Source organism: Desulfobotulus sp. (assembly GCF_034006065.1).
GTDB lineage: Bacteria > Desulfobacterota > Desulfobacteria > Desulfobacterales > ASO4-4 > Desulfobotulus.
This window is the reverse complement of the sequence record NZ_JAVETM010000019.1, coordinates 1-57,671: the sequence shown is the minus strand read 5'-3', so window position 1 is coordinate 57,671 and position 57,671 is coordinate 1. Positions and strand designations below refer to the sequence as shown.

Annotated in this window: 50 protein-coding genes and 1 pseudogene (1 of these 51 running past the window's edge); 34 read left to right on the top strand and 17 right to left on the bottom strand. The window is 54.5% G+C overall.

Annotated elements, in window-relative coordinates; translation table 11 throughout:
* The 6 genes from corA to RBR60_RS08885 form a co-directional block, all read left to right on the top strand.
* On the top strand, window positions 1-558 hold the 3' portion of the coding sequence (gene corA, locus RBR60_RS08910) for a magnesium/cobalt transporter CorA (RefSeq protein WP_320355871.1). Its footprint begins 501 nt before the window's first position; the window shows 558 of its 1,059 coding nt (coding positions 502-1,059); its start codon lies beyond the left edge, outside the window; it ends in the stop codon at window positions 556-558.
* Window positions 559-694: 136 nt separating this feature from the next.
* Window positions 695-1,912: a bifunctional phosphopantothenoylcysteine decarboxylase/phosphopantothenate--cysteine ligase CoaBC gene (coaBC, locus tag RBR60_RS08905; protein WP_320355868.1), complete on the top strand. Its 1,218-nt coding sequence runs from the start codon at window positions 695-697 to the stop codon at window positions 1,910-1,912.
* Entirely contained in the window at window positions 1,905-2,633 is a 729-nt protein-coding gene (locus RBR60_RS08900) for a uracil-DNA glycosylase (protein WP_320355866.1), read from the top strand. The genes coaBC and RBR60_RS08900 overlap by 8 nt, the downstream gene beginning before the upstream one ends.
* Before the next feature lie 44 nt (window positions 2,634-2,677).
* The gene (locus tag RBR60_RS08895; protein WP_320355864.1) at window positions 2,678-3,037 is read left to right on the top strand and encodes a DsrE family protein; all 360 of its coding nucleotides are present in this window, start codon (window positions 2,678-2,680) and stop codon (window positions 3,035-3,037) included.
* 123 nt (window positions 3,038-3,160) lie between these two features.
* Window positions 3,161-4,036, top strand: coding sequence for a DMT family transporter (locus tag RBR60_RS08890; protein WP_320355862.1), 876 nt, complete (start codon window positions 3,161-3,163; stop codon window positions 4,034-4,036).
* Between the two features lie 86 nt (window positions 4,037-4,122).
* The gene (locus tag RBR60_RS08885) at window positions 4,123-4,317 is read left to right on the top strand and encodes a hypothetical protein (RefSeq protein WP_320355860.1); all 195 of its coding nucleotides are present in this window, start codon (window positions 4,123-4,125) and stop codon (window positions 4,315-4,317) included.
* A gap of 154 nt (window positions 4,318-4,471) precedes the next feature.
* On the opposite strand, the gene RBR60_RS08880 is transcribed toward RBR60_RS08885, so the two are convergent.
* The 3 genes from RBR60_RS08880 to RBR60_RS08870 all read right to left on the bottom strand — a co-directional run bounded on the left by RBR60_RS08880 (window position 4,472) and on the right by RBR60_RS08870 (window position 8,170).
* A complete protein-coding gene (locus RBR60_RS08880) occupies window positions 4,472-6,376 on the bottom strand; it encodes a Gldg family protein (protein WP_320355858.1) in 1,905 nt (634 codons plus the stop codon).
* A gap of 42 nt (window positions 6,377-6,418) precedes the next feature.
* Window positions 6,419-7,165 (bottom strand): ABC transporter permease subunit, encoded by a 747-nt coding sequence (locus RBR60_RS08875; RefSeq protein ID WP_320355856.1) that lies wholly within the window; start codon window positions 7,163-7,165, stop codon window positions 6,419-6,421.
* Window positions 7,166-7,234: 69 nt separating this feature from the next.
* Entirely contained in the window at window positions 7,235-8,170 is a 936-nt protein-coding gene (locus RBR60_RS08870; RefSeq protein ID WP_320355855.1) for an ABC transporter ATP-binding protein, read from the bottom strand.
* A 493-nt stretch (window positions 8,171-8,663) separates the two neighbouring features.
* Between RBR60_RS08870 and RBR60_RS08865 the strand changes: the two genes are divergently transcribed.
* From RBR60_RS08865 to RBR60_RS08845, 5 genes are read left to right on the top strand one after another with little or no spacing between them, the layout of a single operon-like run.
* Window positions 8,664-10,058 (top strand): cytochrome c biogenesis protein ResB, encoded by a 1,395-nt coding sequence (locus RBR60_RS08865; RefSeq protein WP_320355852.1) that lies wholly within the window; start codon window positions 8,664-8,666, stop codon window positions 10,056-10,058.
* A 24-nt stretch (window positions 10,059-10,082) separates the two neighbouring features.
* Window positions 10,083-10,913: a c-type cytochrome biogenesis protein CcsB gene (gene ccsB / locus RBR60_RS08860; protein ID WP_320355850.1), complete on the top strand. Its 831-nt coding sequence runs from the start codon at window positions 10,083-10,085 to the stop codon at window positions 10,911-10,913.
* A 13-nt stretch (window positions 10,914-10,926) separates the two neighbouring features.
* Window positions 10,927-12,183 carry a UDP-N-acetylglucosamine 1-carboxyvinyltransferase gene (gene murA, locus RBR60_RS08855; protein ID WP_320355848.1) on the top strand — a complete coding sequence of 419 codons (1,257 nt, stop codon included), beginning with the start codon at window positions 10,927-10,929 and terminating at the stop codon, window positions 12,181-12,183.
* Window positions 12,155-14,674, top strand: a complete 2,520-nt coding sequence (locus tag RBR60_RS08850) for a DNA internalization-related competence protein ComEC/Rec2 (RefSeq protein ID WP_320355846.1) — start codon at window positions 12,155-12,157, stop codon at window positions 14,672-14,674. The genes murA and RBR60_RS08850 overlap by 29 nt, the downstream gene beginning before the upstream one ends.
* 57 nt (window positions 14,675-14,731) lie before the next feature.
* Window positions 14,732-15,535 carry a TIGR02757 family protein gene (locus RBR60_RS08845; protein WP_320355844.1) on the top strand — a complete coding sequence of 268 codons (804 nt, stop codon included), beginning with the start codon at window positions 14,732-14,734 and terminating at the stop codon, window positions 15,533-15,535.
* Here RBR60_RS08845 and RBR60_RS08840 read toward each other — a convergent pair.
* Window positions 15,525-15,899, bottom strand: a complete 375-nt coding sequence (locus RBR60_RS08840; protein WP_320355842.1) for a hypothetical protein — start codon at window positions 15,897-15,899, stop codon at window positions 15,525-15,527. The genes RBR60_RS08845 and RBR60_RS08840 overlap by 11 nt on opposite strands.
* 251 nt (window positions 15,900-16,150) lie before the next feature.
* On the opposite strand from RBR60_RS08840, the gene RBR60_RS08835 reads away from it, so the two are divergent.
* From RBR60_RS08835 to RBR60_RS08800, 8 genes are all read left to right on the top strand, one after another.
* A complete protein-coding gene (locus tag RBR60_RS08835) occupies window positions 16,151-16,900 on the top strand; it encodes a C39 family peptidase (protein ID WP_320355839.1) in 750 nt (249 codons plus the stop codon).
* Complete coding sequence (locus RBR60_RS08830; RefSeq protein ID WP_320355838.1) at window positions 16,897-18,360, top strand: RimK family protein; 1,464 nt, start codon at window positions 16,897-16,899, stop codon at window positions 18,358-18,360. The genes RBR60_RS08835 and RBR60_RS08830 overlap by 4 nt, the downstream gene beginning before the upstream one ends.
* Window positions 18,357-19,607 (top strand): glutamate-cysteine ligase family protein, encoded by a 1,251-nt coding sequence (locus tag RBR60_RS08825; RefSeq protein WP_320355836.1) that lies wholly within the window; start codon window positions 18,357-18,359, stop codon window positions 19,605-19,607. The genes RBR60_RS08830 and RBR60_RS08825 overlap by 4 nt, the downstream gene beginning before the upstream one ends.
* 73 nt (window positions 19,608-19,680) lie before the next feature.
* Window positions 19,681-20,565, top strand: a complete 885-nt coding sequence (locus tag RBR60_RS08820; protein ID WP_320355886.1) for an MBL fold metallo-hydrolase — start codon at window positions 19,681-19,683, stop codon at window positions 20,563-20,565.
* A 4-nt stretch (window positions 20,566-20,569) separates the two neighbouring features.
* Complete coding sequence (locus RBR60_RS08815) at window positions 20,570-21,448, top strand: HAMP domain-containing sensor histidine kinase (protein WP_320355833.1); 879 nt, start codon at window positions 20,570-20,572, stop codon at window positions 21,446-21,448.
* Window positions 21,445-21,828, top strand: a complete 384-nt coding sequence (locus tag RBR60_RS08810; RefSeq protein WP_320355831.1) for a response regulator transcription factor — start codon at window positions 21,445-21,447, stop codon at window positions 21,826-21,828. The genes RBR60_RS08815 and RBR60_RS08810 overlap by 4 nt, the downstream gene beginning before the upstream one ends.
* A complete protein-coding gene (locus RBR60_RS08805; RefSeq protein ID WP_320355829.1) occupies window positions 21,825-21,977 on the top strand; it encodes a hypothetical protein in 153 nt (50 codons plus the stop codon). Before RBR60_RS08810 ends, RBR60_RS08805 begins: the two co-directional genes overlap by 4 nt.
* Before the next feature lie 46 nt (window positions 21,978-22,023).
* Complete coding sequence (locus tag RBR60_RS08800) at window positions 22,024-23,730, top strand: GspE/PulE family protein (protein WP_320355827.1); 1,707 nt, start codon at window positions 22,024-22,026, stop codon at window positions 23,728-23,730.
* A gap of 74 nt (window positions 23,731-23,804) precedes the next feature.
* Here the strand turns inward: RBR60_RS08800 and RBR60_RS08795 are convergent, their stop codons facing one another.
* Window positions 23,805-25,049 (bottom strand): M48 family metallopeptidase, encoded by a 1,245-nt coding sequence (locus RBR60_RS08795; protein ID WP_320355825.1) that lies wholly within the window; start codon window positions 25,047-25,049, stop codon window positions 23,805-23,807.
* Between the two features lie 199 nt (window positions 25,050-25,248).
* Between RBR60_RS08795 and RBR60_RS08790 the strand changes: the two genes are divergently transcribed.
* From RBR60_RS08790 to RBR60_RS08735, 12 genes and pseudogenes are all read left to right on the top strand, one after another.
* Window positions 25,249-25,581, top strand: a complete 333-nt coding sequence (locus RBR60_RS08790; protein ID WP_320355823.1) for a hypothetical protein — start codon at window positions 25,249-25,251, stop codon at window positions 25,579-25,581.
* A gap of 153 nt (window positions 25,582-25,734) precedes the next feature.
* Entirely contained in the window at window positions 25,735-27,384 is a 1,650-nt protein-coding gene (locus RBR60_RS08785; RefSeq protein ID WP_320355821.1) for a ribonuclease J, read from the top strand.
* 12 nt (window positions 27,385-27,396) lie between these two features.
* Window positions 27,397-29,670 (top strand): DNA translocase FtsK, encoded by a 2,274-nt coding sequence (locus tag RBR60_RS08780; RefSeq protein ID WP_320355820.1) that lies wholly within the window; start codon window positions 27,397-27,399, stop codon window positions 29,668-29,670.
* A 78-nt stretch (window positions 29,671-29,748) separates the two neighbouring features.
* On the top strand, window positions 29,749-30,402 hold the full coding sequence (locus RBR60_RS08775; RefSeq protein WP_320355817.1) for a class I SAM-dependent methyltransferase: 654 nt from the start codon (window positions 29,749-29,751) through the stop codon (window positions 30,400-30,402).
* Window positions 30,403-30,637: 235 nt separating this feature from the next.
* Complete coding sequence (locus RBR60_RS08770; RefSeq protein ID WP_320355815.1) at window positions 30,638-31,309, top strand: phosphatidylserine decarboxylase family protein; 672 nt, start codon at window positions 30,638-30,640, stop codon at window positions 31,307-31,309.
* Window positions 31,306-32,070: a CDP-diacylglycerol--serine O-phosphatidyltransferase gene (gene pssA, locus RBR60_RS08765; protein WP_320355813.1), complete on the top strand. Its 765-nt coding sequence runs from the start codon at window positions 31,306-31,308 to the stop codon at window positions 32,068-32,070. Before RBR60_RS08770 ends, pssA begins: the two co-directional genes overlap by 4 nt.
* A gap of 155 nt (window positions 32,071-32,225) precedes the next feature.
* Window positions 32,226-33,248, top strand: a complete 1,023-nt coding sequence (locus tag RBR60_RS08760) for an aspartate-semialdehyde dehydrogenase (RefSeq protein WP_320355811.1) — start codon at window positions 32,226-32,228, stop codon at window positions 33,246-33,248.
* 346 nt (window positions 33,249-33,594) lie between these two features.
* Entirely contained in the window at window positions 33,595-34,062 is a 468-nt protein-coding gene (gene greA / locus RBR60_RS08755; protein ID WP_320355809.1) for a transcription elongation factor GreA, read from the top strand.
* Window positions 34,063-34,084: 22 nt separating this feature from the next.
* Window positions 34,085-34,258 (top strand): annotated as a pseudogene (gene rpoZ, locus RBR60_RS08750) (DNA-directed RNA polymerase subunit omega); the annotation flags it as partial.
* Window positions 34,259-34,302: 44 nt separating this feature from the next.
* Window positions 34,303-35,094: an ATP-binding protein gene (locus RBR60_RS08745; RefSeq protein WP_320355805.1), complete on the top strand. Its 792-nt coding sequence runs from the start codon at window positions 34,303-34,305 to the stop codon at window positions 35,092-35,094.
* The gene (folE2, locus tag RBR60_RS08740; RefSeq protein WP_320355802.1) at window positions 35,091-35,867 is read left to right on the top strand and encodes a GTP cyclohydrolase FolE2; all 777 of its coding nucleotides are present in this window, start codon (window positions 35,091-35,093) and stop codon (window positions 35,865-35,867) included. Before RBR60_RS08745 ends, folE2 begins: the two co-directional genes overlap by 4 nt.
* A 33-nt stretch (window positions 35,868-35,900) precedes the next feature.
* Entirely contained in the window at window positions 35,901-37,295 is a 1,395-nt protein-coding gene (locus tag RBR60_RS08735; RefSeq protein WP_320355885.1) for an MATE family efflux transporter, read from the top strand.
* Here the strand turns inward: RBR60_RS08735 and RBR60_RS08730 are convergent.
* From RBR60_RS08730 to RBR60_RS08690, 9 genes are all read right to left on the bottom strand, one after another.
* The gene (locus RBR60_RS08730; RefSeq protein ID WP_320355800.1) at window positions 37,268-37,894 is read right to left on the bottom strand and encodes a hypothetical protein; all 627 of its coding nucleotides are present in this window, start codon (window positions 37,892-37,894) and stop codon (window positions 37,268-37,270) included. The two genes, RBR60_RS08735 and RBR60_RS08730, sit on opposite strands and share 28 nt — an antisense overlap.
* A gap of 146 nt (window positions 37,895-38,040) precedes the next feature.
* Entirely contained in the window at window positions 38,041-38,808 is a 768-nt protein-coding gene (locus tag RBR60_RS08725) for a M90 family metallopeptidase (RefSeq protein ID WP_320355798.1), read from the bottom strand.
* A gap of 105 nt (window positions 38,809-38,913) precedes the next feature.
* Window positions 38,914-39,798 (bottom strand): lysophospholipid acyltransferase family protein, encoded by an 885-nt coding sequence (locus RBR60_RS08720; RefSeq protein WP_413815457.1) that lies wholly within the window; start codon window positions 39,796-39,798, stop codon window positions 38,914-38,916.
* A 237-nt stretch (window positions 39,799-40,035) separates the two neighbouring features.
* Window positions 40,036-41,583 carry an acetolactate synthase large subunit gene (locus tag RBR60_RS08715; RefSeq protein WP_320355794.1) on the bottom strand — a complete coding sequence of 516 codons (1,548 nt, stop codon included), beginning with the start codon at window positions 41,581-41,583 and terminating at the stop codon, window positions 40,036-40,038.
* Window positions 41,584-41,656: 73 nt separating this feature from the next.
* Complete coding sequence (locus RBR60_RS08710; RefSeq protein ID WP_320355792.1) at window positions 41,657-43,324, bottom strand: diguanylate cyclase; 1,668 nt, start codon at window positions 43,322-43,324, stop codon at window positions 41,657-41,659.
* Window positions 43,314-43,703: a response regulator gene (locus tag RBR60_RS08705; protein ID WP_320355789.1), complete on the bottom strand. Its 390-nt coding sequence runs from the start codon at window positions 43,701-43,703 to the stop codon at window positions 43,314-43,316. Before RBR60_RS08705 ends, RBR60_RS08710 begins: the two co-directional genes overlap by 11 nt.
* The gene (locus RBR60_RS08700; protein ID WP_320355787.1) at window positions 43,700-46,087 is read right to left on the bottom strand and encodes an ATP-binding protein; all 2,388 of its coding nucleotides are present in this window, start codon (window positions 46,085-46,087) and stop codon (window positions 43,700-43,702) included. The genes RBR60_RS08705 and RBR60_RS08700 overlap by 4 nt, the downstream gene beginning before the upstream one ends.
* Complete coding sequence (locus RBR60_RS08695) at window positions 46,077-49,091, bottom strand: ATP-binding protein (RefSeq protein WP_320355785.1); 3,015 nt, start codon at window positions 49,089-49,091, stop codon at window positions 46,077-46,079. The genes RBR60_RS08700 and RBR60_RS08695 overlap by 11 nt, the downstream gene beginning before the upstream one ends.
* 133 nt (window positions 49,092-49,224) lie before the next feature.
* Window positions 49,225-51,300: a methyl-accepting chemotaxis protein gene (locus RBR60_RS08690; protein WP_320355783.1), complete on the bottom strand. Its 2,076-nt coding sequence runs from the start codon at window positions 51,298-51,300 to the stop codon at window positions 49,225-49,227.
* A gap of 370 nt (window positions 51,301-51,670) precedes the next feature.
* Here RBR60_RS08690 and RBR60_RS08685 point away from each other — a divergent pair, with 370 nt between their 5' ends.
* Window positions 51,671-52,051, top strand: coding sequence for a VOC family protein (locus tag RBR60_RS08685; protein WP_320355781.1), 381 nt, complete (start codon window positions 51,671-51,673; stop codon window positions 52,049-52,051).
* A 421-nt stretch (window positions 52,052-52,472) separates the two neighbouring features.
* Here RBR60_RS08685 and RBR60_RS08680 read toward each other — a convergent pair whose 3' ends face one another.
* On the bottom strand, window positions 52,473-53,477 hold the full coding sequence (locus tag RBR60_RS08680; RefSeq protein ID WP_320355779.1) for a chromate resistance protein ChrB domain-containing protein: 1,005 nt from the start codon (window positions 53,475-53,477) through the stop codon (window positions 52,473-52,475).
* Between the two features lie 138 nt (window positions 53,478-53,615).
* Window positions 53,616-53,894 (bottom strand): hypothetical protein, encoded by a 279-nt coding sequence (locus tag RBR60_RS08675; RefSeq protein ID WP_139447204.1) that lies wholly within the window; start codon window positions 53,892-53,894, stop codon window positions 53,616-53,618.
* Window positions 53,895-54,107: 213 nt separating this feature from the next.
* Between RBR60_RS08675 and RBR60_RS08670 the strand changes: the two genes are divergently transcribed.
* Window positions 54,108-55,295 (top strand): MFS transporter, encoded by a 1,188-nt coding sequence (locus tag RBR60_RS08670; RefSeq protein ID WP_320355774.1) that lies wholly within the window; start codon window positions 54,108-54,110, stop codon window positions 55,293-55,295.
* Window positions 55,296-55,611: 316 nt separating this feature from the next.
* Here RBR60_RS08670 and RBR60_RS08665 read toward each other — a convergent pair whose 3' ends face one another.
* Entirely contained in the window at window positions 55,612-56,055 is a 444-nt protein-coding gene (locus RBR60_RS08665; RefSeq protein WP_320355772.1) for a hypothetical protein, read from the bottom strand.
* A gap of 513 nt (window positions 56,056-56,568) precedes the next feature.
* Here RBR60_RS08665 and RBR60_RS08660 point away from each other — a divergent pair.
* Window positions 56,569-57,414: a DUF169 domain-containing protein gene (locus RBR60_RS08660; RefSeq protein WP_320355770.1), complete on the top strand. Its 846-nt coding sequence runs from the start codon at window positions 56,569-56,571 to the stop codon at window positions 57,412-57,414.
* The last annotated feature ends 257 nt before the right edge of the window (window positions 57,415-57,671 follow it).

The window sequence follows — 57,671 nt, the reverse complement described above, 5'->3', positions numbered from 1 at the left end:
GATTATCTGGCCTATGCCCTGATGGATGCCGTGGTGGACCATTATTTTTCCCTTCTGGAGCATCTGGGCGATGCGGTGGAAAGGCTTGAGGAGGAGCTGATTTCACAGCCTGTGCCGGAAACACTGGCGAGAATTCATCATTTCAGGCGAGAGGTGCTGCTGCTGCGCAAAGCGGTGTGGCCGCTGCGGGAGCTTCTCAGCACCCTGATCCGGGACGAAAGTCCGCTCATTTCCCAGGATACCCGGATTTACTTAAGGGATGTGCACGACCATGCCATCCATGTGCTGGACACCGTGGAAACCCTGCGGGATCTTCTGACAGGGATGCTGGATCTGTATCTGTCCAGCACCAGCAACCGCATGAATGAAATCATGAAAATGCTCACCCTGTTTGCCACCATCTTCATGCCCCTTACCTTTATTGCGGGGGTGTACGGGATGAATTTTGAGAACATGCCGGAGCTTACCTGGCCCTGGGGCTATTATGCGGCCCTTTTGTTCATGCTGGGAGTGGGGGGCGGGCTTTATCTTTATTTCAGAAAGAAAAAATGGCTGTGAACAGGCAAAGGTCATCTTCGGTTTTTCCCCTGGCCCATGGGCACTCTGGGGTATTTGCCCGTCCTTTTCTGCCATTGACAGATGAAGCCCCATCCCATAGAAACGCGATGAACCGCTTTTTTACCATGGAGACCTTATGGGCGCGCTTGAGAACAAGAAAATCCTGCTGGGCGTAACAGGAGGCATTGCCGCATACAAGGCTGTGGAACTGTTGAGGCTTCTGCAGAAGGCAGGGGCGGAGGTCCGGGTGGTGATGACGAAAAACGCCACAGCCTTTGTGGGCCCCCTGACCTTCCGAGCCATCTCCGGCCATGCCGTGTACCTGGATGTGCTGGAAGAAGACCCCGAGGGGGGGATTCGTCACATTGCATGGGCGGATTGGGCCGATGCCGTGGTCATTGCGCCTGCAACGGCCAATTGTGTGGCCAAACTGGCCCATGGCTTTGCCGATGACGCCCTCTCCACCCTGATGCTGGCCGTTCGGGCCCCTGTTCTGATCTGTCCGGCGATGAATACCCACATGTACGAATCCCGTCCTGTGCAGCGCAATCTGGATCTTCTGGAAGCTTCAGGCATGACCGTGCTGGAGCCGGACAGTGGGGATCTGGCCTGTGGCGTGACTGGGCCGGGCCGTCTTCCGGATCCCGCCTTCATCGCAGATCGTCTGGTGAAGCTGCTGGTGCCTAAGGATTTGAAAGGCGTTCGCATCCTCATGACTGCAGGGCCTACCCAGGAAGCCATTGATCCGGTCCGTTATATATCCAATCATTCTTCGGGCAAGATGGGATACGCCATTGCCAGGGCTGCGGAATACCGTGGTGCAGACGTGGCCCTTGTGACAGGACCTGTGAGCCTGCCCTTTCCCGTGGGAGTGGAAAGAATTTCCGTGAAATCCGCAAGGGAAATGCTTGCTGTCATGGAAAATCGCATGGAAAGGGCGGACATCATTATCAAGGTGGCGGCTGTGGCGGATTTCTGCGTCCAGAATGCTGCGGATCACAAGATCAAGAAAACCGAGGGCGCGCCTGTCATTGTGCTGGAGAAGAACCCCGACATCCTCGCGACCCTGGGTGCTAAGAAGAGTCACCAGTTTCTGGTGGGTTTTGCGGCGGAAACGAGGGATCTTGCCGCCTATGCCAAAGACAAGATCGCAAGGAAGAATCTGGACATGATTGTGGGCAACCTTGTGTCAGGCCCGGATTCGGCCTTTGGATCCGATCTCAACACCGTGACCTTTTTTTACCCTGACGGCAGTGAAGAGGCCCTGGAGGCCCTGCCCAAGGAAAGGGTGGCGGATCTGCTGCTGGATGCCATCTGTGCGCGCAGGCGATGCCGGGGGGGCTTGGATGCATGATCCGCATCCCATGAACCCGGAAACCCGAAGAGCCTTGAAAATTCTTTTGTCTGCAGGCCTGGACAATCTCCGGATCTGCCTGGAGGATCTGAAATCCCTGGGCCTTGACGGCGTGGCCGCCTCACCCGATGCCCTTGAAACCCTTGGCCGCTGGGGCAGAGGCGGACGTCCCAGGCACTTTGCTGAGCTGGCCAGCAAGGTGGCCTCCTGTGCTCATTGCGGGCTGCCTCCTGCCGTGCGGGGTAAGCTTTTGCATCCGCCGCCAGGAAAGGTCCGCATTCTTTTTGTGGATGAGATGCCGGATCGGGTCGCCCTGCGTGAGGGCAGCGCCATGGGCGGAGAGGCCGGGGCTTTGCTCTGGAAGATCATTGGGGCCATGAAACTCAGTCCGGATGCAGTCTATGTGACCCATACCCGGATGTGCCGTCCCCATCCGGGGCAGGATGTCCGGCCCTTTGCCTCCCTTCCCTGCAAGTCTTACCTGGAAGACTGTATCCGCCTGCTGAAACCAGAGGTGATCTGCGCTCTGGGCGAAAAGGCCGGGCAGCTTCTTTCCGGTGAGAAGGCTTGCCTTGCCGAGCTTCGGGGGCGTACCATGTCCTTTGCCTCCCTGCCGCTGATGATTACCCACCATCCGGCGGAGATGCTGGCTCATCCGGGTCTGAAGCGGGAGACCTGGGAAGATGTTCAGAAGATCATGCATGTCCTGGGGCTGGCCTGAGTGCCTGTCTTCTCGGGTTTTTCATTGACATAAGGAGGTGTTGCATGTTGCAGAAGGTTCTCATTGTGATTTCCTGTGGCCTGGATAACCCCAACCGGGCGACAAGGGGCCTGCACCTGGCCACTGTGGCCCAGAAAGAGGGCAAGGATGTGACGGTTTTTCTGCTGGACGACGCCGTATTCCTTGCCAAAGAAGGCCTTGCGGATAATCTTCGGGCTGCCACTGGTGACATTGCCCCAGATCTGATTGCTCATCTTCAGGCCTTTGAAGTGCCCATCCTGGCTTGCACGCCCTGTGCCAAAGCCCGCCGGATCACAGAAGACGAACTCATTGAAGGAGCCCGGTTCGGAACCGCTGTGGAGCTCATCCACCTTTCCTGCGAAAGTGCTGTGATCAGCCTTTAAAAAGCTGGGCGCTTCGGGCATGGAATCTGGTATTTTTTAAGATTGGGATGAGAGGGGCTGTGGGAGAAGAATTTTTCCCATGACCTCTGGGGGGTGCCTGTTGTCTTTTTTTGAATGTGCGTGATGAAAAAAACGATTTTACTGCCTCATCTGCTCATGGGATTTTATGCCCTGCTCGTTGCGGGTTCTTTCCATGTGGGACACCGGATTACGATGTATATGCCGCCCCTTGTGCTTACCTTTGTGCGGTTTATGCTGGCGACCCTTTTGTTCGGATGCTATGTGGGGCTCCGCTATGGCCTGCACCCGCCGTCTTGGCGGGATATGCTGCGTTACCTTGTGATCAGCGCTACCCTTGTGGGATATTTCTGGGCCCTGTTTGCTTCCCTGCGCCATACCTCTGCCCTGAATACGTCCATGATCTATACCCTGACGCCTTTGTACAGCACCCTGTTCGGGCTTTTTTTTCTGGGGGAAAAACCTTCCGCAGGTCGGGTGGGCTGGCTGGTTCTGGCCATGCTGGGCGCACTCTGGGTGATTGCGGGCGGCTCTTCCGACAGGCTTCTGGCCCTTTCCCTGAACCCTTGGGATTTTGTGTTCATGGCAGGCTGCGCTCTGATGGGGCTTTTTTCTCCCCTGTCCAAAAAACTCAGCCGCGGAGAACCTACGGCGGTCATGACCTTCCGAACCCTTGCGGCAGGATCCTTTCTCCTTTTTCTCCTTTCCTGGAAAGAGCTGGGATCCACGGATTTCACCCATTGGCCGCCTCCCCTTGTCTGGGGGCTTTTGTACCTTGTGGTATGCACGACCATCCTTACTTTTTTTATCGTGCAGTATGCCAGCTTGCGTATGGAGGTGGGCAAGGTTATGGGCTATGTGTACCTGACCCCTGTCTTTGCACTGGCCATCGGCCTGATGCTGGGGCACTCCTTTTCCATGAATGTGCTGCCGGGTGTGCTGGTGGCCACCCTCTGCACTTTTTTTCTTCAGCGCAGCTGAGCCTTTTTCCGCAGGAGGGGCCAAAAGGCAGGGTGAAAAGCCAAGGCCCTGTGTTTTCCAAAGAAGGCGAAAAAGGAGAGAACGCAATGGAAGAGAAAAAAGAATTTGAAAAGGAAGCCTTTTTAAAGATTGTGCAGAAACTGCCCTGTGTGCGCCGTGTGGTGGTGGCCGAAGAGGAGAAAAATCCTGAAGGCAGCGGATGGATGGAGTCCGAAGAAGAATACCAGAAGCGCCAGGCCGCATGGCTTGAGGAAAGGGCGCGCAAAAAGAAGGAAAAATGAGCAGAAAATGGGATGGGCGAGGCGCGTCCGTCCTAAGGTGCCATGGGCGGATGGACGCATGCCCGATCCCATGAGAAAAAGGCCCTTTTCCCCGGAGTGACAGGGAAAAAGGGCCTTTGATTTTCAGAGCAGCCTTTGAAGCCGAAAGGGATTTTTAAAGGGGATGGCGGGTTTTCTTACGTCTCTTGTAAGCAACGAAGAGTCCCAGGAGAATGACAAGAAGGGGCATGGCCAGAAGGTTGAGGATTTTCATCCTTACTCCCAGGGCGTCGATATCAGCCCGCAGGTTTCTGCGGACCTGTTTGAGTTCCTTGTTGATCCGGATTTTTTCCTCGTTGAATCTGCGAAGTTCGGTTTCCTGGGCTTCGGTGAGTACCAGGGTTTCCGCCCCTTGCTTCTGACGCTCTAAGGCCTGAATTCTGGCGCTGGCTTCCTCCGCCTTGCGCAGCAGGGCCTGCTCCTGGGCCAGCCAGCGGGTTTCGGCCTGACGCTCCAGATCCCGGACCCGGGAGAAGGGGCGGTCCATGACATCCCGGGTCCGGATATGAATCAGTTCCGGGCTGCCGCTGAGCATCTCCACGCTGTTGAGGACAAAATTGAGGTTGTCGTTGAAAATTCTTGCCATTTCAAAGCCTAAGAAATTCTGTCGGCTCATGTAATAGGCGTCAAAGAGAAGATCCGCATCCGTAATGAGAACAAGGCTCGCGGGCTTGAGAATCCGGGCTTCCTGGGAAGCGGGGGATGGGGCTGGAGGATTTTTTTTCTGATTTTCCGGATCCCCCAGGTCCTCTTCCATGGGCAGAGGGCTTTCCGGAGGGCCATCGGGAAAGGCCACAGGAAACGGCCCTGTGAGGTGCACAGCCATGACATAGCTTTGGCCTGTGGCCTGAAAATTGCGCCTCAGGCTTTCTATCCCCATGCGGACAAGGGCAGGATCCATGGGGGCGGCATTGGGAGAAGAGGAAAGGAGAACCCTGGCCTCAAGGGGCGAGGATTCGGTGATGTGCACGGATCCGGCCATGGGCAGAAGGAGGGAGCTGAGTCCTGCGGTGATGAGGTGGTCCGAACGGATGGCGTCGGCATCCAGACTGAGCCAAGAAGGATTGTTTTCCACCTGGTTGTTCTGCCCCATGAGTCGGGTTGCGGCATGAAAATCCACCACAACCGTATCTGAGACTTCAATGCCCCAGGCGGAAAACAGGGGGTTGAGAGGATTTTCCGGAGCGCCATAGAGGGCCATGGGGTCGCTGATGGCCGCAGGGTCACTGAAGATGAGGAGATTGCCGCCGGATGTGACAAAGGTGTCAATGGCAAAAAGGAGATCCGGGGAAAGCTGCCCTGGCTGGATGAGCATAAGGAGATCCAGGTTTGGGGGCAGGTCCCTGGTCTGGGCGTCTATGGGATGGAGGGTGGCGAATTTTTCCAGTTCTTTCACAAAAAACCAGGGGCCTCCGCCGCCCATGCCGGGCATGGGGCTGCGGCCCAGAACGTCAAGTCCGGATACAATGCCGATGTGACGCTCCCTGGAGCGGGCCAGTTGGGCGAGGGTGCGGGTGATGTCATATTCAAGACTGGTTTCCTTGGCAGGATCGAGAAAGGGCAGAACCTCTTCTTTGTCCTGGGAAAGGGCCACAAGACCCAGGAAAAGATTTTCGCCTGTGGCCGTAGGCAGGGCCTGGACGCCGTAGGCTTTTGCCCAGTCCTCTTCTTCGGAATCCATCTCAGGATGGAGAATTTCAAGGCGGATGCGGCCCTTACTCAGGGTCTCATATTCCCGGAGAAGATCGCCCACCCTGCGTCCATAGGCTCGTATGTGGGGCGGCATCTGGATGGGATCATCGCTGAAATAGTATTTCAGGGTGATGGTTTCTTCAAAGGAAGCGAGGATGTTTTTTGTTCCTGGCGAAAGGGAGTGGATCTTATCTTCCGTGGCGTCCCATCGCAGGCGCAGACCGGAGAATGAAAGGTTGATGAGAACCAGGACAAAAAGAAGAAGGCCAAGGCCGGTGAGGCTGAAGCCCAGGGTTTTTCCGGAAAGTTTTTTATGTGTGTCTGGCATGGTCGACTCCGTCACGATGTGAAAAGTGGGGCGCATGGGCCATCAGGATCTGCGGTTTGTCAGAACAAGGCCATTGGCTGCAAGCATGAAAACCATAAAGGAAAGATAATAGACAAGATCCCTGAGATCAAAAATTCCCCGGGCAAAGGTGTTGAAACGGGACAGAAGGCTTAAGTCCGCAATAAAGGCGGCCAGAGCCCTGGGGGCGTTGGCTCCCAGCATGTCCAGCACCGGAGGATAGCCCGCAAGGACAAAGACGAGGCAGAGGGTGAGGCTTAAGACAAAGCTGATCACCTGACTGCGGGTGAGGGCGGAGGTGAAGATTCCCATGCTGAGAAAGGCACCGGCCATGAAAAAACTTCCGAGATAGGCGCAGAAGATGGCCCCAAGATCCGGGTTTCCGAGGTAAAGAACGGTGAGCACCACAGGGAAGGTGAGAAAAAGAGCAAGCCCGATGAAGGCCCAGGCCGCAAGGAATTTTGCGATGATGATTTCGCTGAGACTGAGGGGCAGGGTGAGGAGAAGCTCCAGAGTTCCCTGCCTGCGCTCATCGCTCCAGAGCCGCATGGATACAGCGGGTATGAGAAAGAGAAAAATCCAGGGATGCCAGTCGAAAAAAGGTCTGAGATCGGCCTGGCCAGACTCAAAGAGACGACTGACGTAAAAGGTGAAAAAAGCCTGAAGCAGAAGAAAGATAACAAGAAAGACATAGGCGATGGGCGTTGTGAAATAATGGGCAAGCTCCCGCTTGCATACGGCCCGGATGGAGTGGATGGATGGTAAGGGCATGATGTCTCCTTCATGTGGGAAATCAGATTCTTTGAAAAATTGGGGGATGCGGGCCTGATCCAGGAAAGCTCAGGGAAGGGTGAGCATCCGGAATACCGTATCCAGCCTGCCAGGGGAAATGAAGAGCTCTGCGATGCCAAGGCCCATTTCCCGGCACAGGGCTTCAATGGATGCCGAAGGATTGGCGCTTGGATTCCGGGGCCGGATATGAAAGCGAAGGGCCTGGGAGCCTGAGGGATCCGAGGATACGGGCTGTATTTCGCCCAGAGCGCTCAGCCTTGCCGCAAAATCCGCAGGAGCAGGAGTCCTGAGAAGAAGGGTGCAGGCCCCGTGGTCCGGATCGCGGCGACGCAGATTTTCAGGGCTGTCATCGGCGACGATGCGGCCTTCCGCAATGATGAGAACCCTGGGGCAGAGGGCTTCCACCTCATCAAGAATATGCGTTGATATGAGAATGGCCTTGGCTTCGCCCATGGCCTGGATCATCTGACGCACCTCATGCTTCTGGTTGGGATCCAGGCCATCCGTGGGCTCGTCGAGGATGAGATAGGCAGGATCGTGGAGAATGCTCTGGGCGAAACTGACCCTCTGGCGATACCCCTTGGAAAGGGTGTGGATGGGCTCATGGCCCACGCCTTTGAGAAAGCAGCGCTCCATGGAGGCCTCCACGGCCTGGTTTCTATTTTTTCCTGAAAAACCGCGGACTTCTGCGCAGAACAGAAGAAATTCCCGGACCGTCATATCCGGGTAAACGGGGGCTGTCTCGGAAAGATAGCCAAGTTTCTGCCTTGCTCGTATGGGATCCTGGCGGATGTCCGAACCTCCGATCAACGCGGTGCCGGAAGTGGGGGGAATATAGCCGGTGATCATGCGCATGGTTGTGGATTTCCCTGCGCCATTGGGGCCGAGAAAGCCCAGGATTTCTCCCTTTTCCACAGAAAAAGAGATGGCATCCACGGCTTTTTTGGCGCCGAAATGCTTGGTCAGGCCTTTGACTTCGATCATGGAATACGTCTCCTGCGCGGATGGTTGTCCGGTACTTTTTCCCCTGGCAGACCCCCGCATGGCTTGAGGCAGAACCCGGTTTTCAGGGCTTTTCAGCTTGTGGATTTCCCAGGACTTGGGGGATCTGAAAGCCGCTTGTGGACAGGGCTGCAAAGGACGCGGCGGGGCATACGGAAGAGAAAAAATTCCGGATAACTTTGTAAAAAAATGTAAATGCGATATCCATGCCCTTGTGCATGATTCGGGAAAAATTAAGGGCAGGCGCAGGTTTTGTCAAATGGAGCAGGATATGGGGGGCAGAGGGGGCCTGGGGCTTTGAGAGCATGACTTGCCTAAGATCAAGGCTTCTGTTAGGAAAATAGGGCCTTTTGTCCGGCAAAGGGCAGGGGTACAGGGCAAGGCTTCTGGCACCTCACTCCAACCGTTTTCCTGCCCGCGCAGGATGCAAAAAAACAATACCGGCAATCATCCGGAAGATGAAGGACAGATCCGAATGCAAGAAAACAGGGCGACAGAGAAGAAACATGGGGGGAGCATCCGAGAGGTCTGGCTCTTTTTTGCATCCGTACGGCTTTCCGTTGTGGTGCTTTTGCTCCTTGCTGCAACCTCGGTGGTGGGAACTCTGATTCCCCAGAAACCAGGTATGCTGCGTCCGGCTGGGGAAGGAATCTGGGGTCAGGTGATGGCGCAGCTTTCCTTGCATGACATGTATCGTTCCTGGTGGTTTCAGCTCCTTTTGGTGCTTTTGGCGGTGAATCTTACGGTCTGCACCATTGAAAGGCTTCCCGGGGTATGGCGCCTGGTCTGGAGAAAACCGAAACCTCCTTTCCCTGAGCGGGTGCGGGGCTTGTCCAATGCCCGGAGTTTTTATGCAGAGGAAAGTCTTGATATGGCGGAGAAGCGGGCAAGGCGTGTTCTCTCAGGCTGGGGTGTGCGCATAAACGCCCAGATCCATGGCAGCGGGGAGCGCCTGGTCCATGCGGAATCCGGACGCTGGAGCCGACTTGGGGTTTATGGGGTACATCTCAGCGTGCTGCTGCTCCTTGCGGGGGGGCTTGTGGGGTCCTTGTTTGGTTTTTCGGGATTTGTGAATATTCCGGAAGGGGAGACCGCCCATGAGATCCGGCTCCGGGGGAGCGGAGGTACCAAGGATGTGGGATTTTCCATCCGCTGTGATGCCTTTTCCGTACGTTTTTATCCCGACGGTACCCCCAGGGAATATCGCTCCACCCTGACCCTGCTGGGCCAGGAGGGGGAGAAAATCATGACCGAGGATATCCGGGTCAACCATCCTCTGACCTATAAGGGTGTTCGCATGTATCAGTCGAGCTATGGGACCGCTGCGGCCCGGGCCGTTTCCCTGAAGCTGATTCCCGAGGCCGGGGACCCGATTTTTCTGACAGCAGAAGTGGGGATGCCCCTTGCCGTCCCTGCAGGGGGGGGCCATATCGTGCTGATGAATTTCATGGACAACTTCCGTCTCCGGGGGCACAATCTCGGGCCCACTTTCCTTGGCTTTTATGAAAATGCCGAGGGCGGGAGGGAAACCCTGGTGCTGCCAAGGCGTCATCCGGGCTTTGATCGCATGCGCATGGGGGAAAGGGGTTTTGCCCTTGAAGTGGAGGATTTTGAGCCGGTTTATTTCACAGGACTGCAGGTAAGTCGGGATCCTGGTGTAGGCCTTGTCTATCTGGGCTTCATCCTCATGCTTGCGGGGTGCTGGGCGGCCTTTTTCATGTCCCATCGCCAGATTTTTATCCTGATGGAAGCCGAAAACGGAGGAGTGCGGTATACCTTAAGCGGCACTGCCAACCGAAATCGGCCGGATCTTGACAGAAAACTTGCGACCATCGCTGAAAAGCTGGGTTTCCAAGGCCTGCAACCCTAACCTCTCTTTTTTGAAGGAAAGCCGATGAACAGTTCCTGGATTCTTTCCGTGGTGACCTTTGTATACGGCGCTGCCGCGCTGCTGTATGTTTCCGCCTGGCTGTTTCACAAACCCGTTCTGGGTAAAAGCGCCACAGCACTCTGGATCGCGGGGATTCTGGGGAACACGGCGGGTTTCTGCCTGCGCTGGGCGGAAAGCTATCAGATGGGCATTGGCCGGATTCCCCTTTCCAATCTGTATGAGTCCCTGGTGTTTTTTGCCCTGACCATGGCCATTTTATACCTTTTTGTGGAGTGGAGGACCGGACGCCGGGAAGTGGGGGCCTTTTTTGGACCTCTGGTTTTTCTGGCCATTGCCTATGCCTCTTTGTCTCCCAATGTCACAGATCAGATCCGCCCCCTGGTTCCGGCCCTGAAAAGCAATTGGCTGACCATCCATGTGGTGACCTGTTTTCTCGGGTACGCAGGTTTTGCCCTGGCCTTTGTCACGAGTGTCATGTATCTTATCAGGCCTGCCCAGGGAGATGGGCTGCTCAGCCGTCTGCCGGATCCGGCCATACTGGATGACCTCACCTACCGCATGATTGTTTTTGGCTTTCTTTTTCTTTCCCTGGGCATCATCACAGGTTCCGTCTGGGCCAACTCCGCCTGGGGCAGTTACTGGTCCTGGGATCCCAAGGAGACCTGGTCCCTTATCACCTGGATCGTTTATGCGGTTTTGCTCCATGCCCGTCTCATGCGCGCCTGGACGGGGCGCAGGGTGGCCTGGTTGTCCATTCTGGGTTTCATGGCCGTGATGTTTACATATTTTGGCGTTAATTTTCTTCCGGGTCTGCACAGTTATGGAAGTTTCTGACAAGGGATAGGGCATGGACAGTATAGAAATTAAGGGGGGGGTTCCCCTGCATGGAGAGGTGCGCATCAGCGGAGCCAAAAATGCGGCCTTGCCCATTCTGGCCTCAAGCCTTCTGGTGGAAGGAACCTGCACCTTTGAAAATGTCCCAAGACTTAAAGACATTGACTCCATCCTTCTTCTTTTGGAAGACTTGGGTTGCAGCGTCACAAGGCAGGGGGAGGGGGAGGTTGCGGTGGACGCCCAGGGCCTTAACCGAACGGAAGCCGCCTATGACCTGGTGCGAAAGATGCGGGCTTCCATCCTGGTTCTCGGTCCTCTGGTGGCAAGGTTGGGCCGTGCCCGGGTTTCCCTGCCCGGCGGTTGCGCCATTGGCGCAAGGCCTGTGGATCTTCACCTCAAGGGACTTGAGGCCATGGGAGCCAGGATCCGTCTGCACCATGGGTATGTGGAAGCCGAAGCTCACCGTCTGAAGGGTGCGGACATCTGCTTTGATATGCCCACTGTGGGGGGAACGGAAAATCTCATGATGGCCGCATCCCTGGCCGATGGCGAAACCATTCTGCGCAATGCTGCCCGGGAGCCTGAAATTGTGGCCCTGGCCGATGTATTGAATGCCATGGGAGCTTCTGTGCAGGGGGCGGGGACATCCAAGATCATCATCCAGGGTGTGTCCTCCCTGAAACCCGTCAGTACCACCATCATCCCGGATCGCATTGAAGCGGGCACCTTCCTTGTGGCCGGTGCTCTGACGGGCGGGGATGTGACGGTGCGGGACTGCAACCCCGATCACTTTCGTGCGGTGATTGACAAGCTGCGCGCTACGGGAGCCTCTGTGGAAACAGGACCGGACTGGACCCGTGTCCGGGGGCCTGAGGTCATTCAGAGTGTGGACATCACCACCCAGCCCTATCCGGGTTTTCCCACGGACATGCAGGCTCAGTTCATGGTGCTGCTCAGCATGGCCGAAGGCACCAGCGTCATTTCAGAAACCATTTTTGAAAATCGTTTCATCCATGTGAGCGAACTCCAGCGCATGGGAGCGGCCATCAGCCTTCATGCGGGCAATACGGCCAAGATCCGGGGTGTGAAAGAGCTTTCCGGTGCGCCGGTCATGGCTTCAGATCTGAGGGCCAGCGCTTCTCTGATTCTTGCGGGCCTTGTGGCCACCAATACCACGGTGGTGCATCGGGTCTACCACCTGGACAGAGGGTATGAGGCCATTGAGGAAAAGTTCAGCCGACTTGGGGCGCGTATCCGCCGTATCCGTTGATCCGGATGTATTCTGGAAAAGGCCTGCCCTCCCTTTGGTGCTGGCCTTTTTGACGGGTATTTTCTGGGCAAGGTTCTGGCCCCTTTCCTTTCCCTGGGCTCTGGGGCTTGCCGGATTTCTTCTTTTGCTTTTTATTCCGATTTTCTTCTTTCTTCCCCGTTTTTTCCCCTCAGATCCGAAAAAACCGGAACATGGCAATCCTCCTGGCAGAAGTCTTTTCAGCCTTCTGCCCTTTGGGGTTTTTTTAATGATGGGACACGCCATTGGCCTTGGAGTGCATCTCTCAGGAGAGCAGGCCAGGGCCCTTGTTGCCTTTGCAGGGGAGAAGACCCTGGTGGTGGAGGGGCGTATTCAGGGCTTGCCCCAGCCTCGACAGGGAAGAGTCCAGACCTTTCTGGAAGATGTGCATGTGAAAGGCCCGGGGGATGAAAGGCGAGAGATTCAGGGAAGGCTGCTGTTCACGCTGGTGGAAGCCTTGGAAATACCCCTTCCGGGAAGTCTTGTGCGTTTTGAGGGAAAAATCCGGCCCTTTGAGAACTTTGAAAACCCCGGAGGCTTTGATTTTCGAAGCCTTCAGCATGGGCGGGGCGTATACGGCCGCATCTGGTGCCGCGGCAGGGATCTGAAGGTGCTGGACCCGGCTCCTGGGGGATGGGGAGCGCGGGTGGATCGTTTCCGACTGGGCCTTGGGGAAAAGATCCACAAGGCCGTTGGGGATGAGGATGCCACTGCCGTACTGAGGGCCATGCTCATCGGAGACCGGAGCCTTCTGAAACCTGCCCTGCGGGAAGCCTATGCCCGCAGTGGGCTTGGGCATCTTCTGGCCATTTCGGGTCTGCATGTGGGCCTGCTGGCCGGAGCGGTTTTCTGGGGAGCGGAACGTCTTTTTCGTTTTTTTCCCATTTTGACCCAGCAAGGTCTCACGGCCAGGGCTGCCGCCCTGCCCGCCCTGACTCTGGCTGTGGCTTACGCCCTGATATCTGGGGGCGCGCCCTCGGCGCTGCGGGCTGTGATTATGGTGGCAGGAGGCTTAGGGTTACTGGTCATGCACCGCACGACCGATGTATGGAGTCTCCTCGGGCTTGCCGTGGGCCTTCTTCTGGCCCAGAATCCCCAGCGGCTTGTGGAAACGGGCTTTCTTCTCAGTGTATCCGCCGTGGCAGGCCTGATTCTGGGCTTTTCACGCTACCCCCTTTCCATTCATGGGGCCCCAGGAAGGGCCGGACTGGGAAAGGGACTTTCGGGTTTGTGCAAAACCTCAATTTTTGCAGCCCTTTTTACAGCTCCGATCTGTCTGTTTGTGTTTCGGGAAGTATCCGTGGTGGGGCCTTGGGTGAATCTTGTCATGGTACCCCTCATGGGTATGCTGGCCCTTCCGCTGGGGATGGCAGGGCTTTTTCTCTCCTTGTTTTCAGATCTGGGGCATGGTTTGCTTCATGGGGCGGGTTTGCTTGTCATGCTGGGTAATGGCATGGCGAGAATCTGTGCGCGGCCGGATTTTGCCGTTCTCCGTGGGGGTATCACCCTGGTGGAGGTGGGGCTTCTCTATGGCTTCTTGCTGCTTTGGCTGGGGTTTCCAAAGGAAGGGGGCTGGCCGCGTGGGCGTCTGCTTCTGGCTTTTTTCCTGGTTTTGGCCTCTGGAGCCAATGGCGTGCGTTGGACGCTTGCCCGTCTGGGGCCCGTCCAGCCTACGGTCACCGTTCTTGATGTGGGACAAGGCTCTGCTGCGGGGCTCCGTCTGCCCGGCGGCGGTGTGATACTGGTGGACGGTGGCGGTTTTCCCTGGGCCGATTCCCTGGATACGGGGCGCGCTATTCTTTCCCCCTGGTTGGATTTTCAGAAAATACGCACCATTGACGCCCTGGTGGTTTCCCATCCCCACGCGGATCATATCCAGGGTTTTTTTTACCTTGCCGGGCGGTATCGGGTTGGAGAGTTGTGGATATCTGAGGCAGGTCTGAAAGAGCCCCTGGGAAGGGCTCTGGCGGAAACCTTCGCAGCCCAGGGAACCCGTATCCGACATCCTTCTCCGGGAGGAGAGGTCTTTTTTCTTGGGGATGTGCGGTTTCATTTTTTTGGGGCGGAGAACCGGATTTTTTCCAGTGTGAATGACGCTTCTCTGGTTTTTCGCATGCAAAGCCTGGGGGGCAGCATGCTTTTTACCGGAGATGCGGAACGTGAGGCCGAGGCTTTTTATGCGGGCCGATACGGAAAGGATCTGGTTTCCGATGTGCTTCTGGCAGGGCATCATGGCAGCCGGACTTCCACTACGGATATTTTTCTCCGGGAGGTGAATCCCGCCATGGTTCTGATCTCCTGTGGTACCCGGAATCGTTACCATTACCCTTCTGTGGCTGTGCTGCGACGGCTGGAAGCCCGAGGGACGGCTGTCCTGCGTACGGATCAGGGCGGCGCCATCCATCTTGTGTTCGGGAAAAAGGGGCCGGAGGCCCGGTACACACCCACAGGGCCCTGGGATCGATTATGGTGAGTTTTTTACCTGTCTGACCCTGGGGAGTCCGCTCCTTTGCCGCAGAAAGGATGCTGTATGAATCTGGACCATGAGGTTCTTGAAAATCTTTACCAGCGTTACACCCATCGCAGTTTTGTGCATCCCGATCCTCTGGAAACGCTCTACGCCTTTGAAAATTCTGTGGATGTGGAAGTCGCCGGACTTGTGGCGGGTCTCATGGCCTATGGCCGGGTGGAGCAGATTCTTAAAAGTCTTCAGAAGATTTTCAGCCTTACAGGACCCCGGCCCGGAGACTGGCTGTGCGATCAGGATCCGGCCGTGCTGGAAAGACATTTCACAGGGTTCCGACACCGATTTGCCCATGGGGGGCATATGGCCGGTCTCATGGGGGGAATTCGCGGGGTTCTTGTCCGTCATGGGAGTCTGCGTGCGGCCTTTGCCTTGCACGACAGAGGAGGGGATATTCTGGAAGGACTTACGGGCTTTGTTGGGGAAATTCTGCGTGATGCGCCTGCGGATCCGGGCCATCTGCTGCCCCGGCCTGACAAGGGAAGCGCCTGCAAAAGGCTCCATCTTTTTTTACGCTGGATGGTGAGAAAGGATGCTGTGGATGTGGGGATCTGGGAGGATGTGGGCCCAAGAAGACTTTTGGTCCCTCTGGATGTGCATATGCACCGTATTGCCCTTTCCGGAAAAATGACGGACCGGAAATCAGGGGATATAAAAACCACAAGGGAAATTACCCGGGCTTTTGCCCGGTTTGCACCTGAAGATCCGGTCCGTTACGATTTTGCTTTGACCCGCATCGGTATTTTTGAGAAGAAGACGCCAGAAACGTTTTTTATCCCTTCAGCACCATTACAGGGGGTCATACCATGATATCCACCTGCTGACCCGGCATGGACTGGCCCGCAGAGCGTGTAAACTCGCGGATCACGCTTTCCGGCTGCTGGTAAAGGGCTTGTGCCCTCTGGGCCGGAGAAGGCGTTGCGGGCGGGGTATTTTCCTGTGAAGCGGAAAGGGCCTGCGCGGTTTCAGCACCAGACGTTCTCAGCGCAGCGTCAGGTCCATAACCGGCAGCCACCATTTCCCGAGCCTGGTTGGAGGGCTCATAAATCGCCGCATCCTGCAGGGTTTGCTCCTGGACCTGCCGGGGAATTTCCTGGGGTTGGACAGGACGCGGGGATGTGGGCTGGATCTGGGATACGCTATAGGAATTGAAACCTGAGATGGGCTGAATCATGGGAAACCTCCTTTGCTGCCATGGGATTTTCTTTGTAACCCCACATTCTTAAACGCTGTTTTATAATATAGCATAAAGGCTTAAAAGGAAATGGAAAGAATAAAAAAATCCCCCCTGTTTTTTTGTCATGCCTTGGCGTAAACTAAAAAAAACAGGGAAAGCGCCCGCCAGGAGTGGATTCATACCCAACTGATTTTCCATGAAGAAGTTTCTTATCAAAGATCCTTATCGTTCGTTTCTGGGAGAAACCCATGACGTCCCGGCTTCCTTTGAGTATTCTGCCCCAGCCCGATGATGAAAGCTGTGGGCCTACCTGTCTTTACGCCATCTACAGCTACTGGGAGTCGGAGCCGGTATCCATGGAGAGCGTCCTTGCGGAAGTGCGGCGGGTGGACACCGGGGGGACCCTTGCCGTACATCTGGGCTGCCATGCCCTGAGACGAGGCTATCGCGCGGTCTTGTATACCAACGATCTTCAGATGTTTGACCCCACCTGGTTTAAGGGAATCCGTGGAGACCGGGATGTGGATGGGACATTTCTGGAGGGTCGTCTTGTTCGGCAGATGGCCCACAGAAGAAATCATGCCTTCCGCAGTGCGACGGAAGGCTATCTGCATTTTCTTGAACTGGGAGGTAAAATCCGCTACCGGGATTTTACCGCAAGGCTGATCCGGAGCTATCTGGACAGCGGCGTCCCCATCCTTACCGGCCTTTCAGCCACATACCTGTACAATTGTATGCGGGAGGTTCCGGAAACCAGCAAGGATGATGATCTCCGTGGGCGTCCCAGCGGGCATTTTGTGGTATTACGGGGCTATGACCGTGTCCGGAAAAAGGTGCTGATCGCAGACCCCTATACCGTTAATCCGAGATACTATGGACCTTACTATGCTGTGGACATGCGCCGTTTGATCCATGCGGTGCTTTTGGGTGTTCTGACCTTTGACGCCAATCTTCTCATCCTCGTTCCGGAAAAAGAACAGGAGGTCTTTCGTTCATGAGCGATATTATTGTGGTGGACATGCCTGCAAGGTGGCCTGTCTCCATTTCGGGAGCCGAAGTAGTGGGATCCCGGGATTATCTGATGGATGCGCGCTTCCTTACCATGAAACGCGCCCGGGTGTTCAACCTCTGTCGATCATACCGCTACCAATCCACGGGATATTATGTATCCCTTTTGGCTGCGGCCCGGGGTCACAAGGCCTTTCCCACCATCGGAGCTGTGCAGGATATCAAGTCCATGCCCGTGGTGCGCCTTGTCACAGAAGATCTGGACCGGATGATCCAGAAGAGTCTTGGACATCTGCATGCCGAAGACTTTGAGCTGAGTATTTATTTCGGCAGAAACCTTGCCAAACGCTACGATCGCATTGCCATGGAAATCTTTAACCTTTTTCAGTGCCCTCTTTTGCGGGTGCATTTTGTGAAAAAGGAGGACAAGTGGCAGCTCCGGACCATCCGCATGATCGGGGTCAGTGAAATTCCGGATGATCACTTTCCTGAGTTGGTACGCTTTGCCGAAGCCTATCTGGCCGGTCCGACTTCCCGTCCCAAAAGACCAGAGCGCAAGGGCTACGACCTTGGCATTCTCATGGATCCGGAAGAGAAAATGCCGCCTTCCAGTCAGGCGACCCTGAAACGTTTTGTCAAGGCAGGGCAGCGGGCGGGATTCAATGTGAGCCTCATCACCCGGCATGATTACCATCGCATCGGTTTTTTTGATGCCCTTTTCATCCGGGAAACGACTTCCGTGAATCATCATACCTTCCGTTTTGCCCAGAGGGCGGAAGCTGAAGGGCTTGTGGTCATTGACGATCCCTTATCCATTATCAAGTGCACCAATAAGGTGTATCTGGCAGAGCTTTTAACCCACCATGGCATTGCCACTCCTGAAACCAGGATCATTTCCCGCCATAATCTGGCTTCCGCAGCCCTTTCGGGCTCCTGGCCTCGCATCCTCAAACAACCGGACAGCGCTTTTTCCCAAGGAGTGGTGAAGGTGGATGACAAGGAGGCCTTTTTGCGGGAGGCGGAGCGCTTTCTGGAACGCTCGGACCTCATTATTTCCCAGGCTTTCACGCCTACGGAATTTGACTGGCGTATCGGTGTGCTGGGGGGGCAACCCCTGTTTGCCTGCAAATATTTCATGGCAAGAAGTCATTGGCAGATTGTGAACTGGGAAAAAACCGGGGATAACCGATTGGGAGATGCGGAAACACTGGCCATTGGTGCTGTACCTGAAGTGGTGCTGAAAACCGCCTTGAAAGCGGCCCGGCTCGTGGGGAACGGTTTGTACGGACTGGATGTGAAACTCATTGGTCGTAAAGCCTATGTAATTGAGATCAACGATAATCCCAATATAGATGTGGGCATTGAGGATGCGGTTCTGAAGGATGGGCTCTATGACCGGATCATGGCGCACTTTTATGATGAAGTGATGCGAAGAAAGGGCAGCCGATGAAGGCGCTGGGCCTTTTTGAAGGGTATGGCATTGAGATTGAGCTGATGATTGTGGACGCAAAAACCCTTTGCGTCCGCCCCCTTGCGGAGAGGCTGTTGCAGGATGCCACGGGTCAGGTGGAAAATGAGAGATCCCTCGATGGCGTACGGATTTCCAATGAACTGGCCGCCCATGTGATTGAATTCAAGACCGACGGCCCTGTGAGGGAGTTTTCCGGCCTCATGGAGCCGTTCCGTCTGGCTGTGGATCATGTTCAGGCCCGCCTTGCCCCCCTGGGGGCCAGGCTCCTGGGGACGGGCATGCATCCTTTCATGGACCCTTTTCGGGAAGCGGTTCTCTGGCCCTATGGGCAAAGGGAAATCTACAGGGCCTATGACAGGATTTTTGACTGCCGGGGTCATGGCTGGGTCAACCTGCAGAGCGTTCATTTAAATCTCCCCTTTTGCGGGGCGGAGGAGTTCGGCCGCCTGCATGGGGCCATCCGTTGCGTACTTCCACTGATTCCCGCCCTCTGCGCCAGTACGCCCATGGCAGACGGCAGGCTTACGGGCCTCAGCGATACAAGGCTTTCTGTGTACAGGCACAACCAGGCCAGGGTGCCCGAGATTGCAGGGCATATCATCCCAGAGGCGGTGTTTGGTCCCCAAGCCTATGCAAACGAGATCCTGGAGCCCATGTACAAGGCCATTGCACCCCTGGATCCTTCGGGGATTCTCCATGGGGAGTGGCTGAACTCGCGGGGAGCCATTGCCCGTTTTGATCGCAGCGCCATTGAGATTCGTCTTGTGGACACCCAGGAAGCCGTGGAGATGGATCTGGCTGTGATCGCCCTTGTGGCAGCGGCGGTACGGGGGTTTGTGGAAGAAAGACTGGCGTCCTTTGAGACCCAGAAAAAAGCGGAAACGCAAACCCTCGCCGCCCTTTTGCACGAAACCATTGCCAGGGGGGAGGATGCGCAGATCACATCCCCTTCACTTTTAAAGCTCTATGGTCTTTCCTCGCCCGTACAGGCAGGGGATCTCTGGAAAATCTGGTATGAGAAACTGGCAGGTCATTGCCCGGAGCTTGGTTTTGATAAAGGGCTTGTGGAAGAGCGGCTTACCGGAGGAACCCTTGCCTCACGCATCCGGAAAGCGTTGGGGGAAAATCCGGGGCCAGAAAGAATTTTTAAGGTGTATGCGTTGCTGGCCCATTGCCAGAGCACAGGAAAACCCTTTGAAGGCAAGGGGCTCCAGGGCGATTTTTAAAAAAATGTAAGGATGGACTGGCTTGTCTGGGTGCGGCGATGGAGAGGCCTGATCTGAAAAGGGGGGCTTGGCAGTGGATTCCGGAGGAGAGCTTTTTCGGTACGAACCGGTGCATATGGGCGCTGGGGTCTATTGGGTGGGTTTTTATGACAGACCGGCGGGACTCCATTGCAACCCCTATCTCATTGTGGAAGGGGAGGAAGCGGTTCTGATTGATGGCGGAAGCAGACCGGATTTCCCCCAGGTCATGATGAAAATTCTGAAAACGGGGATCCATCCGAGCCAGATCTCCGCCCTCATTTATCAGCACTATGATCCCGATCTCTGCGGCAGTCTTCCGCATATGGAGGACATGATAGAAAAAGAGGATCTGCAGATTTTATCAAAATCCGAAAACATCATGTTCATCCGCCATTACGGAGCGAGATCGAGAATTATTTCCACTGAAAGTGTGCGGGAGGTCTTTCGTTTCAGGACAGGCCGGACGCTCCGTTTTTATTATACGCCCTACGCCCATTCCGAAGGGAATTTCATCACCTTTGATGAGAAAACGGGAATTTTGTTCACCAGTGATATCTTTGGGAGTTATGGTGTGCATACGGATTTTTATCTGGATTTTGAAGAAGACTGCATTCGGTGTGAGCGTGCGCTGGAGATGGAGGATGAGAGGCGGTGCAGGTCTTTGAATAAAATCTGTCCGGTCATGGATATTCTGGATTTTCATCAGAAAATCATGACATCGGAAAGGGCCCTGCGCTACGCCATGGAGGTGATTTCCGGGATCCCCTTTACCCTGATTGCGCCCCAGCATGGCGGGATCATCAGGGATTTCAAATCCATCCAGATGCTGGTGAAGCGGCTTCGGGATCTGAAAAACGTAGGCGTGGATCGTTTTCTGAAAAACATTCCTTATGAGAAAATTGGTAACATTGATGCCCTCCTGGCGCGTAAGGCCTGAAAGCATGGATGCTTTTTTATTCACAAAGCCGGTGTTACAGGCAGAGGATTCTGGGGAGGTAGCTTCTGCCCAGGCGATGATGGATCTGCTTGAAGCAAGGGCCAGGCTCGTGGATGAGAGGATCATCGGAGAATTTTTAAGATCCCTTGTGGTGGATTATTCCAGGGTGGAAAGGCGTCTTGCGGATCTGATTCAGGAGAAAAATCGTCTGATGGGCATGGCGGCCCACGATATTCGTAACCCTTTGGCTTCCATAAGGGGGTTTGCGGATCTGCTGCTGGATGGGGCCATGGGGGATCTGAGCGAAGGGCAAAGGGATTTTGTTTCTCTGATCTCCAAAACGTCCCATGAGCTTTTGCATCTTTTGAATGATCTTCTGGATCTTTCCGCCGTATCCGAAGGGCTTGTGCAACTGAAAAGGGAAAAAGCCTGTTTTGTGCGCCTTGCCAAGACGCGCATCCAGCTTGTCCAGCCCCTGGCGGATCAGAAACATATCCGCATGGAGGAAATTTCAGGAGAAGGCAAGGTTTTTTTCCCCTTTGACAGCGGTAAGATCAGCCAGGTGATGGATAATCTTCTGGGAAACGCCATCAAGTATTCGTATCCAGGGGGGCATATCCATGTTTCCATGGGGCTTGAGGCGGGTTTTGCTTTTTTTGAGGTGCAAGACGCGGGTCCTGGGATTCCCCCAGGGGAGGAAGACAGGCTCTTTGCGCCTTTCAGTACATTAAGCGTGAAAAGTACAGCAGGGGAAAAGAGTACGGGGCTTGGACTTTTCATTTCCAAAAGAATTGTCAATGCCCATGGTGGGGAAGTCTTTGCCAGAAATGGCAGCAAAGGGGGAGCGGAGTTCGGTTTTCGCATTCCCACGGAGATGACATGAAAAAAGTGCAGTGCATTGTGGTGGATGATGAGGCCCACATCCGCACCTACCTTCGGTCTGTTTTGCAGCGAGTGGGGCTGGATGTGGTGGGCGAGGCGGCAAACGGAGATGAAGGCTTGGCTCTTGTGGAAAAAATGCTTCCGGATCTGGTGATGATGGATGTGAACATGCCCATCCGAAACGGAGATGAAGTGATTTCCGAGATGAAGGAAAAGTTTCCCCTTGTGCGCATTGCCATGCTGACCTCCGTTGCAGATATGGGAACCATTTCGAAGTGCATTGAAGCAGGAGCGGATGATTATATCCGTAAAGACACGCCCTATTCCGAACTCAAGGAAGCCATCTTGCAGATTGTCGCTGATATGGGAGAAAAGCCATGAGAGAAAGGTATAAACTTTCAGACCTGATGAAAGAAGTGGAGCAAGACGAAGAGATTAAAAAGCAGGACATGAATCGTAAGCTTTCCCAGGAGCAGATCCGTAAAATGTTCAGCAGCCTTAAGGGTAAAGACAAAGGCCAGAAAACTTAAATTGCCGCTGCAAAATTTCTTCCCCCCTCCATAAGGATCAAAATCCATGAATAATCCTGCCTTTATTCAGAAAATTGTGGCCCTGGGGTTTGTTACCTCAGAAGATGCGCAGAGTCTTCGGGAAAAATTCAAGGGTGATGATTTTGAAATTCTCAGGTTTCTGCACAAGGGAGGGGTGGCCTCCAAAGGGATGCTTGGGAAGATGTGGGGGGATGCCATTGGCTATGCCTATGTGGATCTGGTGAAAAGTATTTTTCAGCCCGATGCCATTGCCCTCCTGAGACGGGAGTTTGCCACGCAAAAACGGATGATTCCTCTGTACCGGCTGGGCAGCGCCCTGACCGTGGCCACGGCCAATCCCCTGGATCTTGCGGCGCTGGAAGATGCGGCAAGGGTGGCGGGGATGCCCATCAGTCCCGTATTTACCTTCCCGGAAGACATTGAGGACGCGCTTCAGATTCAGTATCAATCCAGGGAAAGTGTGGAAGAGTTTATCAATAAAATTGCGGAAAACGCACTTTTCAAGGGTACAAGCAAGATTACCGACGAGCAGTTGAAAAAGATTGCCGGGGACAAGGCGGTTGTTGATTTTACCAGTGGCATTATCCTTTTGGGAATCAAGGAAAGGGCCACGGACATCCACATTGATCCCAGCGAAGAGTTTGTGCGTATCCGTTTTCGCATCGATGGCCTGTTGCAGACCCGGCTGAAGATGGATCTTCCCCTGCTGGCGCCTGTGGCTTCGCGGCTCAAGGTGATGGCCAGTCTGGATATTACGGAAAAAAGAAGGCCTCAGGATGGTCGCATCAGCCTGAAGCTTAAAAACAGGGCCATAGATATCCGTTTTTCCTCAGCCCCTGCCCTTGCCGGGGAAAAGATTGTGCTCCGGCTTCTGGGCCAGCTTGCGGTGCGGGAGATTCCCAGTGTGGAGGATCTGGATTTTTCCCACAGAACCTTTCACCATATCGAAGCGGTTGCAGGATCGCCCAACGGAGTTTTTCTCGTAACAGGCCCCACAGGATCGGGAAAAACCACCACGCTCTTTTCCGTTTTAAAGCGTCTCAACACGGATGAAATCAATATCCTGACCGTGGAAGATCCTGTGGAGTATCGGCTTGAAGGGGTGAATCAGGTGCAGGCCAATGCGGCCATAGGTCTTGATTTTGCCGCAGTTCTTCGTTCCTTTCTGCGTCAGGATCCTGATGTGATGCTCATAGGTGAGATCCGGGATCTGGAAACCGCTAAAATCGCCTGCCAGGCCGCCCTGACGGGCCACATGGTATTGGCGACCCTGCACAGCAACACCGCCCTCCAGGCGACAACCCGGCTCCTGGACATCGGCGTGCCTGCCTTTATTGTGTCACCGGCCCTTATGGGGGTAATGTCCCAGCGCCTGGTGAGGCGTATATGTGAAAGCTGCAAAACGGCCTATCCCTTATCCGAGGAAGAAGCGGATCGGTATTTTATCCGGGAAAAGGGAGAGCGGGTGTTCTTTTATAAGGGCAAGGGGTGTATCCGTTGTAATTTTACGGGGTATATGGGAAGGATCGCCCTGCACGAAATTTTTCTGATCTCCAATGAAATCAGGGATCTGATTTCAAGAAATGCCTCCCTTGTGGAGATTGAAAGGCTGGCTTGTATGCAGGGATTCAAACCTTTGTACCAAGATGGCCTGAAAAAGGTGCTGCGGGGTCTCACCACCATGGAAGAGGTGGAGCGGGTGATGGATAAGACCGTTTCTGTGAGCCTGTGAAGGGCGGGCAGAGGGGGGGATATGGGGCCTGCAAACTCTCTGATGTTCTGGCATAAAGGCCGGGGGTAAGATTTTCAGCATCCCCTGTCTTCCAGGGCGGCGATCCGCTCTGCCAGCGGCGGATGGGTGTAGTGAAACAAAACATAGAGGGGATGGGGGCTGACATTGGAAAGATTGTCCTTAGCCATGCGCTTCAGTGCGGATTGGAGGGCTTTTCCGGAGCCGCAGGCTTTTTTGGCAAAGGCATCCGCCTTGTATTCGGCGCGGCGGGAAAGGGCGCAGGAAAGGGGGGAGAGGAGAAGTCCTGCGGGTGTCCAGAGCAGGGCCAGCAGGAAAAAGCCCGTATGGGCCTGGGGATAGGCGAATCCAAAGGCCGTATAGAGAAGGGGCCAGTCCATGAGCTTTCCCGCAAGCCAGAAGAGCAAAAAGGCGGCTGAGCCGAAAAAGAAAATCTGTTTGGGAAGGTGGCGGAATTTCCAGTGCCCGATTTCATGGGCGAGAATGGCGATGATTTCTTCCGGCGGATGTTTTTGAAGAAGAGAGTCGTAAAAGACAATCCGTCGGCTTCGCCCCAGCCCCGCCATGTAGGCATTGGTGTGGGCCGTTCTTCGGGAAGCGTCCATGACAAGGATATCCTTTACGTCGAGGCCTGTCCGCTGGCAGAGTTCAAGAATGCTCTGGCGCAGCGGGCCCTCGGCCAGGGGGGTGAAGGTATTGAAAAGGGGAGCCACCCAGAGGGGATAAGCAAAAATCATGAGAAGCTGAAACCCCATGACCAACAGAAAAGCAAAAAACCAGTTGAGACTCCCGGCCCAGAACCAGATGGCAAGAATACCGGAAAGCAGTGCTGTTCCCAGCAGGAGGGAAAGGGCGAGACCCTTGACCTGGTCGAGAATCCAGGTCAAGGGGGTTTTGGTGCTGAACCCATGGCGTTTTTCAATGATAAAGGCGTGAGACCAGTCAAAGGGCAGGCCGATGAGGAAAGATGCCAGGCCGATGAAACCGAAAAAAAGCAGACCCGCGATCACCGGATGCAGGCCATGCAGGCGGAGATCAAGGGCCTGAAGAAGTCCGGTCATGAGGGCGCTTACCAGTACGACATCCGTGGTGATGCGGTGCAGGATGCTGAAGCGGTTGCGATCCCTGGCGTAATCGCGCATACGGGAGAGACTCATGGCATCCAGGGTATCCCGGAAAACGGGAGGCAGGGTCTCCGGCCTCACCTGATGACGGTCGTTGCACCAGGAAAGAAAATGCTCGAAGGCGGTTGCGGCAAGATAGGGCAGCAAAAAAATGAGGATAAGAAATGCTGGGGGCATGCAGATTCTCCTGAAAAAGGCCGATTCCGCGCCTGGACGGATCCTTGGCTGAAAACAGCAAGCTTCATAAATGAAACATTTGCGGATGGCAATGTCTATCTGTTTTCCGGCCTTCGCCTTGCCTGCAAGGGAAAAGCATGGTAGAGATATCAGGATTTTATTTGTTCACCAGCCCATTGAAGACAAAAGATGGACGCGCATGAAACAATATGTTGTGGATACCCTGAGGCTTCAGGAGTATGAAAGACTCAAAAAGATTCTGGAAGCCCGCCATGGCGCGGCGGCATTGGGGGGAATTTACTGGATCCCCGTCCCCGAATCCCTGTATACCCCGGATCAGAGTTTGCATACGGGGTGTACCCCCCATGTTGTGGCCCTCGATCTGTCAGAAACCCGCCTTTCCTGTGAATTTCTGATCCGTACCCGAAAAACCATGCATTGTGCCTGCATGGGGTATGCAACGGAGGCGCAGCGGAACTGGATTGTGGATATGGTGGACGCCCTCTTGGAAGAAGCGGGGGTTGTTGCCTGATTGTGCCTTTGTCATGGCAATGGCGTTTTTTTGTGGTTTTTCTGTGCTGCGCATCGCATGGCCCTGGGAGGAATGTTCCAGGGCTTTGTTTTCCAAAATGAAGAAAAGGGCTCAGAGGCGAACCCACCTCAATTTTTCTGGAGGCATTCCTTTATGCTGAAGATCATACCGCTGGGAGGACTTGGTGAAATTGGCCTGAACATGATGGTCTTTGAATACGGAGACGACATGTTCGTGGTGGATGCGGGTCTGATGTTTCCGGAAGATTATATGCTGGGCGTGGATATCGTCATCCCGGACATGGAGTATATTCGGGGGAATGCCCATAAAATAAGGGCCATCCTCATCACCCACTCCCATGAAGACCACATCGGAGCGCTGCCCTACCTCCTGCGCGAGCTTTCCGTTCCTGTATACGGAACGGCTTTTACCATGGGCATTATTGCCAACAAGCTTGAAGATTTTGACTATCCCACGGCAGCGGATCTCCGGGTGATCCGACCCGGGGAGGTTCTGGATATCGGTGTGTTTTCCGTGAGATTCATCCGTGTCAGCCACAGTACGGTGGATGGCGTGGGCATGGGCATCCAGACACCCCAGGGGCTTGTGGTGCATACGGGGGATTTTCGTATCAACCACAATTCCGTGGATGGCATGATCACGGATGTCAATGCCTTTGCCCTCTGTGGCAAAGAAGGGGTATTGGCTCTGCTCTCGGATTCCACGAATGTGGAAAAAGAGGGGTACACCATTTCCGACGAAACCGTGGGCCGCACCCTGGAGCAGCTGATCCATGACGCTCCGGGCCGTGTGATTGTGGCGCTTTTTGCTTCTAATGTGGCCCGGATCCAGCAGCTTGTGGACATTGCACGGAGAATGGGGCGTCGTGTGGTGTTCAATGGCCGCAGCATGGAACTCAGTGTGCGGGTGGCTCGTGAGCTTGGTTATCTTTCCGTTCCCGAAGGCATGGAGATGGATCTCGGGCAGATGGGGCAGAATACCGATGAGAGAATCATCATGATTACCACGGGTAGCCAGGGGGAACCCATGAGCGCCCTTTCCCGGATGGCGGAAGGCTCGCATAAGCAGATCCGCATCCGTTCCGGGGATACGGTGATTCTTTCTTCCAAATCCATACCGGGCAATGAAAAGGCCATCACCGCCATCATCAACAGCCTCTACCGCAGAGGGGCCAATGTGATTTACAATAAAATGGCCGATGTGCACGTGTCGGGCCATGCCTTCCGGGAAGAACTGAAGTTGATGATGAACCTCACAAAGCCCCGATATTTCATACCCATCCACGGAGAATACCGCCACCTTGTGCACCATGCGCGTCTGGCTGTTGAAACGGGTATACCCAGGGAAAGGGTACTTCTGGCGGAAAACGGGCAGAGTGTGGTTTTTGATGAAAAGGGCGGCCGCATGGGGCCTGTGGTGCATACGGGCAGGATTCTCATTGACGGTAAGGGCATCGGGGATGTGGGCCGGAGTGTGCTGCGGGAAAGGCGGATTCTTTCCGAAGACGGCATTGCTGTTGTGACCATGGTCATTGATCAGGAAACCGGTGTGGTGCTTTATGGGCCTGAGCTGATCTCCAGAGGCTTTGTTTTCTGGACAGAGACGGGCCATGTTCTGGATGACGCCCAGTGTGTGATTCTGGAAATCGTGGAGGACGTGGGCCCGGATACGCCCAATCGGGTGGAGATTATCAAATCGAGACTGCAGAAGGCCCTGCGCCAGTATTTTTATTTTACCATCCGCAGGAGACCCATCATTCTGGCCCAGATTTTCGAGGTCTAGCGGAGTTTGCCCATGCGGCGGGAATTTACAACACTTTTTCTGGTTTTTGCTGCGGTTCTCTTTCTGGGGAGCCTGATCAGCTTCCATCCTGAGGATCCCTCCATTCTGCGCGCCACGGGAGGGCTTGACGTGCAGAATCGTTTTGGTCTTGTGGGTGCGTGGATTGCCGGTTTTCTTCTGGGCTGTTTTGGTCTTGGGGCCTTCTGGCTTCCGGTACTCATGGGCGAGAGTACCTGGCGGGTGCTGAAACAGCGGCCGCATCCCTTTTCTCCGGGCTTACGGGCCCTGGGAGGACTGCTCCTGATACTGGCCACGGGTGCTCTGGGCGCTGGAAACCCCTTTTTCAATGCGACCTTGGGTATGTCGGGGCTGGTTGCTGGTTTGTTGCGGGATGTACTGGAATCCTATGTAAAGGTTCAGGGTTCCTTTCTGGTACTTTTCTTTTGTCTGCTTTCGGGTCTTACCCTGGCCACGGGGCTGACCCCAGGCCGGATGCTGCGAGGTCTCTTCCTTGGGGGCAGGGTTTTTTGGAAGGCCATGCAGGAAATCTGTGTTTTTTTTCGGATTCTGGGGCAAAAATTGGGGAGACTGCGACGAAGCGCTGGGGTGGGGTCGTCCCTGAACCTGGCCCTGTCCACGGGAAAGGATAAAGCGCTGTCGGGATCAGGGGATTTACCCGCTTTGACTCCGAACCTCCCTTCCGGCCCTGTACCGAAAAAAGAAGGTAAAGATGCCCCACTCATCGCCTCCCGCATGCCCGCAAAACTCAAAAGCCGCCCCTGTCCCGTTCAGGAGGAATTTCCCCTGATGCGGAATGAGGGTGGATTTCGTCTGCCTCCCATAGAACTCCTTGAAAAAATTCCTGAGAATATCCACCCTGTGGACGAGGCCTTTTTACGGGCGCAGTCGGATATTCTGGAACAGAAACTTTCGGATTTCGGCGTGGTGGGCAGGGTGGTGACGGTGACGCCTGGCCCTGTGATCACCACCTTTGAGTATCAGCCAGCTCCCGGAATCAAGATCAGTAAAGTCACCAACCTTGCCGATGACCTGGCCCTGGCCCTGAAGGCTTTAAGCATCCGCATTGTGGCCCCCATCCCCGGCAAGGCGGCCATTGGCATTGAGGTTCCGAACGCGGTCCGGGAAATGGTCCACTTCCGGGAAATTGTGGTCTCTGAAGCCTTCCGGAAAAGCCGGTCTCCCCTGACGGTCTGCCTGGGCAAGGATATTGTGGGACTGCCCGTGGCCGTGGAGATGGACCGCATGCCCCACCTGCTCATTGCCGGAGCCACGGGTGCGGGGAAGAGCGTGGGCCTCAATGTCATGATCTCAAGCCTTTTGTTCAAGGCTTCTCCCGATGAGGTGAAGCTGATCATGATTGACCCCAAGCGCATTGAACTTTCCGTGTATGACGGCATCCCCCATCTCATCACGCCTGTGGTCACGGACATGAAAAAAGCCACCGCTGCCCTGTTCTGGGCTGTGAAGGAAATGGAAAGGCGCTATGAGCTGCTGGCGGGTTTTCGTTGCCGCAATATCAGCCAGTATAATGAGAAGGTCAGAGTGCTTCAGGAAAAGGGCGGTCAGGAAACCGAAGACAGTGGAGAAGGGGACGATCTGCTTGCGGAAAAACTGCCCTACATTGTTGTGGTGATTGATGAGCTGGCGGATCTCATGATGGTGGCTTCCAAGGATGTGGAGGTGGCCTTAGCCCGTCTGGCGCAGATGGCAAGGGCTTCGGGCATTCATATTATTCTTGCCACCCAGCGACCGTCGGTGGATGTGCTTACTGGCGTGATCAAGGCCAATTTTCCCACACGCATGGCTTTTCAGGTTTCCTCACGCATCGACTCCCGCACGGTGCTGGATACCGGGGGGGCGGAAAGCCTTCTGGGCAACGGAGATATGCTGTTTGTTCCGCCGGGTACGGCGCGTTTGCAGCGCATACACGGAGCCTATATCGGAGAAGAGGAGCTGATGCGGGTGATTGCTTTTTTAAAGGAACAGGGCGCACCGGAATATGTCATGGAAGTAACTGAGCTTGGCGTGGATGGGGAAAATGGGGGGAATGAAGGGGAGGACGCCGCCATGGATCCCCGCTATGATGAAGCCCTTGCTCTGGTTGCCCGGAGCCGCCAGGCCTCCATTTCCATGATCCAGCGTCACCTGCGCATCGGGTACAACCGGGCTGCGCGTATCATTGAAACCCTGGAGCAGGAGGGAGTCATCGGCCCTGCGGATGGTGCGCGACCCAGAGAGGTGCTCGTGTCCCATCCCGAAGCCTGAAAGAAAAGGCGCTTTGATGCCGAAGACTTCTCTATGAAATCCTGCCCCAAGAACCCTGGATGGAATTCTAATGAGAGGATGGGGTTTGTGTACAATGCAGAGCTGATCGAAAAAACCAAAGGTTTTATGGATCCTGAGGAAGGGGAACGTCTTTTTCAATTGGCCTATGCGGCCAGCGAGCGGGGGGCTTGCCTCGAGATCGGCAGCTATTGTGGTAAATCTGCCCTATACATGGGGCCCGCATGCCGGGCGAGGGGCGGTATCCTTTATTCTGTCGATCATCACCGGGGCAATGAAGAGCAGCAACCCGGCGAGTTTTACCATGATCCCGATCTTGTGGATCCGAGAACCGGACGTATGGATACCCTTTTTTTCTTCCGCAGCGCCCTTGCAGAGGGCGGTCTTGAAGATACGGTGGTACCCGTGGTGGGGGCTTCGGCCCACATCGCCCGTTTCTGGACCACGCCGCTTTCCCTGGTTTTCATTGATGGGGGCCACACCTTTGCCGCAGCCTACACGGATTATGTAAGCTGGTTTTCCCATATCCAGCCCGACGGTTTTCTGGTGGTGCATGATATCTTCGAACGGCCCGAAGACGGGGGCCAGGCACCCTGGTATGTGTATGAAACCGCAAAAAAATCAGGCCTTTTTGAAGAATTGCCCCGTACAAAGACCCTGGGGGTGCTGCGCCGTTATCGGCCCGGTGAACTTCCTTTGGATCTGCCCCGCTGAACGCATGGGGAGCCGCGCGGACCGGATGCCCTGGGAACAAAAACCCATCACCATTGACACCCGTGGATGGGTTTGGTATCTTGACCAAGTCCCATGAGGAGAATCTCATGGGCGCCTCGTTTTGCACATTCCCCCATGACTCTGACGATGAACTCGCATGGCGTCCGGAATACCCAGGTATTCCGGAGTCCTATTTTTTACGGCTACCGCCCCCTGAATGGACAGTATACGACCCATGAAAGCATTTGTAAGACCGGATGCGCCTTCGGATAGTGGTTTTCCCATTGCAAAAGCTGGATATCCTTTTATTTTTGTTGCGGTATTTGTCACAGCCATTGCCGCCCTTTCCGGCTGGCACTGGCTCACGGGCCTTGGGCTCTGCGCAAGCCTTTTCTGCTTTTGGTTTTTCCGGGATCCGGATCGGCTGATTCCCGCAGATCCCAATGCATGGGTCTCACCTGCGGATGGCAGGGTCGTGGTGGCCAGGCGGGTGGAAACTTCGCCTTACGGTGAAGGTCCGGCATTCCAGATCAGCATTTTCATGTCGGTTTTCAATGTGCATGTGAACCGTATTCCCTTTGATGGCATGGTCCGTGAAGTGCGGTACCAGCCGGGTCGTTTTTTCAATGCCAATCTGGATAAGGCGGCAAAGGAAAACGAACGCAATGCCATTTTGATTGAAACCCCTTCCGCTGTGAAATTCTGGACAGTACAGGTAGCGGGTCTTGTGGCCCGTCGCATTATCTGTAAGGTTCAGGAGGGAGATCGCGTGTCGCGGGGAGTCCGCTTTGGCATCATCTGTTTTGGCTCCCGTCTGGATCTCTATCTTCCGCCTGATTTTGAGTGCCTCGTAAGGGAGGGGGATCGCACCCTTGCGGGCACCACAACCCTGGGGAGCCTGAAATGAAAAAAACCATGAGCCGTACCCGTAAAGGTGTTTATGTATTGCCGAATCTTTTCACGTCCATGAATCTCTTCTGTGGCTTTTATTCGGTGATTGCGGCCATCAATGGTCAGTTTGAAAATGCGGCCATTTCCATTTTTGTGGCCATTGTCTTTGATATCCTTGACGGTAAGGTGGCCCGCGCCACCAACACCACAAGCCGTTTTGGCGTGGAATATGATTCCCTTGCCGACCTGATTTCCTTTGGCCTTGCGCCGGGCCTTCTCATTTATCTCTGGGCTCTGCAGCCCATGGGGCGGCTGGGATGGCTTGCGGCTTTCCTGTTCACGGTATGCGGCGCTTTGCGTCTTGCCCGTTTCAATGCCATGGCGGATACGGCTCCGGGTAGTGATTTTACAGGTCTTCCCATTCCGGGTGCTGCGGCTATGGCGGCCACCACCCTTTTGCTCTGTGAGCGCACTCTGGTGAATTTTGTGGAATGGCCTGTGGTGCCCATGGTCATGCTTTATGTGCTTTCCTTTCTCATGGTAAGCAACGTGCGGTACAGTAGTTTCAAGAAACACAGCCTTTTCAAGCGATTTAACTTCCATGTCCTTGTGGCCTGTATTCTGGTCTTTGTTTTTATTGCAGCCGAACCACCTGTGGCCCTTTTTCTGATTTCCCTTTCCTATGTCCTGTCCGGTCCCCTGGGGCTTCTGCGCAGGTCAAAGACCGAGGAAGGGGCTGCAGCAGATATCCTGGGTGAAGAAAAGCTGGACAGCTGATCCATCAGACTACCGTGCAAGACGCCTTGAGGATCCATCCCGAATCCTGACCTGGGGTGGATTCCTTTTTTGTGGGACAAGACAGGGGCGCGTTTTCAGCGTGTTCCCTTTTTTATCTACTGCAGTTCAATGGTGTTAAGGAGACAGAGGAAGCCATGTCCCGAAAGATGTTCAACATTGCCGTCGCGGGTGCCACAGGTGCGGTTGGGAATGAGATGATTCGCGGCCTTGAATCCCGGAATTTTCCTGTTAAAAATCTGAAGCTGCTTGCGTCAAAGCGTTCTGTGGGCCGTACGTTGAAGTTTCAGGGGGAGGATATTGCCGTTGAGGAGTTGACAGCGGAGGCCTTCAAAGGAGTGGATATCGCCCTTTTTTCCGCAGGCGGGGGGCCCAGCCTGGAGTTTGCTCCCAAAGCGGCGGCTGCGGGTTGCGTGGTGGTGGATAATTCCAGTGCCTGGCGTATGGATCCGGAGGTTCCCCTGGTGGTGCCTGAGGCCAATGCCCACGCCATTGCGGGGTACGTGAAAAAGGGCATCATTGCCAATCCCAACTGCTCCACCATACAGATGCTGGTGGCCCTTACACCCATTCATCGGAAATACGGGATCCGCCGTATCGTGGTTTCCACATACCAGGCCGTATCCGGAACAGGGAAAAAGGCCATTGATGAACTGTTGGATCAGACTCGGGCTATGCTTCATTTCATGGATGTACCCCGTAAGGTCTATCCCCATCGCATTGCCTTTAACTGTCTTCCCCAGATTGATGTTTTTCTTGAAAATGGGTATACCAAAGAAGAAATGAAGATGGTGAATGAAACCCGCAAAATCCTTGAAGATTCATCCATAGGGGTGACGGCCACAACGGTCCGGGTTCCGGTGTTTTATTCCCATTCCGAAGCGGTGAATGTGGAAACCCGGGAGGCCTTCTCCATGGAAGACATTCGCTCCCTTCTGGCCTCGGCGCCGGGGCTGCGGGTGGTGGATGACCCTGCCTCCCAGCGCTATCCCATGCCCATGGATGCCGCAGGTCAGGATGATACACTGGTGGGGCGCATCCGTAAGGATGAATCCATTGAAAACGGTCTCAATCTGTGGATTGTTGCGGACAATATCCGCAAAGGCGCTGCGACCAACGCCATCCAGATTGCAGAGCTGCTGGCTGAAAAATATCTGTGAGCCCTGACTGGCCCGGCCCGGAGAATCTGAAAGCCTCTGATCCGATTTTGAAAATGACGGAAAAAGATCTGTCCGGGCAAGGAGAAAGTGGGCCCTGGGTTTTTCCGACGTCCTGTCCCCCCCCCCTTTTTTTGGGAGGTATGAGATGGGCCCTGTTTTGGGGTAACAGGGAAGGGTAGCAGAGAAAGAAATTCATGAGAGGATGGAGCCTTTCACCACTGGATGTGGTGAAGAGCTTCATCTTCTTTACTTTATGCCGATCCTGTAAAAATATTTTGTCCTTGCTTACAAAAAAGTTTTTACAAGGGTACAATCTTCCAGAACAAAGAAAACAGGAGTTTTTCCATTGGAACGCATTCCCATCACCAAGGAAGGCTACGAGCGTCTGAAAAAAGAGCTTGAGCAACTGAAAAGCGTGGACAGGCCCAAAACCATTGAGGCTATTGAAGTGGCGCGCGCCCATGGCGATCTTTCCGAGAATGCCGAATATGATGCCGCCAAAGAGCGGCAGTCTTTCATTGAAGGCCGGATCTCGGAACTCAGCTACAAGCTCGCCAATGCGGATATCATTGATCCGACCAAACTGTCCAAGGATAAGGTTGTTTTTGGCTGCCGCATCCGCCTGGAGAATGTGGATTCCGGAGATGAGGTGACTTATCAGCTGGTGGGGCCTGATGAGTCCGACATCGGTAAAGGGAAAATTTCCGTTTCATCTCCTTTGGGAAGGGCCATTCTCGGCAAGATTCCTGGTGATGAGGTGGTGGTGGATGCCCCTGGCGGAAAACGTTGCTACGAACTGGTGCAGATCCTGTAGACCATAGGAAAAGGAGACCGATATGGCACGTGTAACCATTGAAGATTGTCTGACCAAGGTGGAAAACCGTTTTCAGCTTGTCCATATGGCGGCCAAAAGAGTGCGTCAGCTCCGGGAAGGATCGGAGTACCTTGTGCAGAGGGCGAAAAATGAAGACGTGGTTATGGCTCTGCGCGAGATTGCCGCAGGCCGGGTGGTGTGTGCGGAGACCAAAGGCCGGAAAAAGGGTGAGAACTGAGCTTGCTGGAAAAGAATAAAAATTATGGCAAGATTTCAAAGGCTGTGGGTGAGGCCGCTTTCCGGTATCAGATGTTTGAGCCAGGAGAGCGGATTGCCGTGGGGCTTTCCGGTGGGAAGGACAGTCTGACCCTGCTGCGGGTGCTGCGGGATCGGCAGCGGATCTCTGCCATTCCCTACAGTCTGCATCCCATTTATGTGGATCCGGGTTTTGATGGCGGTTTTCATGAAGCCCTTGGAACATGGTGCCGCAGTCTGGGGCTGGACCTTACCGTAGAGCAGACTTCCCATGGCCCTCTGGCCCACAGCGCGGAGAACCGGAAAAAAAGTCCCTGTTTTCTCTGCGCCCTGATGAGGCGCAAGCGACTTTTTCGTCTTTCCGAAGACCTGGGCTGCAAAACCCTGGCCCTGGGGCATACCAAAGACGATATCATTGAGACCCTTTTCATTAACATGTGCTATGCCGGGAAAATCGGAACCATGGTTCCCCGGCAGGACCTGTTCAAAGGTCGTTTTCATATCATCCGGCCCTTAAGCCTTGTGGATGAGCAGAGAATTATCAAGCTCACCCGGGATTTTCCGGATGTGTTTCCTGTGTTCACCAATCCCTGTCCTTCCGCAGGCCGCACCCGGCGTAGTGAAGTCAAGGGATTCTTACAGACCCTCTATCGCCAGGATCGGAAGATCAAAAGTAATATTTTCAGATCCATGGGAAATGTGCGCATGGACTACATGCTGGCGCAGGCTGTGGAGGGAGGGGAAAGGACCCCGTATGCGGGGCAGGATCCGGAATGAAAGACGTACAGCGTCAGCGTGATGAGCGCAATCTGCCCATCGAAAAGGTTGGCATCAAAAACCTGCGTTATCCCATCAGCGTCTTGGATCGGGACAAGGGTCGGCAGCAGACCGTTGCCGATATTTCCATGTATGTGGACCTGCCCCATGACGCCAAAGGTACCCACATGAGCCGTTTTGTGGAAATGCTGCACCTTTTCCGTGAAGAGGTGTCTCTGCGGTCCTTTTCCAGCATCCTGCAGGAAATGCGGACCTTACTGGAGGCGGAACGGGCCCATATTGATGTCACCTTTCCCTATTTTGTGGAAAAAAAAGCGCCGGTGAGCGGTGAGCCCGGACTCATGGATTATACCTGCACCATTTCCGGGGCCATTTGTGCGGAAGGCCGCACCGATCTCATCTCCACGGTGCGGGTGCCCATTATGTCCGTTTGTCCCTGTTCCCTTGAGATCAGCGAGATTGGCGCTCATACTCAGAGGGGTATGGTGACGGTATCCGTGCGTTTCAGGAAATTTTTCTGGATTGAAGGTCTCATTCAGCGCATTGAAGCCTGTGCATCCAGTGATGTGTATTCGGTTTTAAAGCGCGTGGATGAAAAAGCGGTGACGGAACAGGCTTTCCGCAATCCCAAATTTGTGGAAGATATTGTGCGGGATGTAGCCTTGACACTGGGGGAGGATGCCAATATCACCTGGTTTTCCGTAAGTGCGGAGAATTTTGAATCCATCCATAACCACAGCGCTTTTGCTCAGATATCCAGCGCCTTGCCCTGATCCTGATCCTTAGAGGGATAAACTGTGAAATCCATGGAAACATCCGGCGCAAGCCGGATTTTTTTTCGGGAAACCCGAATCCTGCTGCGCCTGGCTATCCCTGTGTGGATAGGCCAGCTGGCCTTTACTGCGGCAGGTTTTGCCGATACCCTCATGTCTGGCCGGGTGAGCGCTGTGGACCTTGCTGGCGTTGCCATGGGAACCGGTATCTGGGTACCTGTTTATTTTGGTATGAACGGTTTGCTGCTGGCCGTCAGTCCTATGGTGGCTCAGCTTTTCGGGGCAGGCCACAAGGAAAAGATTGCGGATGTGGTACACCATGGGCTCCTTCTGGCCCTGGTGACGGGCCTGGGGCTGGGCCTTTTATTGCAGGGCATGGCGCCGCTTCTGGATTTCATGGCGGCACCGGAAGCGGTGATTTCGGTGGTGCTTTTGTATCTTAAGGGCTTTGGCCTGGGCCTTCCCGCCATGGCGGCCTATCTGGTGCTGAAGAGCTTTTCCGAGGCCATGGGGGATACCCGTCCTCAGATGGTGATTTCTCTCATGGGCCTTGTCTGGAATGTTGTTTTGAATTTTGTATTCATCTACGGAGGTTTTGGCGTTCCCGCCCTGGGTGGGGCGGGATGCGGGTGGGCTACGGGTCTGACCTTCTGGTCCATGCTGGTGTGCATGGCCCTGTACCTGGGCCACAGCCGACGGTACAAAGCCCTGAACTGGGTAAGGCTTCCCCGTTTTCGGTACCAGCAGATGATGGATCTGCTGCGCCTGGGGGGGCCCATCGGCCTGACGCTTTTCATGGAAGCCAGCATCTTCGGATGCATCACCCTGTTCATCGGCAGTCTGGGAGCCATTGCCGTGGCGGGGCATCAGGTGGCCATGAATTATTCGGCTTTGGTCTACAGTATCCCTTTAAGTCTTTCCACCGCGATCACGGTCCGTGTGGGTCAGGCTGTGGGGCGGCGGGAAAGTCAGGCCGCCATGCAAACGGCCTGGTCAGGTATGGGGCTTTCCCTGGGGATTGCCGCTCTGACCCTGACCCTGACCCTTGCTTTCCGACACGGGATTGTGGCCTTGTACACGCCCGATGCCGTGGTGCGGAGCCTGGCTGCGGGGCTGTTGGTTTTCGGGGCCCTGTATCAGCTTTCCGATGCCGTCATGACCACATCCCTGGGTGCTTTACGAGGATTCAAGGACACAGCGGTTCCCATGCGTCTCACCTTTGTGGCCTACTGGGGAATTGCCATGCCCCTGGGTTATACCCTGGGCATGACGGATGTTTTTTTCCCTGCCATGGGGCCTGCGGGATTCTGGATCAGCCTCATCACAGGCCTGACCCTGGCGGCCTTGTTTCTGCTTCTGCGGCTGCTCAGGGTCGGGCGGAGCGGTAAGGGAGGCCAGAATCAGGGCAGGGTGGCCAGCTTGCGGTAGTCAATGGCATTGGCGTAGTTTACAAGATCCTCCCGTGCAACCCGGTTGCCCTCAATGGTGACAAGGAAGCGTTTGGCAACGGCGATGTTGATATCGCCGGATTGGTTCTGGGCGTCGTATTTGACGACGGCCTGCTGACCCTTGATGCGTTCCAGCTTTCCTCCGTCACTGCCCATGAACATGGGGTTGGTCATCATGGCCATCATACCCTGAAGAACGGGGGAGTCCGCAGCAATTTTCACTTCAATTCTCGGTGCATCATAGGCTTCTTCGTCAGCTGCCCTGCGGCTATAGGTGGCGTTGGCACCGATGCCACCCCCGAATATGGAGCTGCTGACCGCCTGGGACTCCAGATTTTCCCGGATCCAGCCCGCCGGGGGCTGGGGCAGGAAGGCCTCCAGGGCACCGGCTTTTTTCTGGGAAATCAGCTGGCTTGCATAATTGAGACTGGAGATGGCTTCTGAATGATTGCCTTCTTTGTAGAGCTCCATGGCTTCTTTGATGCTTTCGAGCACATCATCCGCCAGAGCCAGGGCGGGGGAAATGAAAAGCAGTGCAAGGCATACCCATACCATACGCAAAAATCCTGTTTTCTGCATGATCTTCTCCTCGACATTGGGGGAAATCCATGGCCGGTCTTTGGCGACGCGGCGGTTTAAAAAGGGGAATCCCTTTTGAAATACGCCACAATGGGACTTTTGGCAATGGGCATCTGGCGAGTGGGTATTCGGATGGGCAAGGCGGTTCAGGTCTGGGGCTGCTCCCAGGGCAGATCAAAGAAAAGGGCCAGTTGTTCAAAGACCTGGGGCCAGGTTTTTTTCAGCAGTCCGGGGCATTCAAAAAAGTATTCGCAGCATACGGAAAAAAATTCTGCGGGCGATTCTGCGGCATAGGCCGCAATGGGGAGAGGGGCGTCCGTCTGCATGCGGCGGTTCATGTCCCGCCAGGCAGCGCGAAAGGCCCGGCTCCATGCCTGGGCGTCCATGGAACGGGGCAGGGGGGGGAAGCCGTTGGCTTCTCCGTTTTCCATGTCCAGAATGTGGGCGATTTCATGGATGACCACATTGTACCCGCTTCCCTGTCCTGAGGCATGCACATCCTCCCAGGAGAGCACCACAGGCCCGTTTTTCCAGGCTTCACCAGAGAGAATTTCCCTGCGTTGGTGTACCAAACCGGCTTCGTCGGTTTCCTGCCTTATGGGGATGAATTCCGCAGGATACAGAATGAGGGAAGTGATGGGATCGAGCCGCGAGAGGCCGAGGCGGATCACGGGAAGACAGGCCAGGGTGGCCACATAGGCCCGCATGAACTCGTCCACTTCAAGGCCGTGAATGCCCTCAAAATTTTTTTCATGGCAGAAAAGGGAGGCGAGATCACGGAGCCTCAGGGCGGAATCCGGGTCCATGGTATCCAGGATGGGAAGGTCGGTGCGCACCCGTTCCCATAGATCCCGATCCATTCGGACCTTGTCCAGCACACGGTTTCTCCGCCAATCCCGAAACTTTGCCCACATGGTGTCTGTATTTCCTCTGCATCCTGGTTTCTGGCATTTTGCCCGATGATCTTCCGGGGCCTCATGGGGCCTGGATCCGGTTTTGGACATGAAATGGAGAGAAGATCAGGGCAATGGCTGGGTTTTCCAGCGATCATGGAGCCAGAGCCATTGTTCGGGATAGCGCCGGACCATCGTTTCAACGGCCGCATTATACCTCTGGGTATTGATGCGCAGGTCTTCTTCCTGATTCCCGGTACGGATCAGGGGAATTTCAGGGTAGAAGATCATCTTGTAACGTTCTCCCTCCCTGGCGATGAGGGCAGGTACCACCGCAGCCTCCGTGGCCATGGATAAGAGGGCCGGGCCTTTGGATGCACAGGCTTCCCTGCCCATGAAATGGATGAATACCCCATTGCCTAAGTTGGCATTCTGATCGATGAAGATGGCGATGCTTTCTCCCTGTGCCAGTTTTTTGTGTATTTTTTCAACGGAATTGCGCAACGGAATCATGTTGGCCCCAAGGCGCGTCCGGGCACGAAGAAAGAAGGCGTCTAAGGGTTTGAAGTCCATGGTTCTGTAAATGGTGTTGTTGGAAATCCGGATTCTTTCGAGGCAGGCGGGCAGGATTTCCCAGGTACCGATATGGCCTGTGATGAGGATGACGCCCTTTTTTTTCCTGTAGGCGCTGCTGAGGTTTTCAAGGCCTTCGGGGTCCAGATACTGGTAAATATTCCGGGCATCCAGATGCAGTCCCCAGCCGATTTCAAAAAACATCCGCCCCCAGTGCTGAAATATATGCAGCACCATGGCCCTTATTTCATGCGCCGATTTTTCCGGAAAGATCATGGAAAGATTTTTATGGGCCAGGGCTCTGTGCCTTTTATCAAGGTTATGCCAGATGCGGCCAATGGCGTCGGCCAGGCCGAAACGCCAGGACCGGGGCAGAGCCCCCAGGGTCCACATGAAGGCATAAATCAGCTTGTAGATGCATTTTTCACGAAAATTCATATGGGTTTGATCCTTCTTTTGGAAACTCCGGTTTGGATTCAGGGCTTCCTGTTTCCGGCGAGGAAGGGAGACGTTCTTCCCCAGCGTCCCTTCGGGTTCAGGGAAAGGCTTTAGCACAAGGTTGCGCAGGATTCATGATTTTTTTGTCGCCTGAGAAAAGATTAGGCCCTTTCCCAGGTCCTGTTTGGCAGACAAGGGTGTGTATCCCTTGTCTCTGGAAATCCTTTTTCCATGTTTTCAGGAAGAAAGACGGGCAACGATGACAAGGGGCCCTTCCAGGAAGTTGCGTTGGGCAAGGGCTTTTTCCAGCTCTGGCCTTGTTTTCACTTCAAGGGCCGGGACCCCGAGATTTTCCGCAAGCCCCACCCATCCGATTCCCGGATTGCTGAGCCGGGTGAGGCTCGCGGCCAGAGGCCCCGGAGTCTGGATGCCTGCGCGGGCCATTTCAATATCGAGGATATTGTAACCGCCGTTTTCGCAGAGAAGGGTGGTGATGGGAAGGTTTTCTCTGGCCTGGGTCCAGAGAGCCTGGAGGGTGTAAAGAGCACTGCCGTCGGCCTGAAGACCGATGACGGGCCGATCCGGGCAGGCCATGGCGGCTCCGATGGCACAGGGCAGGCCAAAGCCGATGGCGCCGCCTGTGATGGAAAGGCTTGTATGTGGGGCTGAACCCGCAGCATAGAAATTGTAGAAGAATCCGGAGCTGATGCCCTCATCCACCACAATGGCATTTTCAGGCTGCATGGCGGCAAGTGTAAACCCCAGAGAAACCATATCGAGTTTTTCCCCTGAAGGCCTTTCCTGGAGGGGAAAGGTCGGGTTCGGCCCGTCTTCGGGTGAGGCGTTGAGGTGTTCTCTGAGTTTTTCCAGGTACAGGGCAGCATCCTCGTCGGGTCTGGCAAGGACAAAGGAAGCCTGATCCTGCCTGAGAATCTGTCCCGGAATACCCGCATAGCCAAAAAAGGCCACAGGTGCTGGCATACCTGCGAGGAGGATAAAATCGAAATTTTTGAGCCTTTCCAGAGCGGCTTCGGGGAAGTAGGGAATGCGCTCGGCAGTCGGAAGGCCCTTTCCCCGCTCCAGACGGGCGGGAAAGGTTTCCATGAAAAGGGCTGCGCCGGTTTTCCCGCAGATGGCGGATGCGGCTTCAAGGCCGCAGGGGCTTAAGGCTTTTCCACCGAGAAGAAGGGCGGGTCTGTGGGCTTTTTTCAAGCGCAGGGCAGCGGTTTCCAGAAGTTCGGGCCTAGGCGCAGACTGGGGCAGGGAAGGGAGTGGGAAGAGGGCCTCCTGCATTGCCATGGCCTGGAGATCATGGGGCAGCACGAGGCTTGCAATGCGACCGGACATGGCGGCCCCCCAGGCAGCCCGCAGATCCTGGTTGAGGTTTTCCGGTGCGGCCACATACCGCACCCAGCCGGGGAGAGATTCGGCTAAACGTTCAATGGGCATGGTGAGAGGGGCGTTGGCTCCCCTGTGCCAGGTGGCATGATCGCCGATGAGGTTGATGATGGGACTTCTGGCCCGTCTGGCGTTGTGGAGGTTGGCGATGCCATTGGCAAAGCCTGGGCCTAAGTGAAGGAGGGTGAGACCGGGTTTCCCGGACATGCGGGCAAAACCATCGGCCGCACCCGTGGCAACGCCTTCGAAGAGGCAGAGTACAGGGCGCATTCCACTTTTTTTGTCAAAGGCTTCCACAAGGGGCATTTCCGTGGTGCCGGGGTTGGCGTAACAAACCGTTACGCCTGCTTTTGAAAAGCTTTGCAGCAGATATTCCGAAGCGTTCATGAAAAATCCCCCGTTTTTTAGACTGCGTCATTCTGGGTTTCGGGCTTGGGATCTGTGTTTGCTTGTGAGCCGTTCAGGTACAGGGCATGGGAGCCATGCAGATGCGATCCCGGCCTTCTGCCTTTGCCTGATAGAGAGCCTTGTCTGCGGCCTGGAGAAGCTCTTCCGCAGAAACCCCGAGGCAGGAGCAGGCCATGCCGATACTGCATGTCACCGTAAAGCTTTCCCCTTTGGCCTGAAAGGGGATGCTTTTCAGGTTCAGGCGGATTTCGTCCATCAGGGCGGCCGCTTTTTCAGGGCCGCAGCCCGGCAGCACGACCATGAATTCTTCTCCTCCGTAGCGGCCGATGCTGTCACTGCGTCGCAACCTGCGGGTTAAGAGATGGGCCAGGGCCTTGATGACTCGATCCCCAACACTGTGGCCCCAGGTGTCGTTGACCCTTTTAAAATGATCCAGATCCAGCATGATGACGCAGAGGGAGGAGCCATCCCGGTTAGAGCGGCTCATCTCCACCTCCAGGGCCTCCTTGATGCGGATGTGTTTTAAAAGGCCTGTAAGGCTGTCTTTGGCCATGAGCTCGGAAAGCCTGCGGGCCCTGGACACATGGGCGGAAACCGTGGCCGCAAGATAGGCATTGTCCACAGGTTTGGTAATGAAATCATCTCCTCCGCTTTCCAGCGCCCGGATCTGGGCGTTCATGTCCTTTTCTCCGGAAAGATAAAGGATGGGAATGCCCACCCACTCTTCCTCCATGCGGATGATGTTGGCAAGTTCCGGGCCGGAGCAGCCCTCCATGTGCACATCCATGAGAAGGATCTCCGGCCTTACGGTGGAAAGCCTGTCCAGCACCTTTTCCGGCTGGGATTCCGTATGGACTTCCATACCGGAAGCTTCCAGGACAAGGCGGAAGTGCTCAGCCAGCAGAAGATCGTCATCCACAATGAGCACCCGGTAGGGGCTGGCTTCTTCTTTGCGGATGATCTGTTCCAGACAATCCACGATCTTGGGCACATCCAGAGGGCGGGTGAAAAAGCCCCTGGCTCCGGCCCGTGCTGCCGCAAGGCGCAGGGAGAAATCCGAACTGTCCGAGATGGCGATGAGGGGAGGCCTGCCTTGAAAAAGGGAGCGGATTTCCTCCCCGTCCCTGCCCTCATTCCCTTCCATGGCAAGGAGGACGGCGGCGGGTTCTTTTTCAGAAGTTTCTTCCCGTTCAGGGAAGAGGCTCTGCATGTATCTGGGGATATAGCCGAAATTTCTTAAGGAAAGGCCCAGCTCCTTTGCAGCGCGGGCATTGGCATCCAGAATGAGGACATGGGGGTCGGGATTGCTTGCGCTGGCGGGAAGGGGCGGGAGATTGTTCATGGCGGGGTCTGAAGTTTCCTCCTGCGGGATGATGGGGTGAATATCCTGGATGGTGAGGGATCGGATGGCGCTGAGAAGTTCCCCTGCAGGCGGGGTACACTGGGCGGAATGCAGCATGCGATCCCGTATTCCCTTCACCTGAATTTCAAGGATTTTGGCTTTTTTCCCCAGCTCCGGCATACCGAAAATCCCAGCCCCTCCTGCAATTTTATGCAGGCCGTGGATCAGCTGTTCCAGAATAACCAACGCTTTCGGATTGAAGGGAAGGCTTGCCGCGAGTTCTTCCAGCTCCTTCAGCTGAATGACAAGCCTTTCCCTGTATCCCTGACGCAGGGTTTCCATTTCCCTGGCAAAAAGGGCCTGTTCCTCACTGTTCATGGCAGCGTTCCCAGATGGTGCGGAGTTCCTGGGCAAGGGTCATGGGGTCAAAGGGCTTGGCGATGACCCCCATCGCTCCAAGGGTTTTGTAGTGGGCCACTTCGTGGGTCTGTACCTTGGCTGTCATGAAAACCGCAGGCACATCCCTCAGGCTTTCCTGTTCCCGCAGGCGGGAAAGGGTGGAAGGTCCGTCCATGCCGGGCATCATGACATCAAGGAGAATGAGCTGGGGCCTGAAGGCCGCCATGCCGTCCAGGGCCTCCTGACCCGAGGAGAACAGGGTTACGGTAAAACCGCCCACCAGCTCCAGGGCCAGACGGGCCACTTCCTGAATGTCCGGTTCATCCTCCACATAGGCAATGCGCTGCAAAACCGTCATACCGGGGTCTCCGTTCTTTTTTTCTCAAGGGGAAGGGAGACGTAAAAAGTGGCTCCCATCCCTTCCGTGGATTCAAATCCGATTTCGCCCCCCAAATGTGCCACAATCTCCCGGCTGATGGCAAGGCCAAGACCTGTTCCGCCCTTGTGTCTTTCATCGGAGGCATCGGCCTGGGAGAATTTTTCAAAGATTTTAGACCGGAAATGCTCCGGAATTCCCGGCCCCTCATCCTTTACGGAGACCCGCACCCGCTCTTCCCTTTCGATCTCAACAAAGACTTCAACCTTCCCGCCCTGGGGAGAAAACTTGGCCGCATTGGAAAGGAAGTTGGCCAGCACCTGCTGGAGCCTTAGGCTATCGATACGAACTTGAATATCCTCCTTCGCCCCACGCAGTACAAAGGAAACCCCGTGCTTTTCCCCATAGCTCTGGTTGTCTTCCAGGGACTTTCGCACAAGGGGCAGCAGGGGCTGGGTCTGGATGTCAAAGTGCATTTCCCCTGCAATGAGTTTTTCCATGTCAAGAAGATCGTTGATGAGCAGGGTGAGTTTCGTTGTGTTGTTAAGGGCAATGCTCAGGAGGCGTTGTACAGGCTCCGCCATGGGACCCAAAGCTCCGCCTGTGACGAGACCTAAGGCTCCCCGGATGGAGGTGAGCGGGGTCCGGAGTTCATGGCTCACCGTGGAGACAAAGGCATCTTTCATGCTTTCCATGCGTTTTCTTTCCGTGATGTCCCGCAGAATCCCGATGAAGAAAAGAGCGTTTTTTCTCTCCAGAACGGATACGGCAAGCTCTAAGGGAAAGATCTCTCCGTTTTTTCGTTTTCCCGAAACCTCACGGCCAATGCCGATGACCTTTGGAATCCGGGTGTTCCGGTACCGGGCGAGGTAGCTGTCGTGTTCGCTGTGGTAGGGTTCGGGCATGAGCATTTTAATGTTGTGGTGGACCACCTCATTGGCTTCGTATCCGAAGATTTTTGTGGCCGCCTTGTTGAAGGAGGCCACGTTGCCGAAACTGTCGATGGTGATGATGGCATCCAGAGCATTGTCCAGGATGGCCTGGGTGTGCCGGGCGTTTTCCCGTAAGGTCTCTTCGGCATTTTTTCTTTCGTGGATCTCATGGGTAAGATCCTGCATGTTGCGGCGTAAGGCCGTGTCCATGTGGAGAAAGGCCAGGGCCAGTTCCCGGATTTCGCGGGGGGCTTTTTTCAGGCTGAAGGGTTCAGGCTCCTTTCCTTCCGCAAGATGGCCTGCGGCTTCATTGAGCTTCAGAATGGGGCGGGAGATTTTTTCCGTAAGGGTCAGGGTGAACAGGAGAGTTACAAAGAAAATGATGCAGACGAAAAAGAAGGTGGTCTGACGGGCTTTTTCGATTTCTTCCATGAAATCCTTTTCCGGAAGCACCACACAGATGAGCCAGTCAATGCCAAAGGCATCCTTTAAGGGAGTAAAGGAGAGGTAGACCCTCTCCCCATCATGGGTGAAATCCAGATACAGGCCCTTTTCCGGAATGTTCCGGAATCCTTCCGTCCTGTCACCAACAAAGCGGGTAATGGCCCGGGTCAGGGGGCAGGGGCTGTGGATGGCAGTCACCCTCTGGGGCACCTTGTTTTCATCATAAAAGATATCCTTTTCATGGTGGGATGAGGCGATCATGCGTCCGGAGCGTTCCATGATAAAGGCATGGCCGTTTTTTCCGATGTGAAGATTTTTGAGAAAGGCCTGGATGTGGGAGAGAAAAAGATCCACGGCCACAACGCCTAAAAACTGGTCCTCATGGGCCCAGACCGGCCTGCTGGCGGAAATGGCCATCAGTTCCGTTTTAAAAAGAAAATAGATGTCGCTCCATGTGGCTTTGCCCGTATTTTCGGCCTTGGTGTACCAGGGCCGTGTGCGACTGTCGAATCCGGGCAGGCGGAGCAGGATATCTCCCCGTTTCCTGTCTTCTGCCATGGCAAACTTGGTGAAGGGACCTGCCTGAAAATGGTCTGTGGCAATGATATACTTGTCGTCTCCCTCATGCTCTCTGCCGCTGTTGGCAAGGCCCCCTTGTGTATTGCCGAAATAGATGCTGCTTACTTCGGGAAATTCCTGAACCTGACTGGCAAAATGCCTTTCCAGTATCCTCTGGTTTTCCGGAGGCAGGAGCCCGTCCATGAGAAGGGAGGCATTGGTCGCGTTGATGCGCTGGGGCAGGGAGAGAAAATGCCGCAGATGGGTGGAAATCCGTGTGGAGACTTCCGTCTGGAGCTGTTTTGCGGCCTTTTCAACGGATGCGCTGGCCCCGAAATGATAAATGGGCCATGCCCCCCCAATGGCAAGGCCCGTGAGCAGCAGCAGGGGGACAAGAAGGATTACACGCAGGGAAAAGCCTTCAGCTTTCATGGGAAGACTCCGGATTTTTCAGGATGGCTTTCAGGGTTTCGAGAATGTCTGTATTGCTGACCTTACCCTTGGTCAGGACAGCCTCCACGGCCTGGGACTGGCTGCGTCCCGGCTCAGAAGAGGAGAGCAGCACCACGGGCGGAGCGGGCTTAAGGGTTTTCAGGAGGGGAAGCAGCTCCCATCCGGAACCATCGGGCAGGGCAATGTCCAGGATGATAAGGGTGTAGGACTGCTGGGCCAGTTTTTCCCTGGCTTTGGCAAGGCTTGGAGCCAGATCAAAGACGGCCAGATCCTCGCCGATGGTGGCAAGGATCTGGGCAAGATCCGGGTCGTCTTCCACATGGAGGATACGGGGTTTGATTCCCTTCTGCTGCCGGATGGCCTTTTCCACAATTTTCAGAAGCTTTTCCGGATCAAAGGGCTTTTCCAGCCAGTCGATGGTGTTGAAGGCCCCGCGCAGCACAAGGCGGCCTTCTTTCACGGAAGCAGATATGCCCACAATGGGGATGGCGCGGGTTTCAGGGTCGGAGCGCAGGTGACGGATCAGATCCAGACCTTTGCCGTCGGGAAGGAGAAGATCCTGAATGAGGGCTGCATACGATCCCTTTTTCAGTTCTTCTCTGATTTCTGTGTGATCCGCAACCCGCAGGACGGTATAGCCCGATCTTTCCAGGAGATCCTGAAGCAGGAGGGCCACCTCCCTGTCCTCTTCGGCCACAAGGAGGCGGGGTTTTTCCATGCGGCTTTTTTCCTGGAGGTTCTGGAAGATTTCTTCTGCCACATCGGGGAAAGGCGCAGGGGGAGGGAAAAGGGTTTCCGGAGGCAGACAGTCCATGGGTATTTTTTCTGCCTTCAGAAGCGGCAGATCCAGATAGAAGATGCTGCCCTTTCCCTTTTCCGATGCAAAGTCGATGCAGCCCTTCATGGTTTCCACAAGAGCTTTGGTGATGGCAAGGCCAAGGCCCGTACCTTCCCTGCTGCGTCTGTCCGTGGCATCCAGCTGGCTGAATTTTTGAAAAATTCTGGATCGGAACTCTTCCGGAATGCCTTCTCCCCGGTCTTCAACGGCAAGGCGCACCCTGAGACTGTCCTGATGACTGATCCGGATCAGCACCTCTTCCCCTTCAGGCGAGAATTTGATGGCATTGGAGAGAAGGTTGGCCAGTACCTGAAGAAGACGCTGGGGATCCACATGGACAAAAATGGGGTTCGGGGGGCTTTCCAGCCTCAGGCGGATACCAAATTTTTCCGCATAGGCCGCATTCTCTTCAAGGGATTTTTTCACAAGGAGGAGAAGATCCACTTCCGAAAAATCAAAACGCAGTTTGCCGGCACTCAGTTTTTCCATATCCAGCAGATCATTGATGAGCATGGAAAGGCGGCGGCAGTTGCTGTGGGCAATTTTAAGAATGCCTTCGGCCTTTTCGGGAAGTTTTCCCAGAGCCCCTCCCATGAGGAGGCCCAAGGCCCCGCTGATGGCGGTGAGGGGGGTGCGCAGCTCATGGCTGACCGTGGAAACAAACTCGTTTTTCATTTCAAGGGCCTGTTTCTGCTCCGTGATGTCCCGGACATTGGCCATGATGCAGGTCTGATCCCCCTTGCGTACCCGTGTGGCGCTGATCATCACATGGACTTTGCGGCTTTCGGGGTGGAGGATGCTGTATTCCACGGGGCGGGTATCCGGAAGGGAGGAGACCCTTTCAAAGCGCTGTTGCAGGTTCTCTCTATCCGTATCGAGAAGGCCGAGTACGGACTGGCCTGCAAGGGAGATCTGCGGAACCCCGAGAATTTCCGAAAGCCTTGGGTTGGATTCCAGAATATGGAAGGTTTCCGGATCAAGAAGGGCAATGCCGTCGGAAGACTGGAGAAACTGGCTTTTGAGAAAATCCCGTTCTTCCTTCAGTTCCTGGGCTTTTTCTTCCCTGAGAGCGTGGAGGCGGTTGAAGGCAAGGCAGAGTTTTCCCACCTCATCCATGCGGACAAGGGGAAGGGGCTGGGCGGGCATCCGGCCTTCGGCCATGGCGTTGATGGTGTCCGCCGCTTTTCTGAGGGGAAGGAGTTCTTTCCGGAGATACAGAAGAATAAGGAGGGAGATCAGCACCATGGTGGATGCGATCAGAAGGGAAATTTTAAAAATCAGGGAGGCTCCCTTTCCCATGAGCCCTTCTGCGGGCAGCGTATGGATCACCTGCCAGCCCATTTTGTCGAGGGGGGCTGTGGCATAAAGGAGGGATTCTCCCGTGTGTTCCCGGATCTTTCCGCCAGAAGCACCGGAAAGAACGGCATCGAGAACGGCGGAACTGCCCTTTCCGGGCAGAGGCTTCATGGCCATGGAATAATCTGAGGCTGTGACCACAAGACCCAGTTCTGCATCAATAATCAGGGTTTTTCCCCTCTGTTCGAAGGTCTCCTCACTGATTTCCTTGAAAAGGTTGTCTTTCGCAAGGAGGGTGTTGCCAAAGAGAAAGCCGATCACCTCGCCGGAGGCGGAAAGGATGGGCACGGTGATGGTGCTTAAGGGGGTTTTTGTGACTTTTCCCATGTAGGGTCGTGTGAAGATGCTTTTTTTATTTGCCCTGGCTTCCTGCACATGGGGCCTGTCATTGTAGCCCGTTCCGATGCGGCCTTGTACAAAGATGGTTTCTGCGATGGCAACGGCGTTCTGATCGGCCACCACGATGCCACCGGTAAAATATTCGAGAAGGCGCACACGGGTGGAAAGAAGCTTTTCAATGTCCGCTGCGGCAAGGAGTTTCTCCCCGTCATGGATATGGCGGCAAAAGCCTTCCAGGGTGCTGGCCCTGGCTCCCAGCTCATTTTCCATGCGTTTCACCACCATGTCCACCCGTTCTTTCTGCTGCTGCACAAGGCTTTTTTCCAGTTCGTCCAGCAGAATCCTTGCCGTGAGAAGGGTCAGCAGCACCATGGCGGCAAAAAGGTTGCCCGCTGTCATGAAGAGGATTCTTTGGGTAAGGCTTGGGGCGGGGGGATGAACAGGGGGCATGGGTACTCCTCCAAGGCGGAAATGGGGAAAGAGCGGCCCTTTATAAAAAGGCCGCTCTTCTGATATGAAAAGCGGCCGCTTCTGGCGCAAAGGCCAAGGAAGAAGCCGCATTTTTTTAATGTAAGGAAGACTATCAGACCCGGAATCTTCCCACAAGTTCCGCCATTGTGGCTCCCAGTCTGGCCAGCTCATCGGAATTGGCCGTGACTTCGCGGCCTTCTTTTTTAAGGTTTTCGGTTTTGCTGTTTACCTCTGCAATGTCCGAGGAAATTTCCGAGGCTACCATGGAAATCTGGCTGACATTGGCGTTCACTTCCTGGGTGCCTGCGGATGCCTGGGAGATGTTTCCTGCAATTTCACGGGTGGCCACGCTCTGTTCTTCCACGGCCGTGGCGATGGTGGCGTTGATGTCGGAAATTTCCCCGATCACCCGCACCACTTCGGCAATGGCATTGATGGTTTCTGCCGTAAGATTCTGAACGCCCTCTATGCGCTGTCGAATTTCCTGGGTGGCTGTGCTGGTCTGACGGGAAAGCTCCTTGATTTCCCCTGCCACCACGGCAAAACCCTTGCCCGCCTCACCGGCCCTTGCGGCCTCAATGGTGGCATTTAAGGCCAGGAGGTTGGTCTGTTCGGAAATTTCCGTAATGGTTTCCGTGACTGTGGAGATTTCGCGGGCGGCTTTTTCCAGGGCCTGCATGCGCTCCGATGCGGTTTTACCCGTATGTACCGCTTTTTCGGAAATGCTCCTCGCTTTTTCCGAATTGATGGCGATCTCGGTAATGGTGGAGGTCATTTCTTCTGTGGCCGTGGCCACCATGTTGATGTTCGTGCTGGCTTCCTCCATGGCCGCCGCTACGGCCTGAACACTGGTATTCATTTCATGGGCTGCGCTTGCCACCCTGCCTGCATTGCGGGCTGTGCCGCTGGTTTCTTCGGCCATGCGCGCGGCAATGGTCTGAAGGCCGCCTGAGGCCTGACTGAGGATTTTCGCGTTGCCCTGAATCTTTCCGATCATGGCCTGGAGTTTTTCCATGAAGGTATTGAACCGGAGGCCCAGCAGGGCGATTTCATCCTTACCGTTCACCGGCAGGCGTCTGGTCAGATCCCCCTCGCCTTCGGAAATATCCTTGAGATTGGCTGCCACATTCTGTATGGGGCGGACGATCATACGTTCTGCAATGAGATAGACCACGGCAAAGAGCAGGACAATGGATAAGCCACCAATGCCCATGCTGACATTGCGAAGCTGCCTGGAGCCTTCCAGCACCTTATCCATGGAAATGGCCACGGCAAGGCTCCAGGGCGCGTCGGTGCGTCCGATGTGTACAGGGGCGTATACGGTGAAACTGTGCCCACCCAGCAGGGCGGATCTGCCATATTCCGTGATGCTTCGTCCTTCACTCACCGCCCGGATGACGTCTTCTCCGATACCAAAGTCCCGCATATGGGCACCGATGGCCTTTGCCATGGGGTGGGCCACGCCGATACCGCCGTTGGAGAGGAGATAACCGTAGCTGTACTCCTTTCCAAAGGGCGTGACCTGGGCGATGATGCTGGCCATGCGTTCCATGGAGTAATCAACGCCTGCAACACCCACGGTTCTGCCGTTTACTTTGATGGGGACACAGCCTGAGACCAGCATGGTTCTTTTGCCTGCGATTTCATATTCCGTGGGTGGGGTGATGAACTCCTTGCCGCTGCGGTAGGGCCTCCAGTACCATTCGCCGTCCGGATCATTTTCTCCGTAAGAGCCTGTGATATCCAGCTCCGGAACGCCGCTGCTGCGGTGCCAGTAGGGCATGAACTGGCCTGCTTCACTGCTTCCGGGACTGCTGATAAAGTCTTTATCCAGGCCGTCAAAGGCATTCGGATGCCACACAGCCCAGGCTCCCCAGTAGTTGGGATTTTCCGTGAGTACTCCACGTATCAGGGAGATGGCCATGGCCCGTGAAGGTTTCTCCTCGGAAGCCAGAACAGAACCCAGCATCTGCGCCATGGTCCGGGCTGCATCCAGAGGTTCTTCCATCTGGGCGCGGACCTCTCCACCGTGACGGTGAGCGGCTTCTGCGGCAAGGGTCTGGGCGTTGTTCTGTAACTGGGTTGCCGCCATCTGGCCGATGCTCCATATGGTGATGGCAAAGGCGAGAAAGGCCACACTGCACACGGCAAGGAGCATTTTGGTTTTAAGACGCATTTGGGAAAACATGGGAACCTCACAGAAAAATGAAGTTAAAGGTAAATAAAAACAGGATTTTGGGGTCATAAAAAAAACTGGTTTCAGCAGGCGCTGGTTTGACCTCCCTGGCACAGGGTGTTGTTTCTTAGGATGCTTTGGAATGCGGATGGTGGTTCAGGTTAAATTTTTTTTATCCCTTGTCCCGGTACCCGGCGGGTGTGGGAGAAGTTTTCTCTTGGGGAGGGAAGAGCGGCCTTGTGGTGTGCGCCTGCCTTTTTTGGGCATGCATGCTTGACAATACCGAATCGGCTTGCAAGTGTAAAAAGAAAAATTCTGCGGAGTTGCAGAATCTGTCCTTCAAAAGTCACATGTTCAGCGAAGATGAGGAAAGGAAGAATATATGGGGGGATTTACCTGGCTGCACGCCAATCTCACGGTTTTTGATCTGGAAAAAAGCCTTGCCTTTTATCAGGAGGCCCTGGAGCTTTCCGTGGTGCGCACCTATAGCCCGGAAGATGGAAGTTTCCGGCTGGTGTATCTCGGAGACGGAAAAACGCCCTTTCAGCTGGAGCTGACCTGGCTTCGGGATCGGGACAAACCCTACAACCTGGGAGACAATGAAATTCATCTGGCCCTTTCCGTGAAGGACTACGAAGCTGCACTGGAGCGGCACCGGAAAATGGGCTGCGTGGTCTATGAGAACACGGAAATGGGCATTTATTTCATTGCCGATCCGGACGGCTACTGGATCGAGATTCTGCCGGAAAATCACAGCCTCTGAGGCTTTAAGGTTATTTCCTGAAAGAAAAATACCCCATGGCGGCCTCTTTTTCTGGGAAAGGGCAGGGAGGTGGGATTAAATTCAGATTATACCCAATCCTGGAAATGTCCTGAAGCCTTTCTGATCCAGATCGAAGTTTTACCCTGAAGCGGGCCTCTGGTCCGCTTCTTTTCTTTCCGGATCTTAGGGAGATGAAAATTGCCAATATACCGCATTGAAATTTGATTCTTCATTTCAGACGAGAGACCGTGGATTTCACGGGCGGTATATCCGTATTTTTCAACTCCCTTAGTCCGTTCCCCCTGAGCCTGTCGAAGGGTGAGTCGGAAAAAAGACAAAGGTCATCCTTTTTGCTTTTTCGTCACGGTTCGACAGGCTCACCGCGAACGGTGTGGGGGGAGACAAGGGGCTGATCCATCCCTTAGTATGCGGGTTTTCTGCCTGAACGCTGGAAATGCGCGTACAGGGTATCAAGAACCCTGCTTCCGGCTTCAATCCGTTTTTCATCCATATCCGTCTCAAGGCATATGCCATTCAGCAAGGCAAGAATCCCTGGGGATTCGGGCCGTGAAGGAGCGTCACCGTCAAGATCCATGTCATGTATGATCTCACCGAGTACGGCAAGGGCTGCATCTGAATCGAGATGAAAGCGCTTCAGCAATACCTCAAAAGTACACATGGGGCCTTCATGGGTGAAGTCCCCTTCAACCATATCAAAGAGGACATCCTTTCCGGTTTTGCTCCGGGCATCAAAACGAAACGCTGCTTCCGGATCGATGAAGCGCTTGATAAGCCATGCCGAGGCAATGCGATCGACATGGACACCGGAGCGTGTCACCCATGTTCTCCCCCTGTAGTCCTTGGGAGAAAGGATTTTTTCTTCCGGTCTGATCTTCCGGGTCCCAGCCGCAAGCCAGCCCTCAAAGGCGGCAAGCATACCTTCTATGGTGCCCCTTCCCGGAGTGCCGAAGTAGTCGATGCGGAGAATGTTTTCATAGCGGGTTTTCAGTTCCTGATTCCATTCCTTCACACTGTCTGTGGACAGGGTTTCCGCAGGAGCACTGAGACTTTTGATGGCAGCCTGAAACTCAGCTGCAAGATTTCTGTAGTCGGCTTCCCGGGCTTCGACAAAGAGCTTGCGGATGTCTGTATCGGAATATTCCCCCCCGTCAATGCCGTCGAACATGGCCCGACAGACGTAGGCTTTGCCTCCTCCCTGAACAATTTCCCTTGCAAGCCAGATCAGGTTCTCCCGCTGAGGTTCGGCATCGGGCAGGATATACACGGAATTTTTGAGGGCAACAGCCCCGAGAGCCGCCAGTCTGCGCGAAACTTTTGCACGCAGGTAAGGCGGTTTGGGCGGAATGTTGTGGATGCACAGCAGCCAGGGCTGGGCAGGGGGGATCCCGGAACTGCCGTTTTGCATGTTATGCCTTCCTCGTTTTCAGGCATTCCCTGGGAATGCTGAAAATTTATTTTTTGGGGGAAGTCTGTGCTGGCAGAGCCTCACTTCGGAACCAACACAAGAAGGCGGTCCGGGGGCAACCCGGCCCGCCTGAATCTCTTACCCACCGAAATAGCTGAGGCAGTCTTTCATATTCGCCACATGGCTGTCAATCTGCTTGCCGAAGCGGCATTTCAGGTCATCCACCAGATGATAGACATATTCCTGAGCCCCTTCCTCACCATATTTTTCCCGGAACATGGCAGCGTTGATGAGCACCCTGGAAAAATCATGACGCTCATATTTGGTCTCCGGACTGTCAATCCATTCGTGGACCTCGCGGTACTCTTTGCCGGTTCGGGCCAGGCTTGCGGCAATGTGTTCGTTCAGTTCAGGCATTTTTTTCTCCTTAGTTCAGGGGGGGTAGGATTGTTTCTTCATTGAAGAACCGGGAACAGATCCTTTTGTATTGCAGTTGCAATTTATCACGATACAAAGATATGTCAATTGACATTTTTGTGGCGCAGGTATATCACAATTGCGACTGCGGCTTTTTCAGGTCTGCAAAAACAGGACTCTCCACGGTACGAGGTTTCAATGAATGCATCGTTTATGACCGCACTGTTTTCCGTTGGTTTTATGGCCAGATTTTCCTATGCACTGGCACGCAATCCGGTTCTTCCGCTTTTTGCCCTCTATCTTGGAGCAGGGCCGGAGGCCATTGGTCTTGCCGTTGGTATTTCAACTGTGACAGGCATCCTTTTCAAAATGCCTGCCGGAGCGCTTTCAGATATCATTGGCCGCAGAAAGACCATGCTGGTCGGCTTGTGTTTCTTTGCCCTCATCCCCTTCGCATACTTTTTCATTTCAAGTTATGCCATGCTGGTGGTGGTCCGCTTTCTCCACGGCTTTGCCACGGCCATTTATGGCCCTGTGGCCATGGCTGTGGTTGCGGATATGGCAGGAGCCAAAAAGGGGGAGATGCTTTCCTGGTTTTCATCCGTCACCATCATGGGAACCCTTGCCGGAGCCCCGATCGGTGGCCTGCTCCTGTCGCTCATGGGAGGTGCGCATGGGGCATCGGATACCACCTTCCATGTGATTTACGGTATTGTGGCAGCCACAGGGGTTCTGGCGTTGCTGCTTGGCATGGGCTTTCTTTTTAAGGATGAAAAGCCCAGAGATCAGAGTGCGGAGCCATGGTTCAGGAAGTTCATTTCAGGTATCCGGGAGGTGGCCGGGGATCGCAGGGTTATTGCGGCCTCAGGCATGGAAGGGGTGCAGAACATGGCCATGGGGGCTCTGGAGGCATTTCTTCCCATTTATGCCGTTACGGTGGCAGGGCTTTCCGCATTTGAAGCAGGCCTGCTCTGGGCAGGACAGATGATCACGACCATGCTGGCCAAACCTCTTATGGGACGTTTTTCCGATGGGCACGGGCGAAACGGGGTTATTGTTGCAGGCATGTTGTGCTGCGCCGCACCCTTTGCCCTCATTCCCACCCTGACCGGCTTCTGGTCATTGCTGGCAGCCTGTCTTATTTTCGGTCTGGGAGAGGCCCTGGTCACATCTTCATCCGCTGCTCTGGTGGCGGATCTGTGCAGAGAAAAGCATTACGGGACAGCCATGGGCGTATTCGGAACCCTGTACGATGTGGGGCATGCCTCAGGCCCCATCCTCAGTGGCATTCTTGTGGGCATGCTGGGATACGGCTGGGCCTTTGGCATCATGGCGGCTGTGCTTGTGCTGGTCATTCCCTTCTTCCTTGGGGTGATGGGAGGAAGGGAGGCTGTGGCATAGGCGTTTTTTGGGATGATATGCTTCAGTTTTTCAGGATGAGGTGTTTTTTTAGGGGCAGGCAAGGACAACGTGGGTGTCCTATGGTTGGTCAGCATATCAACAGCATGGCAGGGGATCATGCAGACCTCAATGATGTTCTTAAGGCAGCAGCCCGGACACCATAGAGCCTTCCCGTTGTAGTTGTTTTTTTCAGGAACAAAAAAGCGGGAGACGCTTTCCCTCCTGGGAAGCCCTCCCGCACTTCAGACCCTTGATGCATGGCAGAGGCCACATCACCTTCTCCGGCAGTAAGATCCCTTAGTCTCTTGCTGCTTTTTCAATAAATACCCCGGTTGAGGCCGTCCCGTATGGCAGAAATGATTTTGCTGCCCCGGATGGTAGCGCCGGAAAATCCATCCACATCCGCCACCATTTTTTCCGGAGTGTAGAGATCCAGAACAGCACTGAGGGGCTTTCCTTCCAGATAAGCCAGCACCATCCCATGCTGATGCAGAACGGGCCAGCCTGCATCGCCCTCTTTCGTGCGCCCGTAGTCCGTGCCCTTGTACTGCAGGTGCCTGAAGGAAAGCTTTGTCAGCAGTCCGTCTTTCAGATGAAACTCAATGCTGATCTGCTGTTCCCCGCCATCACCATACACGCCCCTGTACCGGCCATCGGGATGGATCTGCAGGGCAGGGTCCACCGCCCTTTTGGATGTGCATCCCACGCCAAGCATGGCTGCCAGCATCAGAACCATGGCTGAAATCAGGTATTTTTTCATGTTTTCCCCTTTTTTTGCTCCACATTCTTATTGGTATCTGCACTCTTATCCGCCTCCGTATTTTTATCCGACGATGGAAGGGAGAGTAAAAGTTTTTGATCTGGCTAACACTTTTCAAAAATAAAAATCAAGGCTTTTTTGTAAAGATTGGCTTGTGCGGGGCGTGGGAGGAAGGTGAGGGATAAGGTATTTGGGGCTCGTGGGGTGGAAAAATGGGAGGAAAAAACTTGCCTTAATGGGTGGGCTGGACTATGAAAATCGGATCGTTTTTCAGACGTTTTTTGGAAACTGCTTTTGGGTGGGGATTTTTGCAGGGGCTGGGAATCAGGCTTAGATGGTTTTCTGCACAGCAGGATACCTTGGGGATTATACGGTTAGGAAAGTGTTTTTTTGTGACCGTGTTTTGTCGGGGGTTTTGTTAAAAAATGGTGGTTATACGGAACCACACAATAAATATGTTATGTTTCTTGAGGTCATGTGCAAAAACGAATTTTCAAAAGACAAGGAGGCAAAATGACAATGCAATCAATACTGGAAGAAACCAAAATATTTCTGAAACATCTGGGGTTGAACGAAGAGCCTTTTGGCGTTTATTATGCTGACACCAAACCGGAAAAATCCTATGGCCCTAAACCAGGCGTCTCTATCTCACGGGAATTGGAGGATCAAAGGCAGATAGACATGCAGGAAGTGTTTAAAACCTTCTCTTGCGTCATGGGTAATATTTGGCTTGCCAGGAAAAAAAATGCTGCTGCCTATATCTCCTCTAAAGAATATGGATGCCCCGGAGGGGTTTTTTATTGCTCCATGATGAAACCCAACCTCAGGTTTATAGAACATTATGTGACCACAGGCTTTGAAGGGACGCCCATTCATGGTGAGCGATACCTGCCATCGCCTGAATCAATGAGAAAATTTCTTGATACGGTTGATCCGCCCAAGGCGCAGGGAAAATATTGTATTTTTAAGCCATTATCTTTATTTATGGACGGAGAGGAACCTGAATTTATCATCTTTTTTGCCCGACCGGAAGTGTTAACAGGTCTTTTCGTACAGACAACATTCACCACAGGAGAAGTGGACAGTGTAGCTTCTCCTTTTGGCGCAGGATGCACCAATATCCTTGCCTGGCCGCTCTATTATAAAGCAAAAGGCATGGAAAAAGCAGTACTCGGCGGTTTTGACCCTTCGGCAAGAAAATACATGAAAGCTGATGAGTTGACTTTTACAATCAGCTTGTCTTTGTATCAAAAAATGTTGAAAGCACTGCCTGAATCAATGTTCAATGTTGGAGAAAATTGGACGACAGTTCGAAAAAAAATTGACCGTAGCAAAAAGGCCTGGGGTGAGAATGATTAACCTTTCTTGAAATTAGAATGTTTTAATCTTCCCATATATGATGATGGAAGTTACGATGCGGAACGCCACATAACAATCACATCCACTCGGACAGCAAAAAGCGGTGCGGCTTCCGCTGCGCTCCAGCCACCTCACTTTTTGCTGCCGGTGATGTGAGGCGTTATGCTCTCAGTAATTTACATTAGGCTGCTTGGGCTCATCACTTCAGATTGAAGTCAAAAGGAATATAGATGACAACATCTACACCTATCAGATGG

Bases quoted from the DNA above. Each gene is read 5' to 3' on its own strand.
- RBR60_RS08660 (WP_320355770.1), top strand. From the start codon at position 56,569: ATGACAATGCAATCAATACTGGAAGAAACCAAAATATTTCTGAAACAT.
- RBR60_RS08790 (WP_320355823.1), top strand. From the start codon at position 25,249: ATGAAACAATATGTTGTGGATACCCTGAGGCTTCAGGAGTATGAAAGA.
- RBR60_RS08775 (WP_320355817.1), top strand. From the start codon at position 29,749: ATGGGGTTTGTGTACAATGCAGAGCTGATCGAAAAAACCAAAGGTTTT.
- RBR60_RS08890 (WP_320355862.1), top strand. From the start codon at position 3,161: ATGAAAAAAACGATTTTACTGCCTCATCTGCTCATGGGATTTTATGCC.
- RBR60_RS08800 (WP_320355827.1), top strand. From the start codon at position 22,024: ATGAATAATCCTGCCTTTATTCAGAAAATTGTGGCCCTGGGGTTTGTT.
- coaBC (WP_320355868.1), top strand. From the start codon at position 695: ATGGGCGCGCTTGAGAACAAGAAAATCCTGCTGGGCGTAACAGGAGGC.
- RBR60_RS08715 (WP_320355794.1), bottom strand. From the start codon at position 41,583: ATGAACGCTTCGGAATATCTGCTGCAAAGCTTTTCAAAAGCAGGCGTA.
- pssA (WP_320355813.1), top strand. From the start codon at position 31,306: ATGAAAAAAACCATGAGCCGTACCCGTAAAGGTGTTTATGTATTGCCG.
- RBR60_RS08805 (WP_320355829.1), top strand. From the start codon at position 21,825: ATGAGAGAAAGGTATAAACTTTCAGACCTGATGAAAGAAGTGGAGCAA.
- RBR60_RS08885 (WP_320355860.1), top strand. From the start codon at position 4,123: ATGGAAGAGAAAAAAGAATTTGAAAAGGAAGCCTTTTTAAAGATTGTG.
- RBR60_RS08825 (WP_320355836.1), top strand. From the start codon at position 18,357: ATGAAGGCGCTGGGCCTTTTTGAAGGGTATGGCATTGAGATTGAGCTG.
- RBR60_RS08670 (WP_320355774.1), top strand. From the start codon at position 54,108: ATGACCGCACTGTTTTCCGTTGGTTTTATGGCCAGATTTTCCTATGCA.
- RBR60_RS08685 (WP_320355781.1), top strand. From the start codon at position 51,671: ATGGGGGGATTTACCTGGCTGCACGCCAATCTCACGGTTTTTGATCTG.
- RBR60_RS08845 (WP_320355844.1), top strand. From the start codon at position 14,732: ATGAATCTGGACCATGAGGTTCTTGAAAATCTTTACCAGCGTTACACC.
- RBR60_RS08735 (WP_320355885.1), top strand. From the start codon at position 35,901: ATGGAAACATCCGGCGCAAGCCGGATTTTTTTTCGGGAAACCCGAATC.
- RBR60_RS08705 (WP_320355789.1), bottom strand. From the start codon at position 43,703: ATGACGGTTTTGCAGCGCATTGCCTATGTGGAGGATGAACCGGACATT.
- RBR60_RS08710 (WP_320355792.1), bottom strand. From the start codon at position 43,324: ATGAACAGTGAGGAACAGGCCCTTTTTGCCAGGGAAATGGAAACCCTG.
- ccsB (WP_320355850.1), top strand. From the start codon at position 10,083: ATGAACAGTTCCTGGATTCTTTCCGTGGTGACCTTTGTATACGGCGCT.
- RBR60_RS08730 (WP_320355800.1), bottom strand. From the start codon at position 37,894: ATGCAGAAAACAGGATTTTTGCGTATGGTATGGGTATGCCTTGCACTG.
- RBR60_RS08680 (WP_320355779.1), bottom strand. From the start codon at position 53,477: ATGCAAAACGGCAGTTCCGGGATCCCCCCTGCCCAGCCCTGGCTGCTG.
- RBR60_RS08720 (WP_413815457.1), bottom strand. From the start codon at position 39,798: ATGAATTTTCGTGAAAAATGCATCTACAAGCTGATTTATGCCTTCATG.
- RBR60_RS08880 (WP_320355858.1), bottom strand. From the start codon at position 6,376: ATGCCAGACACACATAAAAAACTTTCCGGAAAAACCCTGGGCTTCAGC.
- RBR60_RS08770 (WP_320355815.1), top strand. From the start codon at position 30,638: ATGAAAGCATTTGTAAGACCGGATGCGCCTTCGGATAGTGGTTTTCCC.
- RBR60_RS08665 (WP_320355772.1), bottom strand. From the start codon at position 56,055: ATGAAAAAATACCTGATTTCAGCCATGGTTCTGATGCTGGCAGCCATG.
- murA (WP_320355848.1), top strand. From the start codon at position 10,927: ATGGACAGTATAGAAATTAAGGGGGGGGTTCCCCTGCATGGAGAGGTG.
- RBR60_RS08865 (WP_320355852.1), top strand. From the start codon at position 8,664: ATGCAAGAAAACAGGGCGACAGAGAAGAAACATGGGGGGAGCATCCGA.
- RBR60_RS08875 (WP_320355856.1), bottom strand. From the start codon at position 7,165: ATGCCCTTACCATCCATCCACTCCATCCGGGCCGTATGCAAGCGGGAG.
- RBR60_RS08690 (WP_320355783.1), bottom strand. From the start codon at position 51,300: ATGTTTTCCCAAATGCGTCTTAAAACCAAAATGCTCCTTGCCGTGTGC.
- RBR60_RS08725 (WP_320355798.1), bottom strand. From the start codon at position 38,808: ATGTGGGCAAAGTTTCGGGATTGGCGGAGAAACCGTGTGCTGGACAAG.
- RBR60_RS08795 (WP_320355825.1), bottom strand. From the start codon at position 25,049: ATGCCCCCAGCATTTCTTATCCTCATTTTTTTGCTGCCCTATCTTGCC.
- RBR60_RS08835 (WP_320355839.1), top strand. From the start codon at position 16,151: ATGACGTCCCGGCTTCCTTTGAGTATTCTGCCCCAGCCCGATGATGAA.
- RBR60_RS08785 (WP_320355821.1), top strand. From the start codon at position 25,735: ATGCTGAAGATCATACCGCTGGGAGGACTTGGTGAAATTGGCCTGAAC.
- RBR60_RS08870 (WP_320355855.1), bottom strand. From the start codon at position 8,170: ATGATCGAAGTCAAAGGCCTGACCAAGCATTTCGGCGCCAAAAAAGCC.
- RBR60_RS08840 (WP_320355842.1), bottom strand. From the start codon at position 15,899: ATGATTCAGCCCATCTCAGGTTTCAATTCCTATAGCGTATCCCAGATC.
- RBR60_RS08695 (WP_320355785.1), bottom strand. From the start codon at position 49,091: ATGCCCCCTGTTCATCCCCCCGCCCCAAGCCTTACCCAAAGAATCCTC.
- folE2 (WP_320355802.1), top strand. From the start codon at position 35,091: ATGAAAGACGTACAGCGTCAGCGTGATGAGCGCAATCTGCCCATCGAA.
- RBR60_RS08700 (WP_320355787.1), bottom strand. From the start codon at position 46,087: ATGAAAGCTGAAGGCTTTTCCCTGCGTGTAATCCTTCTTGTCCCCCTG.
- RBR60_RS08760 (WP_320355811.1), top strand. From the start codon at position 32,226: ATGTCCCGAAAGATGTTCAACATTGCCGTCGCGGGTGCCACAGGTGCG.
- RBR60_RS08675 (WP_139447204.1), bottom strand. From the start codon at position 53,894: ATGCCTGAACTGAACGAACACATTGCCGCAAGCCTGGCCCGAACCGGC.
- RBR60_RS08830 (WP_320355838.1), top strand. From the start codon at position 16,897: ATGAGCGATATTATTGTGGTGGACATGCCTGCAAGGTGGCCTGTCTCC.
- RBR60_RS08900 (WP_320355866.1), top strand. From the start codon at position 1,905: ATGCATGATCCGCATCCCATGAACCCGGAAACCCGAAGAGCCTTGAAA.
- RBR60_RS08895 (WP_320355864.1), top strand. From the start codon at position 2,678: ATGTTGCAGAAGGTTCTCATTGTGATTTCCTGTGGCCTGGATAACCCC.
- RBR60_RS08815 (WP_320355833.1), top strand. From the start codon at position 20,570: ATGGATGCTTTTTTATTCACAAAGCCGGTGTTACAGGCAGAGGATTCT.
- RBR60_RS08780 (WP_320355820.1), top strand. From the start codon at position 27,397: ATGCGGCGGGAATTTACAACACTTTTTCTGGTTTTTGCTGCGGTTCTC.
- RBR60_RS08810 (WP_320355831.1), top strand. From the start codon at position 21,445: ATGAAAAAAGTGCAGTGCATTGTGGTGGATGATGAGGCCCACATCCGC.